48 protein-coding genes (1 of these 48 running past the window's edge) are annotated in these 57,671 nt (G+C 67.5%); 15 read left to right on the top strand and 33 right to left on the bottom strand.

Going from position 1 to position 57,671, the window contains the following annotated elements; translation table 11 throughout:
* Positions 1-537 carry the 5' portion of a c-type cytochrome gene (locus IFT82_RS05135; protein ID WP_192125203.1) on the bottom strand. Its footprint begins 162 nt before the window's first position, so 537 of the gene's 699 nt are visible here — the first part of the coding sequence; the start codon lies at positions 535-537; its stop codon lies beyond the left edge, outside the window.
* Between the two features lie 111 nt (positions 538-648).
* Between IFT82_RS05135 and IFT82_RS05130 the strand changes: the two genes are divergently transcribed.
* Positions 649-1,539 carry a prephenate dehydratase gene (locus IFT82_RS05130; RefSeq protein WP_192125200.1) on the top strand — a complete coding sequence of 297 codons (891 nt, stop codon included), beginning with the start codon at positions 649-651 and terminating at the stop codon, positions 1,537-1,539.
* An 86-nt stretch (positions 1,540-1,625) separates the two neighbouring features.
* On the opposite strand, the gene nudC is transcribed toward IFT82_RS05130, so the two are convergent.
* From nudC to IFT82_RS05115, 3 genes are read right to left on the bottom strand one after another with little or no spacing between them, the layout of a single operon-like run.
* Complete coding sequence (nudC, locus tag IFT82_RS05125) at positions 1,626-2,486, bottom strand: NAD(+) diphosphatase (RefSeq protein ID WP_192125198.1); 861 nt, start codon at positions 2,484-2,486, stop codon at positions 1,626-1,628.
* Between the two features lie 8 nt (positions 2,487-2,494).
* Positions 2,495-3,829, bottom strand: coding sequence for a serine hydrolase domain-containing protein (locus IFT82_RS05120; RefSeq protein ID WP_192125196.1), 1,335 nt, complete (start codon positions 3,827-3,829; stop codon positions 2,495-2,497).
* On the bottom strand, positions 3,826-4,911 hold the full coding sequence (locus IFT82_RS05115) for an A/G-specific adenine glycosylase (protein WP_342355052.1): 1,086 nt from the start codon (positions 4,909-4,911) through the stop codon (positions 3,826-3,828). Before IFT82_RS05115 ends, IFT82_RS05120 begins: the two co-directional genes overlap by 4 nt.
* A 26-nt stretch (positions 4,912-4,937) precedes the next feature.
* On the opposite strand from IFT82_RS05115, the gene IFT82_RS05110 reads away from it, so the two are divergent.
* Genes IFT82_RS05110 through IFT82_RS05100 form a run of 3 tightly spaced genes read left to right on the top strand, consistent with a single transcriptional unit; the run spans position 4,938 to position 6,972 of the window.
* Positions 4,938-5,534 (top strand): DUF721 domain-containing protein, encoded by a 597-nt coding sequence (locus tag IFT82_RS05110; protein WP_192125193.1) that lies wholly within the window; start codon positions 4,938-4,940, stop codon positions 5,532-5,534.
* Positions 5,534-6,205, top strand: coding sequence for a thioredoxin domain-containing protein (locus IFT82_RS05105; RefSeq protein WP_192125191.1), 672 nt, complete (start codon positions 5,534-5,536; stop codon positions 6,203-6,205). The genes IFT82_RS05110 and IFT82_RS05105 overlap by 1 nt, the downstream gene beginning before the upstream one ends.
* A gap of 17 nt (positions 6,206-6,222) precedes the next feature.
* Positions 6,223-6,972: a DsbA family protein gene (locus tag IFT82_RS05100; RefSeq protein WP_192125189.1), complete on the top strand. Its 750-nt coding sequence runs from the start codon at positions 6,223-6,225 to the stop codon at positions 6,970-6,972.
* A 356-nt stretch (positions 6,973-7,328) separates the two neighbouring features.
* Here the strand turns inward: IFT82_RS05100 and IFT82_RS05095 are convergent, their stop codons facing one another.
* Positions 7,329-8,138 carry an outer membrane beta-barrel protein gene (locus IFT82_RS05095; protein WP_192125187.1) on the bottom strand — a complete coding sequence of 270 codons (810 nt, stop codon included), beginning with the start codon at positions 8,136-8,138 and terminating at the stop codon, positions 7,329-7,331.
* 113 nt (positions 8,139-8,251) lie between these two features.
* Between IFT82_RS05095 and IFT82_RS05090 the strand changes: the two genes are divergently transcribed.
* From IFT82_RS05090 to IFT82_RS05080, 3 genes are all read left to right on the top strand, one after another.
* Positions 8,252-9,499, top strand: a complete 1,248-nt coding sequence (locus IFT82_RS05090; protein ID WP_192125185.1) for a putative DNA modification/repair radical SAM protein — start codon at positions 8,252-8,254, stop codon at positions 9,497-9,499.
* Between the two features lie 13 nt (positions 9,500-9,512).
* Entirely contained in the window at positions 9,513-10,904 is a 1,392-nt protein-coding gene (locus IFT82_RS05085; RefSeq protein WP_192125183.1) for a UdgX family uracil-DNA binding protein, read from the top strand.
* A 104-nt stretch (positions 10,905-11,008) separates the two neighbouring features.
* The gene (locus IFT82_RS05080) at positions 11,009-13,453 is read left to right on the top strand and encodes a S9 family peptidase (RefSeq protein ID WP_342355051.1); all 2,445 of its coding nucleotides are present in this window, start codon (positions 11,009-11,011) and stop codon (positions 13,451-13,453) included.
* Here IFT82_RS05080 and IFT82_RS05075 read toward each other — a convergent pair.
* From IFT82_RS05075 to IFT82_RS05055, 5 genes are all read right to left on the bottom strand, one after another.
* Positions 13,425-14,714: a S1 family peptidase gene (locus tag IFT82_RS05075; protein WP_192125179.1), complete on the bottom strand. Its 1,290-nt coding sequence runs from the start codon at positions 14,712-14,714 to the stop codon at positions 13,425-13,427. The genes IFT82_RS05080 and IFT82_RS05075 overlap by 29 nt on opposite strands.
* A 173-nt stretch (positions 14,715-14,887) precedes the next feature.
* Complete coding sequence (locus tag IFT82_RS05070; RefSeq protein ID WP_192125176.1) at positions 14,888-16,177, bottom strand: amidohydrolase family protein; 1,290 nt, start codon at positions 16,175-16,177, stop codon at positions 14,888-14,890.
* Positions 16,174-17,607 (bottom strand): amidohydrolase, encoded by a 1,434-nt coding sequence (locus tag IFT82_RS05065; protein WP_192125174.1) that lies wholly within the window; start codon positions 17,605-17,607, stop codon positions 16,174-16,176. The genes IFT82_RS05070 and IFT82_RS05065 overlap by 4 nt, the downstream gene beginning before the upstream one ends.
* A gap of 76 nt (positions 17,608-17,683) precedes the next feature.
* Entirely contained in the window at positions 17,684-18,499 is an 816-nt protein-coding gene (locus tag IFT82_RS05060) for a transglutaminase-like domain-containing protein (protein ID WP_192125172.1), read from the bottom strand.
* Positions 18,499-19,446 (bottom strand): transglutaminase family protein, encoded by a 948-nt coding sequence (locus IFT82_RS05055; protein ID WP_244646524.1) that lies wholly within the window; start codon positions 19,444-19,446, stop codon positions 18,499-18,501. Before IFT82_RS05055 ends, IFT82_RS05060 begins: the two co-directional genes overlap by 1 nt.
* Positions 19,447-19,454: 8 nt before the next feature.
* Between IFT82_RS05055 and IFT82_RS05050 the strand changes: the two genes are divergently transcribed.
* Positions 19,455-20,213: an N-formylglutamate amidohydrolase gene (locus IFT82_RS05050; protein ID WP_192125170.1), complete on the top strand. Its 759-nt coding sequence runs from the start codon at positions 19,455-19,457 to the stop codon at positions 20,211-20,213.
* An 18-nt stretch (positions 20,214-20,231) separates the two neighbouring features.
* On the opposite strand, the gene IFT82_RS05045 is transcribed toward IFT82_RS05050, so the two are convergent.
* From IFT82_RS05045 to IFT82_RS05035, 3 genes are all read right to left on the bottom strand, one after another.
* Positions 20,232-21,611: a family 43 glycosylhydrolase gene (locus tag IFT82_RS05045; RefSeq protein WP_192125168.1), complete on the bottom strand. Its 1,380-nt coding sequence runs from the start codon at positions 21,609-21,611 to the stop codon at positions 20,232-20,234.
* Positions 21,608-24,850 (bottom strand): glycoside hydrolase family 2 TIM barrel-domain containing protein, encoded by a 3,243-nt coding sequence (locus IFT82_RS05040; protein WP_446740943.1) that lies wholly within the window; start codon positions 24,848-24,850, stop codon positions 21,608-21,610. The genes IFT82_RS05045 and IFT82_RS05040 overlap by 4 nt, the downstream gene beginning before the upstream one ends.
* A 76-nt stretch (positions 24,851-24,926) precedes the next feature.
* Entirely contained in the window at positions 24,927-26,018 is a 1,092-nt protein-coding gene (locus IFT82_RS05035; protein ID WP_192125164.1) for a glycoside hydrolase family 43 protein, read from the bottom strand.
* 213 nt (positions 26,019-26,231) lie between these two features.
* On the opposite strand from IFT82_RS05035, the gene IFT82_RS05030 reads away from it, so the two are divergent.
* Both IFT82_RS05030 and IFT82_RS05025 read left to right on the top strand, forming a co-directional pair.
* On the top strand, positions 26,232-27,134 hold the full coding sequence (locus IFT82_RS05030; protein ID WP_192125162.1) for a hypothetical protein: 903 nt from the start codon (positions 26,232-26,234) through the stop codon (positions 27,132-27,134).
* Positions 27,131-27,586, top strand: a complete 456-nt coding sequence (locus tag IFT82_RS05025) for a hypothetical protein (RefSeq protein WP_192125160.1) — start codon at positions 27,131-27,133, stop codon at positions 27,584-27,586. The genes IFT82_RS05030 and IFT82_RS05025 overlap by 4 nt, the downstream gene beginning before the upstream one ends.
* 126 nt (positions 27,587-27,712) lie before the next feature.
* Here IFT82_RS05025 and uvrA read toward each other — a convergent pair whose 3' ends face one another.
* Positions 27,713-30,616 carry an excinuclease ABC subunit UvrA gene (gene uvrA, locus IFT82_RS05020; protein WP_192125158.1) on the bottom strand — a complete coding sequence of 968 codons (2,904 nt, stop codon included), beginning with the start codon at positions 30,614-30,616 and terminating at the stop codon, positions 27,713-27,715.
* Between the two features lie 125 nt (positions 30,617-30,741).
* Between uvrA and IFT82_RS05015 the strand changes: the two genes are divergently transcribed.
* Positions 30,742-31,152: a hypothetical protein gene (locus tag IFT82_RS05015; protein ID WP_192125156.1), complete on the top strand. Its 411-nt coding sequence runs from the start codon at positions 30,742-30,744 to the stop codon at positions 31,150-31,152.
* On the opposite strand, the gene IFT82_RS05010 is transcribed toward IFT82_RS05015, so the two are convergent.
* From IFT82_RS05010 to IFT82_RS04950, 13 genes are all read right to left on the bottom strand, one after another.
* Positions 31,117-31,482 (bottom strand): GCN5-related N-acetyltransferase, encoded by a 366-nt coding sequence (locus tag IFT82_RS05010; RefSeq protein ID WP_342355050.1) that lies wholly within the window; start codon positions 31,480-31,482, stop codon positions 31,117-31,119. The genes IFT82_RS05015 and IFT82_RS05010 overlap by 36 nt on opposite strands.
* Before the next feature lie 209 nt (positions 31,483-31,691).
* Positions 31,692-33,095 (bottom strand): dihydrolipoyl dehydrogenase, encoded by a 1,404-nt coding sequence (lpdA, locus tag IFT82_RS05005; protein ID WP_192125154.1) that lies wholly within the window; start codon positions 33,093-33,095, stop codon positions 31,692-31,694.
* A 122-nt stretch (positions 33,096-33,217) separates the two neighbouring features.
* The gene (odhB, locus tag IFT82_RS05000; RefSeq protein WP_192125152.1) at positions 33,218-34,459 is read right to left on the bottom strand and encodes a 2-oxoglutarate dehydrogenase complex dihydrolipoyllysine-residue succinyltransferase; all 1,242 of its coding nucleotides are present in this window, start codon (positions 34,457-34,459) and stop codon (positions 33,218-33,220) included.
* A gap of 63 nt (positions 34,460-34,522) precedes the next feature.
* Complete coding sequence (locus IFT82_RS04995) at positions 34,523-37,495, bottom strand: 2-oxoglutarate dehydrogenase E1 component (protein ID WP_192125150.1); 2,973 nt, start codon at positions 37,493-37,495, stop codon at positions 34,523-34,525.
* 155 nt (positions 37,496-37,650) lie between these two features.
* Complete coding sequence (gene sucD, locus IFT82_RS04990; protein WP_192125148.1) at positions 37,651-38,535, bottom strand: succinate--CoA ligase subunit alpha; 885 nt, start codon at positions 38,533-38,535, stop codon at positions 37,651-37,653.
* 55 nt (positions 38,536-38,590) lie between these two features.
* Positions 38,591-38,890 (bottom strand): GIY-YIG nuclease family protein, encoded by a 300-nt coding sequence (locus IFT82_RS04985; protein ID WP_446740942.1) that lies wholly within the window; start codon positions 38,888-38,890, stop codon positions 38,591-38,593.
* Positions 38,891-38,950: 60 nt separating this feature from the next.
* Complete coding sequence (gene mdh, locus IFT82_RS04980; protein WP_192125146.1) at positions 38,951-39,913, bottom strand: malate dehydrogenase; 963 nt, start codon at positions 39,911-39,913, stop codon at positions 38,951-38,953.
* 207 nt (positions 39,914-40,120) lie between these two features.
* On the bottom strand, positions 40,121-41,233 hold the full coding sequence (gene zapE / locus IFT82_RS04975; RefSeq protein WP_192125144.1) for a cell division protein ZapE: 1,113 nt from the start codon (positions 41,231-41,233) through the stop codon (positions 40,121-40,123).
* Positions 41,230-41,691: a PaaI family thioesterase gene (locus IFT82_RS04970; RefSeq protein WP_244646523.1), complete on the bottom strand. Its 462-nt coding sequence runs from the start codon at positions 41,689-41,691 to the stop codon at positions 41,230-41,232. Before IFT82_RS04970 ends, zapE begins: the two co-directional genes overlap by 4 nt.
* 4 nt (positions 41,692-41,695) lie before the next feature.
* On the bottom strand, positions 41,696-42,487 hold the full coding sequence (locus tag IFT82_RS04965) for a succinate dehydrogenase iron-sulfur subunit (RefSeq protein WP_192125142.1): 792 nt from the start codon (positions 42,485-42,487) through the stop codon (positions 41,696-41,698).
* An 82-nt stretch (positions 42,488-42,569) separates the two neighbouring features.
* Entirely contained in the window at positions 42,570-43,145 is a 576-nt protein-coding gene (locus IFT82_RS04960; RefSeq protein ID WP_192125140.1) for an ATP-dependent Clp protease proteolytic subunit, read from the bottom strand.
* A 90-nt stretch (positions 43,146-43,235) separates the two neighbouring features.
* The gene (locus IFT82_RS04955; RefSeq protein ID WP_192125139.1) at positions 43,236-43,907 is read right to left on the bottom strand and encodes a flagellar hook assembly protein FlgD; all 672 of its coding nucleotides are present in this window, start codon (positions 43,905-43,907) and stop codon (positions 43,236-43,238) included.
* An 11-nt stretch (positions 43,908-43,918) separates the two neighbouring features.
* Positions 43,919-45,106: a flagellar hook-length control protein FliK gene (locus IFT82_RS04950; protein ID WP_192125137.1), complete on the bottom strand. Its 1,188-nt coding sequence runs from the start codon at positions 45,104-45,106 to the stop codon at positions 43,919-43,921.
* Positions 45,107-45,239: 133 nt separating this feature from the next.
* Here IFT82_RS04950 and IFT82_RS04945 point away from each other — a divergent pair, with 133 nt between their 5' ends.
* The gene (locus IFT82_RS04945) at positions 45,240-46,019 is read left to right on the top strand and encodes a hypothetical protein (protein ID WP_207105737.1); all 780 of its coding nucleotides are present in this window, start codon (positions 45,240-45,242) and stop codon (positions 46,017-46,019) included.
* Positions 46,020-46,031: 12 nt separating this feature from the next.
* Here IFT82_RS04945 and flhA read toward each other — a convergent pair whose 3' ends face one another.
* The 6 genes from flhA to IFT82_RS04915 all read right to left on the bottom strand — a co-directional run bounded on the left by flhA (position 46,032) and on the right by IFT82_RS04915 (position 53,312).
* A complete protein-coding gene (gene flhA / locus IFT82_RS04940; RefSeq protein WP_192125135.1) occupies positions 46,032-48,110 on the bottom strand; it encodes a flagellar biosynthesis protein FlhA in 2,079 nt (692 codons plus the stop codon).
* Positions 48,111-48,121: 11 nt separating this feature from the next.
* Complete coding sequence (locus tag IFT82_RS04935) at positions 48,122-49,420, bottom strand: sigma-54-dependent transcriptional regulator (RefSeq protein WP_342355049.1); 1,299 nt, start codon at positions 49,418-49,420, stop codon at positions 48,122-48,124.
* Between the two features lie 5 nt (positions 49,421-49,425).
* Entirely contained in the window at positions 49,426-49,716 is a 291-nt protein-coding gene (gene fliN, locus IFT82_RS04930; protein WP_244646544.1) for a flagellar motor switch protein FliN, read from the bottom strand.
* Positions 49,717-49,784: 68 nt separating this feature from the next.
* Positions 49,785-51,338, bottom strand: a complete 1,554-nt coding sequence (gene fliF / locus IFT82_RS04925; protein WP_244646521.1) for a flagellar basal-body MS-ring/collar protein FliF — start codon at positions 51,336-51,338, stop codon at positions 49,785-49,787.
* Between the two features lie 272 nt (positions 51,339-51,610).
* Entirely contained in the window at positions 51,611-52,279 is a 669-nt protein-coding gene (locus IFT82_RS04920) for a FliH/SctL family protein (protein ID WP_192125133.1), read from the bottom strand.
* 10 nt (positions 52,280-52,289) lie between these two features.
* Entirely contained in the window at positions 52,290-53,312 is a 1,023-nt protein-coding gene (locus IFT82_RS04915) for a flagellar motor switch protein FliG (RefSeq protein ID WP_192125132.1), read from the bottom strand.
* Positions 53,313-53,420: 108 nt separating this feature from the next.
* Between IFT82_RS04915 and IFT82_RS04910 the strand changes: the two genes are divergently transcribed.
* The 3 genes from IFT82_RS04910 to IFT82_RS04900 all read left to right on the top strand — a co-directional run bounded on the left by IFT82_RS04910 (position 53,421) and on the right by IFT82_RS04900 (position 57,577).
* The gene (locus tag IFT82_RS04910; protein WP_192125131.1) at positions 53,421-56,168 is read left to right on the top strand and encodes a hypothetical protein; all 2,748 of its coding nucleotides are present in this window, start codon (positions 53,421-53,423) and stop codon (positions 56,166-56,168) included.
* A 4-nt stretch (positions 56,169-56,172) separates the two neighbouring features.
* Positions 56,173-56,604: a flagellar basal body protein gene (locus IFT82_RS04905; protein WP_192125130.1), complete on the top strand. Its 432-nt coding sequence runs from the start codon at positions 56,173-56,175 to the stop codon at positions 56,602-56,604.
* Between the two features lie 118 nt (positions 56,605-56,722).
* On the top strand, positions 56,723-57,577 hold the full coding sequence (locus IFT82_RS04900) for a hypothetical protein (RefSeq protein WP_192125484.1): 855 nt from the start codon (positions 56,723-56,725) through the stop codon (positions 57,575-57,577).
* Positions 57,578-57,671: the final 94 nt, after the last annotated feature.

The raw sequence follows: 57,671 nt of genomic DNA, 5'->3' as shown, positions 1-57,671 counted from the left end.
GCCGGCCGCCGGGGCGGCGGGCAGCGGCAGGTTGGAACCCTGGCTGTTCAGATAGGCGATCACGTTCGCCCGGTCCTCCGGGCTGGACAGGCCGGCGAAGGTCATCTTGGTGCCGTTGGCGAACTTGCGCGGGCTGGTCAGCCATGCGTTCATCGCGTCGAACGTCCACTTGCCGCCCACGCCCTTCAGCGCGTCGGAAAAGGCATAGCCCGCCTTGCCCTGTGCGATCGCCTCACCCAGCGTCCCGTACAGATTGGGGCCGATGCCGTTCGCCCCGCCCTGCGCGACGGTGTGGCAGGCGGCGCATTTCTTGAACACTTCCGCACCCTTGCCCACGTCGGCGGTGGGCAGGAGCGAGGCGATCGCCACCTCGGGCGCGCCGCCGGCGCCACCCTCCGCCTCGACGCCCTCGATGGCGTAGCCCATCTTTTCGGGCCGGTGCCCTTCGAAGATCATCGTGCCGGCGATGGTGGAACCGAGCGCGATCATGCCGGCTCCCAATGCCCAGCCGGCAATCGTGTTGGTCTTCAGGTCCATCGCTCGCCCCAATTCTGTCTTCGCCAATCCTTAGGAAAGCCGGGGGCCGTCCGCAAGCCGCGCTTGCCTGCTCTCTTGATCCTGACGGATCACCTGTTACCCCGCGCGCCCATGCAGAGTTTCGCCGCCCCCGCCCTGTCGCTCGTCACCGCGATGACCCGCGCCGCCGCCGCCGAGCCGGAGCGCACCGTCGCGTTCCAGGGCGCGCCCGGCGCCAACAGCCATGTCGCCGCGGTGCAGGCGTTCCCGGACGGGCTGCCGCTGCCCTGTTTCGACTTCGCCGATGCGCTGGATGCGGTGAAGGACGCGCGCGCCGATTGCGCGGTGATCCCGATCGAGAATTCGCTGCACGGCCGCGTCGCCGACATCCATTTCCTGCTGCCCGAATCGGGGCTGGCGATCACCGGCGAACATTTCCTGCCGATCCGCCACGCGCTGATGGGCAGCGGGCCGATCGCCGAGGTGCGGCAGGCGATGAGCCATCCGCAGGCGCTGGGCCAGTGCCGCCACTGGCTGCGCGCACACGGGATCGAACCCGTCGCCTATCCCGACACCGCCGGCGCCGCCGCGCTGGTGCGCGAACTGGGCGACCCCGCGGTCGCCGCGCTCGCCCCACCGGGCGCCGCCGCGCTCTACGACCTCGATCTGCTGGCGACCGACATCGCCGACGCGGATCACAACACCACCCGCTTCGTCACGCTGGCGCGCGGCAGCCGCCCGCCGCTGGGCGACGGGCCGTGGATGACGACGCTGATCTTCGAGGTGAAGAACATCCCCGCCGCGCTCTACAAGGCGATGGGCGGCTTCGCGACCAACGGCGTCAACATGACCAAGCTGGAAAGCTACCAGCGCGGCGGCAGCTTCGCGGCGACCGAGTTCTTCGCCGATGTCGACGGCCGCCCCGGTGACGCGGGCTTCGACCGCGCGCTGGAGGAACTCGGCTTCCACTCCAAATGGGTCCGCATCCTCGGCACCTACCGCCAGGCACGCGAGCGGGGGTAAAGCCGCTTGGGAGGATGGAAACGTGACACCCGCCCATCCGTCATTGCTTCGCTACGCTCGCAATGACGGGATGAAACGCGCCGATATCACCCCGCCCACGCCGTCAGCAGGCTGTACGCGATCGCATAGGGCGGCGGCGGCAGGAACGGTCCCGGCTCGCCCGCCAGCACCGCGCGCACCACCTCCCGCGGGACCCAGATCGCATCCTCCAGCTCGTTGCGGTCCAGCACGATCGCGTCGTCCGCCGCCTGCGCGGTGCAGGCGATCATCAGCGACGACGGGAACGGCCAGGGCTGGCTGGCGACGTAGCGCACGTCGGTGACCGCGATCCCCGCCTCCTCGCCGATCTCGCGCGCCACCGCCTCCTCGATCGATTCGCCGGGTTCCAGAAACCCCGCCAGCGCCGAATAGCGCCCCGGCGGAAAGGCGGGTTGCCGCCCCAGCAGCGCGCGCCCGTCATGCTCGGCGATCATGATGACGACGGGGTCGACGCGCGGGAAATGCTCGGTCCCGCAACCGGCGCAGACGCGGCCCCAGCCGGCGCGATAGGGTGCGGTCGCCTGTCCGCAATTCGCGCAGAACCGGTGGCGGGCATGCCAGTCGAGCACGCTGCGCGCCGCCGCATAGGTCGCCGCCTCGCCCGCCCGCAGGCCATGCAGCGCCGCGATCAGGTCGAGCGAACGGCCCCGCGCCGGCCCGTCCGCCATCTGCGCGAAATGGCCGATCCCGTCCCGCAGGCCGAGCAGCACCAGATCGCCGTCCGCGATCCCCGGATCGATCGCCGTCCAGCCCAGTTCGCCCGCCGCCATCGCCGGCTGGTACCCGTCCATCACCAGCAACCGCGCCGCCGGATCGCGGCGCAGCGCGGCGAAGGCGGCCGCGTCGTGGCGGATCGCATCGCCCCGGTCGAGCAGGCCGCCGGTGAAGCCGATCGCGTTTCCGGTCATCGCCCCGGTCACCGCAACGCCGTCGCGACATCCTGCCGCAAGGCCGCTCCGACCTCCTTGGCCAGCGGGTATCGCTGGCCGGGGATGTAGTTGACCATTACCGTGCCGCGCGCCTGCCGCGCCGGATCGACCCAGCCCAGCGTCCCCGCCGCCCCGCTCCAGCCGTAAGCGCCCTTCGCCAGCCCGCCGGGCTGGTCGACGATGTAAGCGAAGCCCCCCGCGCCATATCCCTGTTTCACCCCGTCGGTTTCGAAGAACACGCCGGCGGGCAGCAGGTTTGACATGCCCAGCCGCACCGTCTCCGGCTTCATCACGCGGGTGCCGTCCAGCGCGCCGCCATTCGCCAGCATCGCGAGGAACCGGTCGTAATCCCGTGCCGACGACACCAGCCCCGCCCCGCCATAGGGAAAGGCCGGCGCCTGCCGGAAGATCGAGGTCGCCCCGGGATCGAGCGGCACGCGATCGTCGCCGACAAAGGTGTAGTTGGTCGCCAGCCGCCCCGCCTGCGCGGCCGGCACGCTGAAGAAGGTCGAATTCATGCCCAGCGGCGTGAAGAACCGCGTCTGCAGGAACCGCTCGAACGGCATCCCCGACGCCACCTCGATCACCCGGCCCAGCACGTCCAGCCCGATCGAATAGCTCCACTTCGTCCCTGGCTGCGCGACCAGCGGCACCGTCGCGACCCGGTCGGCGAATTCGGCGAGCGACTTTGGCCGCACCAGCCGCATCTTCGCTTCGGCGGCGGGATTGATCGCCAGCGGCAACAGGCCCAGCCGCTCATATTCCCGCAGCAGCGGCCCCCTGGCGACGATCGAATAGCTCAGGCCGGCGGTATGCGTCATCAGGTGGCGGATCGTGATCGGCCGCGTCGCGGGTACGGAGGCCAGGCTGGTGTCCGGGCTGGTCAGCACCCGCATCTTGGCGAACGCCGGGATGTATTTCGACACCGGATCGTCCAGCGCGATCCTGCCCTCCTCCACCAGCAGCATCGCCGCCATGCCGGTGATCGGCTTGGTCATCGAATAGATCCGCCACAGGCTGTCCGGCCCGGCGACCGCGCCGTCATCGGCGATCCGCCCCGCCGCGACCGTGATCGCCGGCATCCGCCCGAACCCGAACAGGCCGACGATGCCCGGCATCTTGCCGGCGCGGACGTAACCGTCGAACAGGCTCGCCGTCGCGGGCAGCGGCCGCGGATCGGGTGCCGGGGTCGGCCGGTTCGACCGGATCGACGGCACGGTGCGCGCCGGCGCATCCTGCCGTGCCGCCTGCGCCGCCAGCGGCGGGGCGGCGAGCAGCAGGGGCGCCAGCAGCGCGGTGGTGACGGCGCGGATCGATGTCATTCACGGTCTCCGGTCGATGGGGTAGCGGTGGTGATGGCGGTGGCGGCCTTGGCGAACAGGGTCGGCAACCCGGCGCGGGGCAGGTCGGCGATCGGCCACCATTCGCTCCCCTCCCCCGCCGGTTCGTCTCCAGCCTGCGCAACGCCCGTCGCCAGCGCAAGCTCCAGATCGAAATGGGTGAAGCCGTGCGCCACCCGGTCGTCCAGCAGCCGCCACCGGCCGGCGACGGGCGCCCCCGCCAGCCCCGGCGCCGCCTCCCCCCACGGCCCCGTCGGCAATGCGCGCATCCCGCCCAGCAGCCCCTTGTCCGGCCGGCGGACCAGCAGCACGCAGGCCCCGCGCTCCAGCCAGAAGATCGTGCCGTATCGCTGCGGCTTCGCGCGCTTCGCCGCCTTGGCGGGCAGACGCTCCTCGATCCCGGCGGCGTGCGCGCGGCAATCGGCACGGATCGGGCACAGCAGGCAGCGGGGCCGGCGCGACGTGCAGATCGTCGCACCCAGATCCATCATCGCCTGCGCGAAATCGCCCGCGCGGGCGTCCGGCGTGATCGTGTCGGCGGCGGCGCGGATCGCCGGTCGCGCGGCGGGCAGCGGCGTCCGAATTGCGAACAGCCGCGCCACGACGCGCTCGACATTGGCGTCGACCACCACCGCGCGTTCCCCGAACGCGATCGCCGCCACCGCCGCGGCGGTATAGGCGCCCAGCCCCGGCAGCGCGCGCAGTTCGGCTTCGGTATCCGGAAACGCGCCGCCATGATCCGCGACCACCGCGCGCGCCGCCTTCACCAGATTGCGCGCCCGGGCATAATAGCCCAGCCCCGCCCAGGCCGCCATCACATCGGCCTCGTCCGCCGCCGCCAGCGCCGCCACGCTCGGCCAGCGGTCCACCCAGGCGCTGAAGCGCGGGCGCACCGTGGCGACCGTGGTCTGTTGCAGCATCACCTCCGACAGCCAGACCCGGTACGGGTCGGCCGCCTGCCCCGGCCGGCTGCGCCACGGCAGGTCGCGCGCGGCGACATCGTACCAGGCCAGCAGTTGCGCCGGGATGGATTGCTCCGCGATCGAAGAGTGCTTGGCGTCCACGGGATCGCTATGGCATGGGACGCGGCATGAGCAAGCGCGTCGGCGTCCCCGAATCCAATCAAGTATCCAGTCAGCCATCCGGTCAGGCACCCGGCCCTTCCCCCAAATCCCCCTCCACCATCCGCACCCGGATCGCCGAGCCGCAGCGGTCGAATCGCTCGCGCGCGGTCGCCGAACTGCTGCCCGATATCGGCGGCGCGGCGTTTCGCCGGTTCGGCTTCGTCCAGTCGTCGATCGTCAGCCGCTGGCCCGATATCGTCGGCGAGAAACTGGCCCGCGCCTCCGCCCCCGAATCGCTGCGCTTCCCGATCGGGCAGAAGCAGGACGGCACGCTGACCCTGACGGTGCGCGGTGCGCACGCACCGATGATGCAGCATGTCATCCCGGAGATCATGGAGCGGGTGAACCGGTTCTTCGGCTATCCCGCCGTCGCGCGCATCCAGATCCGGCAGGGTGAGGTGATCGCCCGTCCCTCCGCCCGCACCGCCCCCGCCGCGCTGCGCCCCGTGCCCGTCGAGATGGGCGAGGGGCTGAAATCGATCGCCGACCCGGAACTGCGGGCGGTGCTGGAATCCCTCGCCGCCGGGGTCGCCGCGACCCGGGGCCTGCCCAAGGTGTCGTGATGCGCTTCGGTTTCCTCGCCCTGATCGCCCTCGTTCCCGCCCTGTCCCTCGCGGCCCCGGCCCGCGACTGGCGGGGAACCGCGACGATGAAGCCCGACGGCGCCTATGTCGTCGGCAATCCGGCGGCGAAGGTGAAGCTGACCGAATGGGCCAGCTACACCTGTTCGCACTGCGCGCATTTCTCGGTGGAATCGGAACCGGTGCTGAAGGGGCAGATGATCCGCTCCGGCTCGACCAGCCTGGAGGTGCGGCATCTGGTCCGCGATCCGCTCGATTTCGCGGCGGCGACGGTGGCGCGTTGCGGCGGGCCGCGTCGCTTCGCCGCCGCCCATGCCGCGGTGATGGCCGCGCAGGACCAGTGGCTGGACAAGGGCAGCACCTATATCCGCACCAACGCCGCCGCGTTGCAGGCGATGGCGCCGGAGGTCGCGGCGCGCAAGCTGGCCGATGCCGCCGGGCTGACCACGATCGCCACCGCGCAGGGGCTGGCCGAACCGCGCATCGCCGCCTGCTTCGCCGACAAGGCCGCGACCGAGAAGCTGCTGGCCCTCAGCGGCTCGCTGCCGGCCGAGGTACAGGGCACGCCCACCTTCTTCATCAACGGCAAGCTCGCCCCCAATGTCGGCTGGCCGCAACTGATGCCGCTGCTGCGCGCCGCCGGCGCCCGCTAATTCCAGGAGCCTCTCCCATGAAGTTCGCCACTATGCCCGCCCTGTTCCTCGCCCCCCTCGCGCTGATCGCCTGTTCGGGCGGCGGCTCCGGCGGTAACGACACCGGCGCCGCCACCGCCGCGCCGGTCGCCGCCGTCACCCCGCCGGCGGGGCGCAGCTGGGCGGAAACCGTCAGCAAGACCGAACAGGGCTATATGATGGGCAACCCCAACGCGCCCATCAAGCTGGTCGAATATGGCGCACGCACCTGCCCCACCTGCGGCGCCTTCGCGCGTGAGGGGTTCAAGCCGCTCACCGACAATTATGTCGCCAGCGGCAAGGTCAGCTTCGAATTCCGCGACTATCTGGTCCACGGCGCGCCCGATCTGGTGCTGACCCTGCTCGGCACCTGCACCACGGAGGCGGCGTTCTTCCCCGTGCTCGAACAGATGTACGGCAACCAGAACGCGTTCCTCGACAAGCTGCAGGCGATCAGCCCCGCGCAGCAGCAGGCGCTCCAGTCGCAGACCCCGCTGCAACAGGTCATGACGCTGGCCGAGGCGATGGGCGCGATCGATTTCGTCAAGCAGCGCGGCATCCCGGAGGCGAAGGCCCGCCAGTGCCTGTCCAGCCAGGCCCGGCTGGAAGAGGTCGCCAAGCCCACCGAAAAGGCGACGCAGGACGGCACCGTCACCGGCACCCCCACCTTCATCATCAACGGCAACACCGTGCCCAACACGGTGACGTGGTCGCAACTCGAAACCGCGCTGAAGGCCGCCGGCGCGTAAGCGCGGCGGGCGGCGGGGCGGCGGCAGTCGCCCTGCCCCGCCGCCCCACATGGCAACGCCCCCGTCGCGAACGCCCGCCCCCCCTTTTCGCCGGTCCGCCCCCCCTTTTACCGTCAGCCCCCCCCCTTTTTCCGTCATTGCGAGCGCAGCGAAGCAATCCAGGGCGTCACGCGCGCGGCCTGGATTGCTTCGCTACGCTCGCAATGACGGAGAAGGGAGAAGGCTGTCCTACACACCGCGATCGGCGCTACGGTGCCCAACATCGACCGTCACCGAACGGCCACGCTCTTTCCCGCACCCCTGTAGGATGCGACATTCGTGACTTTCCACCGTGACTTTCCACGGCCCCCGCATCGTCAGAAACTCAGGCCCACGCCCCCTACCGCGCTGTGATTGCGCACATTTAGATCGATGCGGATATCGCCGGTACTGCCGCGCACGCCCATCGCCTCGCCGCCGATCCGGCCCGCCACCGCATCGGCGGCGATCCGGGTGTAGCGATACTCCCCGAACAGCGAGAGCGTCCGCGTCAGCGCCAGCTTCACGCCGCCGCCCGCCCGCAGCCCCCAATTGCCCGACAGGTCCGAATCGGTGACCAGATAGGCCGGCCCGGCAAAGGCATAGGGGGCGAATCTACCCGCCGGCCGGGCCGGGGTCGCACCGATCGGCAGCCGCACCATCGCCAGGGCCGCGACCGTGCCGGTGGTCGGCACCGTCACGCGCGGGATATCGACCGATACCGACCGGCCCGGATCGATCGTCACCGGCTCGCCGAACAATTCCTCCTCCAGCCGCAGATTGCCGGTCGCCCGGATCGTCTGCCGCCGGACATCGGGATCGAGCGTGGAGGCGTCGATCGCCAGCCCGATCCGCCCGAACCAGTGCCCGATCCGCACGCCGTAGATCGTCGAGCTGGTCGGCTCCAGCGACGCCACGTCGATCCGCAGCCGCGCCGGCAAGATCGTGCCGTTGATCCGCGCCTCGTCCGCGGTGATCGTCGCCGCCGTATCCTCCGGCATCGATCGTCCCGCGAACACATCGATAAAGGTCTGCGCCGACGCCGGCATCGCCCCTGATAATCCCGCGATCACCAACAGGCTCGCCGTCACTCCTGCCTTCACCACCGTCTCCCCGTTCGATCGATCCCCGCCAACCGTCAGGCGCACGCCCCCGTTCCGGACCGGTCCCGATTCCGTCCCGATCCCCCTGATGTAACGCAGGATAATCCGCCGCCCAGCCCGCCCTTGTGAGCGCCTGCCCCGGAACGTATATCGAACGCATGGCGCAGCTGGACACACGGGAGAAGCTGGCGATCCTCGCCGATGCCGCGAAATACGATGCGTCCTGCGCGTCGTCCGGCACCGCCAAGCGCAATTCGGCGGACGGCAAGGGCATCGGCTCGACCGAGGGGATGGGCATCTGCCACGCCTATGCGCCCGATGGCCGCTGCATCTCGCTGCTCAAGATCCTGCTGACCAACAGCTGCATCTTCGACTGCCATTACTGCATCAACCGCAAGTCCTCGAACGTCCGCCGCGCGCGTTTCACCGCGACCGAGGTCGTGAACCTCACCCTCTCCTTCTACCGCCGCAACTATATCGAGGGGCTGTTCCTCTCGTCCGGCATCATCGGCTCGTCCAACTATACGATGGAACAGATGGTCGAGGTGGCGCGGTCCCTGCGCGAGGATCATCATTTCCGCGGCTACATCCACCTGAAGACGATCCCCGATGCCGATCCCGAACTGGTGCATCAGGCCGGGCTGTACGCCGACCGCATCTCGATCAACGTCGAACTGCCGACCGTCGGCGGGTTGAAGCGGCTCGCCCCCGAAAAGGACGCCGCCCGTATCGAGGGCGCGATGGCCGCCAATACCGATGCGATCGTCGACAACAAGGATGCGGTGAAGCGCTACAAGTCCGCTCCCCGCTTCGCCCCCGCCGGCCAGTCGACCCAGATGATCGTCGGCGCGGATGCCGCCACCGATGGCGATATCGTCCGCCGCGCCTCGTCGCTCTACGACCGGTTCGCGCTCCGCCGCGTCTATTATTCCGCGTTCAGCCCGATCCCGGATGCCAGCGACGTGCTGCCGCTGCAACGCCCGCCGCTGATGCGCGAACACCGGCTGTACCAGTCCGACTGGCTGATGCGCTTCTACGAATTCTCCGCGCAGGAGGTGGTCGCCGCCGCCGACGACGCCACGGGAATGCTGCCGCTCGACATCGATCCCAAGCTGGCTTGGGCGCTCAAGTTCCGCGACCGCTTTCCCGTCGACGTCAACCGCGCGCCCCGCGAAATGCTGCTGCGTATTCCCGGTCTGGGGGTGAAGGCGGTGAACGGCATCCTCGCCACCCGCCGCTGGCGCAAGCTGCGGCTGGAGGATGTCGCCCGCCTCACCGTCTCGATCGCCCGGCTGCGCCCCTTCATCGTCGCGGAGGACTGGCGGCCGGTGGTGCTGTCCGATCAGGCCGACCTGAAACCGCTGGTCGCGCCGAAGAAGGAGCAACTGGAGCTGTTCGCGGCCTGATGCGTCGATCCTGATGCACACCGTCACGCTGACCGACCCCGACGATTTCGACGGCTGGCGCGACGCCGCCCGTCGTCTCGCCGCGCAGGGCGTGCCCCCCGACGACGTGGTCTGGCAGGTCGGCACCGTGCCCACCGACCTGTTCGCGGGCGAGGGCAATGCCGACGCGCCGCCGCCTTCGACCACGATCGCCTTCTCCGTCCCGCGCGCCTTCGTCGATCTGGCGCGCAGCGTCGTGCTGGCCGCCGACCCCGAACGCTTCGCCTTGCTGTACACGCTGCTAGTCCGGCTGCGGCGGCAACCCAAGCTGATCGAGGACCGCGCCGATCCGCTGGTCCGCCGGCTCGACACCATCGCCAAGGGGGTGCGTCGCGACATCCACAAGATGCGCGCCTTCCTGCGCTTCCGCGACATGCCTGACGATCACGGCTCGCGCTACGTCGCGTGGTTCGAACCCGAACACCACATCCTGCGCGCCAACGCCGCCTTCTTCGTCAACCGCTTCGCCAGCATGAGATGGTCGATCCTGACCCCCGCCGCCTCGCTCCACTGGGACGGCACCTCGCTGAGCGAAGGCCCCGGCGCCACCAAGGCGGAGGCGCCGGACGGCGATCCGGTCGAAGAGGTGTGGAAGACCTATTACGCCAGCATCTTCAATCCCGCCCGCGTGAAGGTCGGCGCGATGCTGAAGGAGATGCCGCGCAAATATTGGAAAAACATGCCCGAAACCGCGTTGGTGCCGCAACTGATCGCCGGCGCGCAGGCACGGGAGACAAGGATGATCGATACGGCCCGCGATGCCGTCGGCGGCAACAGTATGATCGCCTGGGATGCGTTGCGCGAGGAGGCGGCCGGCTGCACCCGCTGCCCGCTCCACAAGCCCGCGACGCAGACCGTATTCGGCGAGGGGCCGGTCGATGCGCCGCTGATGTTCGTCGGCGAACAGCCCGGCGATCAGGAGGATATCGCCGGCCGTCCCTTCGTCGGCCCGGCGGGGCAGGTGTTCGACCGCGCGCTGGCGGCGGCGGGGGTGGACCGGTCGCGGGTGTACGTCACCAACGCGGTCAAGCATTTCAAATACGAACAGCGCGGCAAGCGCCGCATCCACGCCAAGCCCGGCGCGGGCGAGATCGAGGCGTGCCGCTGGTGGATCGATCAGGAACGGATGCTGGTCCGCCCGAAGATGACGGTGGCGCTGGGCGCCACCGCCGCCCGCTCGCTGTTCGGCCGCGTCGTCACGATCGGGCGGGAACGCGGGCGCGAACTGCGGCTGCCCGATGGCGGCGCGGCGTGGATCACCGTCCACCCCAGCTATCTGCTGCGCCTGCCCGATCAGGCGATGGCCGACGAGGAATTCGGCCGCTTCGTCGAAGACTTGCGACAGGCGCATGCGCTGCTCGCCTGAAGGATGGGCCGGAAGAATGGGCCTGAAGAATGGGCCTGAAGAATGGGGTTGCGGCGGGCGGTTCCGCCCCGCACACTCCGGCCATCGTTCAGGGGACCCTATCCGTGAAGCCATATCCGATCGCCGCCGCCCTGCTGCTGGCCACCACCGCCCATGTTCCCGGCCATGCCCAGGCCCCGTCCACCTATCACCCCGCGCCGCCCGCCATCGCCCGGATACTGGCGCAGGCACCCACGCCGGGCGTCACGGTCAGCCCCGATCACCGCGTGATCGCGATCTGGGGTCGCGAGAACCTGCCGACCATCGCCAACCTGTCGCGCCCGATCCTGCGGCTGGGCGGCTATCGCATCGATCCCGCCACCAACGGTCAGGCGGAGGTGCGCGTCCAGTGGCTGAACGCGCTGACGCTGCAGGATTTGGCCAGCGGCAAACAGGTGAAGGTGGCACTGCCCGTCGGCGCGCGGTTCAGCAACGCCAGCTGGTCGCCCGATGGCCAGCGGCTGGCGATGGTGGTGCAGGGTCCGGCCGGGCTGGCGCTGTGGACGGTGACGCGCGACGGCACCGCCCGCCAACTGGTCGATCACGTCAACGCCGCCTTCTCCGGCGCGCCCTATGCGTGGCTGCCGGACAGCAGCGCGGTGATCGTCCGCACCGTCGACCCTGCGCGCGGCCCCGCGCCGGTGGCGGGCGACGCACCGGGCGGGGCGATCGTGCAGGAAAGCACCGGCCGCACCGCCGCCGCCCGCACCTATGAGGATCTGATCCGCGACGCCGCCGACGAACGGCTGTTCGACTATTATTTCACCGGCCTGCTCACCCGCGTGCCGGTGGACGGCGGGGCCGCCGCCACGATCGGCAAGGCGGGGCTGTGGACCGACTTCGCCGTCTCCCCCGATGGCCGCTACCTCATGACCGAGCGGCTGAAGCGCCCCTACAGCTACCTGCTGCCCGCGCGCTTCTTCCCGACCGAGATCGCGGTATCGACGATCGACGGCCAGCCGGTCCGCACCATCGTCGACCGGCCGCTCGCCGACGATCTCGCGGTCGATTTCGACGCGGTCGTCACCGGCCCGCGCGAGGTGGAATGGCGGTCCGATGCCCCCGCGACGCTGGTCTGGGCGGAGGCGCTCGATGGCGGCAACCCCCGCGCGAAGGTGGCGCTACACGACCGCGTCCTGATGCAGGCCGCGCCCTTCGCCGCCGCGCCGGTCACGCTGGCGGAAACGCAGGCGCGCTATCGCGGCACGTCATGGGGTAATGACGGGTTCGCGATCGTGGCGGATGCCGAATGGCGTACCCGTACCGAGCATCGCTATGCCGTGTCGCCGGGCCGGCCGGGCACCGAGCGGCTGATGCTGACGCGCAATTATCAGGATCAATATGGCGATCCCGGCCAGCCGATCACCGAGAACAACGCGGCGGGCAAACCGGTGATGCGCTTCACCCGCGACGGCGGCGCGGTGTTCGTGACCGGCGAGGGCGCGACGAAGGACGGCGCCTTCCCGTTCCTCGCCACCCTGCCGGTCGCGGGCGGCACGCAGGAACGGCTATGGACCGCCAAGGCGCCGTATTACGAGGACGTCGTCGCGCTGCTCGACGATGACGGCAAGCGCCTGCTCACCCGCCGCGAAAGCGCGAAGGACGCGCCCAATTACTATGTCCGCGCCGCGAAGGGCGGATCGGCCAAACCGATCACCCGCTTCCCCGATCCCGCGCCCGCCATGGCGGGGGTGACGCAGCGCACGATCACCTACAAGCGCGCCGATGGCCTGCCGCTGTCGGGCACATTGTACCTGCCCGCCGGGTACGAGGCGAAGCGCGACGGCCCGCTGCCGACCTTGCTCTGGGCGTACCCGTCCGAATTCACCAGCGCCGCGACCGCGGGGCAGACGGTGGATCAGGGCAACCGCTTCACCCGGCCGCGCGGGATAAGTCACCTGTTCCTGCTGACGCAGGGCTATGCGGTGCTCGACGATCCGGCGATGCCGATCGTCGGTGAAAACGGTGCGGAGCCCAACGACACCTATATCGAGCAACTGACCGCCGATGCGAAGGCGGCGGTCGATGCGGTCGTCGCGCTGGGGGTCGGCGATCGCAACCGGATGGCGGTCGGCGGGCACAGCTACGGCGCGTTCATGACCGCCAACCTGCTGGCGCATACCGATCTGTTCCGCGCCGGCATCGCCCGCTCGGGCGCCTATAACCGCACGCTGACCCCGTTCGGCTTCCAGGCGGAACAGCGCACCTACTGGCAGGCCGCGCCGACCTACAACGCGATGTCGCCCTTCTCCTATGCGGACCGGATCAAGGAACCGATCCTGCTGATCCACGGGCAGGCAGACGACAATTCGGGCACCTTCCCGATCCAGTCCGAACGCATGTACGCCGCGCTGAAGGGCAATGGCGCCACCGTGCGCTACGTCGTGCTGCCGGGCGAGCCGCACGGCTACCGCGCGGCGGAATCGACCGGCGAGACATTGTGGCAGATGACCGACTGGCTCGACCGCTACGTCAAGCCGGTCAAGGTCGCGGCGGCACCGGCTGGATGACCGGGGCGCGGATCAGCGACCAGCCATCCGGCAGATAGTCGGTCGACATGTAGAAGTAGAAGGCACAGCTGCCGTCGCTGCGGTAGCTGCCGCCCTTCAGCACGCCGAGCGCGGTGGTGCCCGCGAACACCGGTGCGCCACTGTCGCCACTCTTGCAGGTCGGGCCGGCGGCGGTGATCCAGGTCGGCAGGCACGCACCTCCGCACAGGTCGCCGGCGGGCGCGAAGTCGGTCAGTTCGATCGGTGAACAGCTATACCCGGTCCGCTCGCCGCGATGGCACACGGTGTCGCCCGCGCGGGCGGAGGTGCGGCGGCGCTGGCCGGTGACGGGGCGGGCCAGCCGCTTGGGCGTGTCGGCATAGAAATAGGGGCTGGCCGCCCCGGCGGTCACGTTGACCTGCACGTCCTGATGGCCCCAGCCCCATTGCCCGACCATCGGCAACGCCACCGCCGCCCCGCCCGCCGGATCGATATAGGACAGCGTGTCCGGGCAGTGCGCGGCGGTGACGACACCCTGCCGCACCCCGTCCGTCACCGAGAAACCGGTGGTGCAGGCGTACCGCCGGCCGTCGACCGGGCTGGTGCCGACCACGCGGGCGCCGCCCTCCACTGCCACCATGTCGGCGGCGGTTTCCTGCATGTCGCCTGCCATATCGAAGTCCGGGCGATCGACCGCGCGCACCCGCACCGGCACCCCTGTCATCGCGGCGAAGCGCGCCTGCAATGTCGCCACCCCGTCACGGTCGGCATCGACCCCGGCGACCATCACCACCAGCTCGCCCGTTCGCTGGTCGATCCCGATGCCGGGCGGACGGCGCAGCGCGGCGCGGATCGCGGGCTGATGCTGCGTCAGCGCGGCGAGCAACTGCGCCCGCGTCGCCGAGGTCGCGACCCGGAAATCGACCGGCACCGTCATGCCGCCCGCCGGCAGGATGCGCCCCGGCACCGGATCGCCGGCGGTCAGCAGCACGACGATGCGGAACGCGGGCACATGCTCGATCGCGATACCCGCCAGCCGGTCGCCGAATTCGGCAGCGATCGCATCGGTCGCCGCCACCGTCGCCGCCTCCGCCCGCAACCGCCGCACCGCATCGTCCAGCGGCACCGCATATCGCCCGGCATAGGCGGCGGCATCCTGCGCGACCGCCTCGTCGGCGGTCTGGAGGTGAGCGGGCGGCGTCTGGGCGACCGCGCTGGTGGAGCCGACGAATAGCAGTGAAGCGGCAAGGCGGATGGCCGGCGAGGAGCGGAAAAGGAACACGCGCCCTTCATACCCGATCACCATAAATCAGTACTGAATGAGGCCCATCGACCCCACCCAGTCACCACCCCGGCGGCGGCCGCGGTCCAGTTGGGTGAACGTCAGTTGGACGTCACCACCGCCATCCCGACTGGACCCCGGCCTCCGCCGGGGTGGAAGATCGATGACCGCCCCTACCGCGAATACGCCTTGGGCAGCGCCGTCTCGCCCGGCGTCAGATACCGGTCGCGCAGGCGGCGCTGGCGGGAATTCATCGGCTGCGACCGGCCGTCGATCCACACCGCCTCCGCCGCCGACGACAGTTCCAGCGGATCGCCGCTCCACACCACCACGTCCGCGCGGCGGCCGGGGCGCAGCGAGCCGATCTCGGCATCCAGCCCCATCACCTGTGCCGGCTTCGACGTGATCGTCGCCAGCGCCTGCCCCCAGTCCAGCCCGGTCGCCCCCGGCACCTTGCCGATCGCCACCAGATTGCCCGCGAACTGGGTCAGGCCGTGTTCGCCGCCGCTGCCGTCGAACAGCACGCCGACGATGATCCCCGCCCGCGTCATCCGGCCGACATTGGATTCGGTCGCCGCCAGTTGCTCGAACGAGGCGGGCAGGTCGGCGATCGCCGACGCCATCACCGGCACCCGCGCCGCCGCGATCTCCTGCGCCACCATCCAGCCCTCGCCCGCGCCGGCCAAGACCAGCTTCAGCGACGGATAGCGGCGCGGCAGGGTCAGCACCTGCCGGATGTCGCTGGCCCGCTCGACATGGACCACCAGCGGCATCCGCCCGTCGAGCACCGGCAGCAACGCCTCCGCATCGGCACGCTTCAACAGCGCGTCGCGCCCGCGCCCGTCGAACGCGGCGGGGTTGCGGCGGTAATCGGCGGCCTGTGCGAAGGCGTCGAACAGCATCGCATAGGCCGCCGGGCGACTGCCGCCGGCATGGTCCGCGCCGCTTTCGCCCAGTTCGACATACTGGAACGCGCGGGGTTTCGTGACGGGATCGGGATCGGCGCCCAGATCGATGATCGCCCCCTGCCCGCCGAAGATCGACGTGCTGGCGTCGCTGGTCACGATCGCGCGCGTCACGCCGCCGGCGCGCTCGTTGCCGATGATGACGCCATTGGGGTTGAGCGCGGTCGACACGTCGAGCGCGGCGTTGAACGGCGAGGTCCGCGCGCCGCCGTCGTTGCTTTCGCCGACGCCGCCGGCATCGACCAGCCCGAGGCTGCCGATCCCCGCGACGATGCCGGGCGTCACCCATTTGCCGGTCGCGTCCACCGTCTGCGCGCCCGCCGGCACCGCGACGCCGCGCCCGGCGGCGACGATGCGGCCGTCGCGGATCACGACGGTGCCGCCGGGGATCGGCGCGGAACCGTCGCCGATCGCCACGGTGCCGCCGGTGATGGCGATGGTCTGCGCCGCGACGGGCGCGGCCACGAATGCGGCGGCGAGGAGCAGGAGCGCCTTCACTTCACGTCTCCTTCGCCCGGCTGGCCCAGTTCGAAATCGCTGACCGGCCGTCGTTTGGGATCATTCGCATCGTAGAGCAGCGCGCCATCGACCCACACCTTCTCCGGCCGCGTATAGATGCTGAGCGGATCGCCGTTCCACAGCACCACATCGGCCATCTTGCCGGGCTTCAGGCTGCCGGTGCGATCGTCGATACCCAGCGCCTTGGCCGGCGCCAGCGACAGCCACCGCCAGGCGGCCGCGTCCGACACCTCGATACCCGCGCGGCGACCGGCGGCCAGTGCCTTGGCCACTTCCTGGTTCAGGCGCTGGATGCCGTTGGCGTCGTCGGAATGGATCATCACGCACGCCCCCGCCTTGTGCAGGAGCGCGAGGTTCTCGCCGATGCCGTCATAGCTTTCCATCTTGAAGCCGTACCAGTCGGCCCACACTGCCGCGCAGGTGTCGTTCTGCTTCAGCAGATCGCCGATCTTGTACGCCTCCACCGCGTGGTGGAACGCCGTCACCTTGTATCCGAACTCCTTGGCCATATCCATGACGATGGCCATCTCGTCGGCGCGGTAGCAATGGTTCTGGACGCGGATTTCGCCCGACAGCACGCCGCGCAGCGTATCCATCGCGATATCGCGGCTCGGCTCGTCGCCGCCCTGATCCTCGTACCGGTCCCACTTGCGCCTGTAGTCGGCCGCCTTCGCCCAAGTCTGCCGATCGACCGCGACATTGCCCATCCGGGTCGCGGGCTTGCGCCCCTTGCTGCCATAGACGCGCTTCGGATTCTCGCCGCACGCCATCTTCAGGCCGTACGGCGCGCCCGGAAACTTCATCCCCTGCATCGTGCGGGCATAGACGTTCTTCAGCACCACCGATCGCCCGCCGAACAGGTTGGCGGAGCCGGGCAGGATCTGGAGCGTGGTGACGCCGCCATTGGCCAGCGCGCGACCGAAGCCGGGGTCCTGCGGCCACACGCTGTGTTCGGCCCACACGTCCGCCGTCACCGGATCGGTCGCCTCGTTGCCGTCGGACAGCGCCTGCACGCCGGGGCTGGGATAATCGCCCAGATGGCTGTGGATATCGATGATGCCGGGGGTCACCCATTTGCCGGTGCCGTCGATCACCGTGGCGCCGGCCGGGGCGGTCAGGCCCTGCCCGATGCCCACGACCTTGCCATCCGCGAACAGCACCGAACCGCGCTCGATCCGGCCGCCTTCCCCGTCATAGACGGTGACGTTGGTGACCAGTGTCGCCACGCCGGGATAGGCGCGATAGGTGGAGGGGAAGGGATCGTGGCTATATCCCTTGCCCCGGCCGGGCGCGGGCGCCTTGGGCTTGGCCGATACGGTCTGCGGCCGCTCGTCGCCCTTGCTCGCGCAGCCGCCCAGCACCAATGCCCCGGCCAGCGCCGTCGCCGCCCACAAACCCCGTATCGCCATGTCGCCCCCTTGGTCGTTGAAGGGGATGGTAAGCGAGCGACCGGACACCGTAAATGCCCTGCCGGACGATTAACGCTCAGGCGACGGCATCGACCTCGTCGGTATGCACGTCGAACCGGACCAGCGTGGTCCGCCCGAACGCGGTGGTCAGCGCGGTATCGGTGGCGTCGCGGCCCCGCGCCATCAGGATGCGGCCGATGCGCGGATGGTTGTGCCGCGCGTCGAAGGTATGCCAGCGCCCGCCCAGATACACGTCGAACCACGCGGAGAAATCCATCGGCGCGTCGACCGGCGGGATGCCGATATCGCCCAGATAGCCGGTGCAATAGCGCGCGGGGATGTTCATGCAGCGGCACAGCGTGATCGCCAGATGCGCGAAATCGCGGCACACGCCCTGCCGCTCCTGATACGCATCCCACGCGGTCTTGGTCGCGCGGGCATGGTGATAGCCGAACTCGACATGGTTGTGCGTGAACTCGACGATCGCGCGCACCCGCTCCCATCCGGCGGGGATATGGCCGAACAGCGACCAAGCGGTGTCCGACAGCCGGTCCGTCTCGCAATAGCGGCTGCCGAGCAGGAAGATCAGCACGTCGTCGGGCAGGTCCTCCACCGCGTGCTGCACCGCATCGGGCGCGGCCGGATCGGGCAGGCCGTCATCCTCCACCACGAAATCGCACGACAGCGTCACGCCGCCCGCCGGGATCGTGATCCGGGTACACACATTGCCGAACGCGTCCTGGTAATCGTACATCGGTACCGGCGGATCGGCGGCGATGCGGTGCAGCGTGCGCAGGTCCTTGTTGCGGGAGGGATGGACGCTCAACATCGCCAGCATCGGTGTCGCCACCTCGGCATCGAAGGCGATGTCATAGCCAGCACGGATCAGCATCAGCCGGTTTTCCTCATGTCGGGGGCAGCGGTGGGGACAGCAAGCGCAGGGGGCGCGTCGGCGGGATCGATGCGCGCGTCGACGGTGACGGTCATGTCGAGGAAACTGCCGGGAAACCCGCTCCACGTCCCCGATACCGGCACCGCCTGATAGATATCGCGGACCACCGCGACGCGGATCAGCCCACGATTGCCGACGATGCCGTTGGTCGGATCGAATTCGACCCAGCCCGATCCCGGCAGGTACACCCGCACCCAGGCATGGGTGTTGCCGCCGCCCACCGGCATGTCGCCGCTCGACGGGCCATAGACGTAGCCGGACACGAACCGCGCCGCGAAGCCCAGCGCGCGCACCGCCTCGATCATGAACATCGCATAGTCGCGGCAGGTGCCCTTCATCCGCGACAGCGTCTCGATCGGGCTCTGCGTGCCCTTTTCGGCGCGGGGGACATAGGTGAATTCGCGCCGGATCGCGGTGGTCATGTCCGACAGCATCGCCAGCGTGTCGGTGCGCCCGGCCGGATTGACGAAACGGCGCGCCCAGCCATCGATCAGCCGCAGCGGATCGTGATGCTGCCGCTCGATCGAGCGCAACAGGTCCGGCATCTCCTCCGACGAATAGGTGAAGGGATAGGACCGGGCATATTCCTCGATATCGACATGCTGCAGTTCGGCAGGGGTATGCAGCACCCGCACCCGGCTGTCGAACACCAGTTCCTTCGCGCGCCGGTCGAACGTGGCAATCGCCACCGCATTGCCGAACACGTCCTGCAACCACCGGACATCGGCGGGTTCGGGAAAGATCGTCAGCCGCGCGTCGAGCAGATGCTGGTCGAAACTCTCGCGCGGGCGCACCATCACCCGGTGTTCGCCGAACGATACGGGGTGACGATAGCTATAGGTCGTGACATGGGACAGGTTCAGGAACGGCAAAAGGCGACCCCCCATGGCCCAGGATGCTTGATACACCCATAGAACCGTTACTGGGTCATAACGATCCCGACCCGGTGCAGATCGTCAATCCCGACGGGCGTTCCGATCTGCTGCTGATCGGCGATCATGCCGGCAATGTCGTGCCGGCGGCGCTCGGATCGCTAGGGATCGGGCCGGACGATCTTAACCGGCACATCGGCTGGGACATCGGCATCGCCGGTCTGGGCGAGGCGCTGGCGGGGATGCTGGATGCCGTCTTCATCCGCCAGACCTATTCGCGGCTGGTGATCGACTGCAACCGCGATCCCGCCCGCGCCGATGCGATGCCCGCGGTCAGCGACGGCACCCGTATTCCGGCCAACGAGGTGCTGACCGGCGCGGACCGGGCCGCCCGCGTCGCCGCGATCCACGCGCCCTATCAGGCGGCGATCGCGGCCGAACTCGCGCGACGCGATGCGGGTGGGCGGCAGACGCAACTGGTGTCGCTGCACAGCTTCACCCCCGCGATGGCGGGCGTGGCGCGGCCGTGGCAGGTCGGCGTCCTGCACGATCGCGGCGAATTGAGCCTGACGCACCGCACGCTTGCCCGACTGCGCGCCGACCCGACGCTGACGGTGGGCGACAACGAACCGTACCGGATGGACGGCATCGACCATACCGTGCCCCGCCACGCCTATCCCGACCGGCCCTATGTCGAACTGGAAGTGCGGCAGGACCTGCTGGCCGATGCGGCCGGCGTCGCGGCATGGGCAACGCGGCTGGCGGCGGTGCTGGGAGAGTAGGAACGATGGCGGGATGGATCAGTCGATCCCCCACTCCCACAACCCCGCATCCGCCCCGGTGAACGTCACCCGCAGATACCGCGCGCTGCCGTGATGCGGCACGACGATCGGGGAGCCGCGACGCTCCGCCACCGCCGCCACAGTCCGCCACATGCGCCCGTCGTCGGACGCATCGATCCCGAACCGGTAGGCGCGGGTCGCATATTCGGGGCGCAGCCGGCTTTCGCGTACCGCCCGCTTGCGCCCCAGATCGGCGATGATCGTCTGCGGACCCTCGACCGGCGGCTTCCACAGCGTCGCGTAATTATCGTCCGCCGCACGCGCCGCGCCATGCAGCGCATCCAGCCCCGCTCCGCTCGCCGTCCATGGCAGGCCCGGCGCGCGCCTGGCCGCAAAACCCTTCACGTCGCTACCGTGCGAGGGCGCGACGCGGGCCAGCGTCCCGTCGCCGCGCACCGTCAGCGGATCGACCGCCACTTGCCGCAGTACCGCGTCGCCGCCGGTCGGCCAGGGCAATCCTTGCCGATGATAGAGGATATAGGGCTGCCCCTCCGACCGGAAGATCGCGTGATGGCCGGGGCTGATGATATCGCGCGCGGCATCGGTCGCGAGGATCGGGTTGCCCGCCGCCTCCGTGAACGGCCCCAGCGGCGACGATCCGGTCGCGTAGCGGACCTGATAGGTGTCCTTCGTCGTGTTACCGTCGCTATAGGTCAGGAAGTAACGCCCGTTCGCCTTGACCATGAACGGCCCCTCGAAATAATGGCCGGGGGTCACGTCGCGCGGGGTACCGTCGAACGTCACCATGTCCGGCTTCAGCTTCACGACGAAGCAGTGGCCGTTGACCCAGTTCAGCCCGGACCCCCAATAGAGATACGCCTGCCCGTCATCGTCGACGAACGCCTCGGCATCGATCATGTGATAGCGCAGGTCGAAGGACTTCGCGATCAGCGGCTTGCCGCCGTTCGCATCGCGCCACGGCCCGGCGGGCGACGGGGCGGTGCCGACCCACACCTCGCTGCCGACCGACACGTACATCCACCAGCGGCCGTCCCTGCCCCGCACGACGGAAGGCGCCCAGACCTTCGACCCGTTGGAGGTCGGCCCGGTCGCCGCCGCCTTGGTCGGCCAGTCGGGCGTCGAGAAGGTCCAGTCGCGGCCATTGGTCGATTGCCACAGCCCCAGCCGGTCGTCCCCCCAGGGATCGATCGTCGCATAGATGTACCAGCGGCCATCGTGGCGGACGATCGACGGATCGGCGAAGTAACCCGGCAACAGCGGGTTGCGCGCACCGGGCGCATCCCACCGCGCCGGTGCCGGTATTACGGGGGCCTGTGCCGCGACGGGCAGGGCCGCCCCCGCAACCAGCGCGGCGAGGACGATCGCCCCGGCTTTCACTGCACCTCCGTCGCGCGGGCGGGCCGTGCCTTGGCAGGTGTGGTGCCCTCGCCCATAAACGGCTCCAGCCGGAACGCGACGCGGGTCGGCGCCAGCTTCGTCCGGTATTCCTTGCGCGGCTGGCCGATCGCACTCCACGCGGTGTCGCCGCCGACACCCCATTGCGCGGCATCGATCAGCAGCGACACCTGCCCGTGCGGCACGATGTCGCTCGACTTCCACGTCCCCGGCGCGCGGCGGTAGAGATCGGTATAGGGAAAGGCGAGCGCGTTCATCATCAACGGCGTCTCACCGGTCACCCGCAGGCCACCCGCCCCCGTCCCGGCGGTGCCGGACACCTCCATCCAGCGCACGTCGACCTTGTTGCCGGTATCCTGCGGGCGCATGTAATCATGGTTCTGGTCGGCGATCGCCCCGCGCCACAGGCCGATCGCGGCGCCGGTCTTGCGATCGACATAGCTTTCGTGCGGGCCACGGCCGAACCATTCCACCGTCTTCATCGTGGTGGGCATCGCATACGAAAAGCCGATGCGGATCGGCGGCGTCAGGTCGGGCTTCAGCGGCGTGAACTCGCCCGCCACCGCGACCGATCCGTCGCCCGCCATCGTGTAGCTGGTCACGAACCGCGCCGCGCCGTCGCCCAACCCGTGGTCGACCCGCACCTCGGCAGCACCGCCGCCCAGCTTGCGCACCGTGACCGACCGAACCTGCCGGGTTTCGGACATGCCCTTCCACGGCTTCATCTGTGCGGTGGTGCCGGTCAGCGTGTCGTTGTCCGTTTCCGCGCGCCAGAAATTGGGCGCACCGCCGCTGACCAGCGTGGCGCCGCCCCGGGCATAGCCGTCGATCAGCCCGGTCTTGCGGTCGATCGTCAACACCGCGTCACCCGCCGACAGCCGCACCGCGCCGCCCGCATCGCGCACCGCCACCGCGCCGGCGCGCGCCGATGCCGGTTTCGGGGTGGCCGCCAGCGCGAACTGGTCCCAGCCGATCGTGTAATCGGCGGGCACCAGCGGTACCGATCCCGCCTTCGCCCGGGCGCGGACGGTGACCCAATATTCCGATCCCGGCTTGCGCGCGATCACCGGTAGCGGCAGCGTTATCGCCTGCGTCGCTCCGGCGGCGGTGGTCATCGGGGGCAGAGGCCCCTGCGCGACGGCCACGCCGTCCTCCTCCAGCACCCAGTCGAACGCGAAGCCCGACAGGTCGCGGAAGTCATGCCGGTTGCGCACCGTGACGCGGCCGGTGGCAGGGTCGAACCCCTCGAACTGGATCGGCGCATAGACCTTCTGCACCTCGTACAGATGCGGATTGGGCGTGCGATCGGGCTGGGTCAGTCCGTCGCCGAATTCGATGTCGCCGCCCGGATTGGGGCCGTATTCGCCGCCGTCGCCCCAGTAACGCCGCCCGTCCTTCGTGTAGCGGAACATCGACTGATCGACCCAGTCCCACACGAAACCACCCTGCAACTTGGCGGGATGGGCGTAGATCGTGTCCCAGTAATCCTTGAAATTGCCGCCGGAATTACCCTGCATATGGGCATATTCGCACTGGATCATCGGCTGGGTCTGGGTGGTGTCGTTCACCCAGTCGACCATCTTCTCGATCTCGTCGTACATCGGCGCATAGATGTCGACATAGGGATTGGGCTTGTTGGTGCCGCGATCCAGCGTGCCCCAGCCGAGGTACGAGATCAGCCGGCCCGGATCGCGCCGGCGCAGCGCCGCGGCGGCCTTTTCGAAGTTCGGGCCGATCCCCGCCTCGTTACCCAGTGACCAGAAGATGACCGAGGGATGGTTCTTGTCCCGCTCCATCATGTTGGTGACGCGGCTGACATGCGCGCCCTCCCATGCCGGATCAAAGCCGATCTGCAGCTTCGGGCGCAGTTCGGGATGCTTGTTCGCGTAATCCATGTACGCGTGGCTTTCGATATTCGCCTCGTCCATCACGTACAGGCCATATTCGTCGGCCAGCGCATACCAGCGCGGATCGTTGGGATAATGCGAGGTGCGGACCGCGTTGATGTTGTTGCGCTTCATCAGCTCGATATCGCGGCGCATCGATTCCAGCGAGATGACGTGGAACGTCTCGGGATCGTGCTCGTGCCGGTTGACGCCGCGGATCACGATCGGGCGGCCGTTGACCGAGACGCGGCCGTCGCGCATCTCGACGGTGCGGAAGCCGATCTTCTGCGGCGTCGCCTGCACCACCTGCCCCTCTGCATCGAGCAGTTCGACCATCAGCGTGTAGAGATTGGGCGTCTCCGCCGTCCAGGCGCGCACGCCGGGCACGGTCGCGGCCAGCGTGACGACGCGTTCCGCCTTGCCCGGTGCGACGCGCGCCTCCTTCACCAGCACTTGCCGGTCGCCGTCCATCAGCGTCATCCGCGCGGTCATTGCTTGCGTGGCGGGCGTGACGGCGAGGTCGGTGGACAGCATCCCGTCGCGGTACGCCTTGTCCAGCCCGGCATGGACGAACACGTCGCGCACCCGCGTCTTGGGCGCGGCCATCAGGAACACCTCGCGCTCGATGCCCGAGACGCGCCAGAAATCCTGATCCTCCAGATAGCTGCCGTCGGACCAGCGGACGACCTGGATCGCCACGGTGTTACGGCCCGGCTTCACGAACCGCGTCACGTCAAATTCGGAGGGCAGCTTGCTGTCCTCCGAATAGCCGACGTCCTGGCCGTTTACCCAGACCTTATACGCCGATCCCGCCGCGCCGATGTGCAGGATCACGTCCTGCCCGGTCCAGCCGGCCGGCACCTCGACATCGCGGCGGTACGAGCCGACCGGGTTGGTCGCGTGGGGGATCAGCGGGCGGTTGGCGGGAAAGGGATAGGTGATGTTGTTATAGCGGGCCTGGTCGTAACCCTGCGTCTGCCAGTCCGACGGCACCTTGATGCTCTTCCACGCCGACACGTCGTAATCGGGGCGTTCGAACCCGGCGGGCAGCCGGTCCGCATCGGGCGAAAACGAGAATTTCCAGTCGCCGTTCAGCAGCAGGAAGCGTGACGACTGGGTGCGATGGCCCGCCAGCGCCCGCTCACGGCTCTCGAAGGGAAAGCCCGTCGCGCTCGCGGGCAGCTTGCCGCGCGCATAGACCGCCGGGTTCTCCCAGTCGGGCCGGGCGGGATCGACCTGCACCGGCTGTACCTGCGGCGCTCCCTGCTGTGCCTGCGCAGTGGCGGCGGCGAGCGCCAGCGCGCTGATCCCCAGCGTGACCGATCCCTTTTTCACGTCGTTCCTCTCCCGACCATTTCGTTTTCTTGTATGACAATACAGGCCACCCCGGCCGACGCAACCCGCCGCCCGGTCAGCAGTCGCCAGGATCATCCGCTGCCGGCCGCTTTCCCGGTTCGCAGGGATGCGTGGGATAGGCCTCCAGATCGAGTTCGGTCGCCTCGCGCACCAAGCTGACGGTGTCGCCCTCGTCGCGCAATTCATACAACTTGCCCAGCGCGCGGGTGAAGGGGCGGTGCAGCACCATCATCAGCCGCCCGTCGAACGCGCGGAAGACCATGCCGTGGCCGCTGTCGCGCCCCACCAGCGGCGGCAGATGCTCCCACGGCCCGGCGAGATCGCCCGTCTTCGACCGCGCGATCCCCTGGATATAGCCGCCCTTGCCGTAACGGGACCACAGCATCAGCAGCGTGCCAGTGCGCGTGCGGAACAGTTCGGGGCCATCGGTGACGTAGATGTTCGTGCCATCCGCCTGCGGCTGCGCCATCGCCCATGGCGCCTCGTTCGCTCGGAACAACACGCGCGGCGGGCCGGCGGCGGACAGGTCGTCCCTCAGCGGCACCGCCTCGATCGTGCCGATATCGGTCTGCACCCATTCATGCGCATAGACCATCCACGGCTTGCCCGCCGGATCGACATAGAGCGATCCGTCGAGCGTCATCTGCCCCGCCGGCGCCACCAGCTCGCCGCCACGCACCAGCGCGAACGGCCCGCCCGGCCGGCCCGCCACCGCCAGCACCGTCGAGCGGCGATGCAGCGGACGCGCCCCCTTGGCCGGCAGCGGCAGCTTCTCATTGTGGAAAGTGGCGAACAGATACCATTTCCCGCGCCACGGATGCACCTCCGGTGCCCAGGCACCATCGGTCGCCCATCCGTCTTTCGGCCAGCCGAAGACGACCTTGGGTTGCGTCCAGTGCTTCAGGTCGCGGCTGGTATAGGCCATGATCCCGAGCTGGCGGCTCCCGGTCATCCGGGCGTCGTTGCGGGTGAACAGGTGGTAGGTGCCGGTCGCCCTGTCCGCGACGATCCACGGATCGTGGAGCGGCATCTGCGGCATCAGGAGGGGGGCGGCGGGCAACGGTGCTGCTGCCTGTGGCGCCGATACGGCCGGCGCACCTGTCGCCAATATAACGGCGATGACACCAAGCAAGGTCTGATAGCGCATCCGTCTCTCCTTGATTCATTGTCGGCGGACCATCGCGATGGCCTGATCTGCCACGGGACAGGGAAGCCCCCCCCCGATTGGCAATCGCGAATTTAATCGATTATTTTTCTGCATAACTCAGAAGAAATGATCGCGCCTCAGGAGCGGATCACGTAATCGCACATTTGGTAATCAAAAACGCCAAGACAAAGTATGACATATCGGGGACGCGCAATGCCTGCACAACCAGCCAACGTCCGGGGACGCCCAAGAATACAGGGGTCACCCCGTGCATCGGTAGTCGACCTTCAGCATGTCGTCCGCATATGGACCGATCAGCAGATCAAGACTGGTAAGGTTACCGCTACCAAGGCAAACGAGTTTTGGCAGAAGCATGGCAGCAACTATCTTGAAAAAATCAAAAGCTATTTTCCGATCGGAAAGGACATCAAGGAGGGCGCGGCGACCCTACGCCTGATCGCATCCGAACTCGGCATCATGGGTCGCTATTACATCAAGGAATATCGCGGTCGCCCGCACATCATCTTCAAAGGGCATGCTGGCGCTCGCCAGTTCCTGACCGGCACCAGATACGGCATCCAGCATCATAAGATAATCTCGCTGAAGATGACCACGGCCGGTATGAAGGCAGCGGCCAAGGGTGCCCTCGTGTTCGGCATCCTGTTCTGTACGGTAATAGACGTCGTGAATTACATGACCAATGATCGTGCGACGCTGGGGCAGCTGTTTGGATCAATTGGGGTGGACATAGCTAAATGCCTGATCGCGACCGGCGCCGCCTTTGCAACGGGTGTAGGGATGGCCACCTTGATGGGAACAGCCGTGGTCGCGATCGGTCCTGTCGTGATCGCCCTGTTCGTTGGGGTGGGCTTGTCTGTGCTACTGGATATATTGGATAATCATTTTGGTGTAACCAAAAAGCTTTCCGAACTTTGCGACACCGGATTGGCCAAGTTAAAAAATATGGCCAGCGATTTGGCCGATAGCGGCACCGCGACATGGCAGCAGATCGAAAATTCCGAAATAGTTCACGACCTGTCACGGGAGGCCGGCGAATGGTCTGACTGGATCGCAGACCGAGCATCCCGCGTCACTTGGCACCGGGGGTGGCTATGAGCCAGGAAAGCGCTCCACAATGGAAAAGATGGTATCGCTGGCTATTCCTGATACCCGTCGCCATCGGACTTTGGATGCTTGTCTACGGCGTCGGAGAGTGGATCAGGCTGACTGAGGCGCTTCGAACATTACCACCCGAAGTTGTCGTCAGCACGGCAACCAGTGCCCTGCCCCCGCTGGGCATCGGTTTCATCTCCATAGGCCTGTTGGCGTGGATGCCACGCACCGCTGACGGACGCAATCTGAGACCGATCCGCATCGCCCATGGACGGGAACGCGATCCGGGCGCGATCGTGGTCGTCATTGTATTGACGATGCTGGTTCTGTTCGTTGTCACCGGTGTGACGGTACGGATCGTGACAAGCGATGTGTTGTCGAACAGTGGCTATACGGAACAAGTCGAACGCGTCAGCCCTTCGTCGCGGTACATCACTTCACGTTGGACACGTTGATCGCAAGGCCATTTCATCCGATCGCCTGCCTGCGGAACATGCGTTATCGAATGAGTGCATAAAGGCACTCCTCACTCGTTAACATGATCAGTGCAGCGGACTGGCGTCTGAACCCCGGACATATCGTCACTCCGCCGCCACCTGTTCCCCCCGCCCCTTCAACAGCGGCGCCAGATACTTGCCCGTGAAGCTGCGCGATTCCTTCGCCACCACTTCAGGCGGCCCCTCGGCGACGATCTCACCGCCCTTCACGCCGCCTTCCGGTCCCAGGTCCAGCACCCAGTCGGCGGTCTTGATGACGTCCAGATTATGTTCGATCACCACCACGGTGTTGCCCTGTTCGACCAAGGCGTGGAGCACTTCAAGCAACTTGCGCACATCCTCGAAATGCAACCCCGTCGTGGGTTCGTCGAGGATGTAGAGCGTGTTGCCGGTGGCGCGGCGCGCCAGTTCCTTGGCCAGCTTCACCCGCTGCGCCTCGCCGCCCGACAGCGTCGTCGCCTGCTGCCCGACCTTGACGTAGCCGAGGCCGACCTCGACCAGCATCGCCATCTTGTCGCGGATCGGCGGCACCGCCTTGAAGAATTCGGCGGCATCCTCGACGTTCATGTCCAGCACGTCGGCGATGCTGTGGCCCTTGAACTTCACCTCCAGCGTCTCGCGATTGTAGCGCGCGCCGTGGCACACGTCGCATTCGACATAGACGTCGGGCAGGAAGTGCATCTCGATCTTCAGCACGCCATCGCCCTGGCACGCCTCGCACCGGCCGCCCTTCACGTTGAAGCTGAACCGCCCGGGCTTGTACCCGCGCGCCAGCGATTCCGGCAGGCCGGCGAACCAGTCGCGGATCTGGGTGAAGGCGCCGGTATAGGTCGCCGGGTTGGATCGCGGGGTACGGCCGATCGGCGACTGGTCGATGTCGATGACCTTGTCGAGATGGTTGAGCCCCGTCACCTTGTCGTGCTTGCCCGCCAGGATGCGCGCACCGTTCAGTTCGCGCGCGGCGGCGGCGTAGAGCGTGTCGATCGTGAAGCTCGACTTGCCCGAACCCGACACGCCGGTGATGCAGGTGAAGGTGCCGAGCGGGATCGAGGCGGTCACGCCGGTCAGGTTGTTGGCGGTGGCGTTGTGGACGGTCAGCTTCTTGCCGCTGCCCTTGCGCCGCTTGGCGGGCACCGGCACTTCGCGCGTGCCGTTCAGATAATCGGCGGTGATGCTGGTCTTCGACTTCAGCAACTGCTTCAACGTGCCGTGCGCGACGATCTGGCCGCCATGCACGCCCGCGCCCGGCCCCATGTCGATCACGTAATCGGCGGTGCGGATCGCATCCTCGTCATGCTCCACCACCAGCACGGTATTGCCGAGATCGCGCAGGCGACGCAGCGTGGCGAGCAGCATGTCGTTATCGCGCTGGTGCAGCCCGATCGACGGTTCGTCGAGCACGTACAGCACGCCCGACAGGCCGGAGCCGATCTGCGACGCCAGCCGGATGCGCTGGCTCTCGCCCCCCGACAGCGTGCCGCTGGTGCGATCGAGGTTGAGATAGTCGAGTCCGACATTGTTGAGGAAACCGAGCCGCTCGACGATCTCCTTCAGGATACGCTCGGCGATCGCGCGCTGCTGGTCGCCGAGATGGCTCGGCAGATCGGTGAAGAACGCCAGCGCATCGACCACCGACAGACGGGTGGCATGGGCGATGTCCCGCATCGCCACCTTTACCGCCAGCGCCTCCGGCTTCAGGCGCGCGCCGCCGCACACCTCGCACGGGCGCGACGACTGGTATTTAGTCAGTTCCTCGCGCATCCACGCGCTCTCGGTCTGGAGCAGGCGGCGGTTGAGGTTGCCGATCACGCCCTCGAACGGCTTCGACACGTCGTATTTCTTCTTGCCGTCGACGAAGGTCAGCGTGACCGGCTTGCCCTTCGACCCGTGCAGGATCATCGCCTGGACATCGGCCGGCAGGTCGGACCACGGCGTATCGAGGCTGAAATCATATGCCTTGGCCAGGCTGCCCAGCACCTGCATGTAATAGGGCGACGGCGGATTGGATTTCGCCCACGGCACCACCGCGCCCTTCCTGATCGTCAGCGCGTGGTTGGGAACGACGAGGTCCTCGTCGAAGATCAGCTTTTCACCAAGGCCGTCACAGGCCGGGCATGCCCCCTGCGGCGCGTTGAACGAGAACAGGCGCGGCTCGATTTCCGAAATGGTGAAGCCGGATACCGGGCAGGCGAATTTCTCGGAGAACACGATGCGGCCCGGCGGTGCGTTGTCGCCCAGCACCTCCGATTTCGGGGTATGCGGCTCGACCGGATCGGCGGGGTCGAAATAGGCGAGGCCATCGGCCAGTTTCAGCGCGGTTTCGAAACTTTCCGCCAGCCGTGTCGCGATATCCGCCTTGATGACGATGCGATCGACGACGACCTCGATATCGTGCTTGAACTTCTTGTCGAGCGTGGGCGCCTCATCGATCTCGTGAATGGTGCCGTCGATGCGGACGCGGGTGAAGCCCGCCTTCTGCCACTCGGCCAGTTCCTTGCGATACTCGCCCTTGCGGCCGCGCACGACCGGAGCGAGCAGATAGGCGCGCGTCCCCTCCGGCAGGGCCAGCACCCGATCGACCATCTGGCTGACGGTCTGCGCGGCGATCGGCTCCCCCGTGGTCGGGGAATAGGGGATGCCGACGCGCGCCCAGAGCAGGCGCATGTAATCGTAGATTTCGGTGACGGTCGCCACGGTCGAGCGGGGATTGCGGCTCGTCGTCTTCTGCTCGATCGAGATCGCGGGGGACAGGCCCTCGATATGGTCGACATCGGGCTTCTGCATCAGTTCCAGGAACTGGCGCGCATAGGCCGACAGCGATTCGACGTAGCGGCGCTGCCCCTCGGCATAGATGGTATCGAAGGCGAGGCTCGACTTGCCCGAACCCGACAGGCCGGTGATCACCGTCAGCGTATCGCGGGGAATGTCGATATCGACATCCTTGAGGTTGTGCTCGCGCGCGCCGCGGACGGATATCTTGGTCAGCATGGGAGGGTTCTACTTCTGTTCCACGTGAAACGCCAGAGCGGCAAGATAGGAACGCCGCCGCACGCCCACCAGTTGCGAGCGCCGATCCGTGTATTATATCCCTGATACACAAATCGCGGAGCCGCATGATGGGCAAGAAGAAGCACAAGGATCGCCACGGCGACAAGCACGGCCACAAACACGAAACCGGCCATGACGCGAAGCGCGGCGATGGCGCGGCGCGGTCAGGATCGTTTTCGCTGCCGCTCGCCGGGATCGCCGCGATGGTGACGCAGCAGCTGCAGTCCCCCGCCGCCCGCGCCGCGATGGCGACCGGCCTGCGCGCCGCCGCCGATGCGCTGGCGAAACCGGCAAGCCCGCCCACGCCACCCGTACCGCCGGTTCCGCCCCAGTCGGAGGCTGCGGGCACGGTGCCACCTGTGCAGCCCGCCGCGCCACAGGGCACCACCCGTTCGCCCAATCCGGATGCCATCGCCGGCGCGATCGGTGAAGCGGCGGAATTAGTGCTGGCGCGGCTGTTCGGGAAGAAGGGGTAGCGTCGGCCCCTGCCCCGCTTGGTTTGTGAGCTTGCCGCGCCAGATCAGCGACTGTCGATTGAGCATCGCCATGTCGGCCTCGCCCCTAATCGCGGCGCGGCCGATCGCGATGGCCCGCACCAAGGCCGCTGCGCCGGCATGGGCATAGGCGGGGCGGCCGACGACGTGATCGTACCAGCAGCCGCCATAGCTATGGTCGAGCAGGATGCGCTGGAAACAATGATCCGCCCGGATCGGCCATCCTCGCGCCGCGGCAAGGGCGGGAAGGTCGACGCGGGTCAGGTGGAGCCACTCGGCTTCCAGCGCGAGGCGGGGCGGATCATGGGCCACCGACCGGGCCTTTGCATTTTTCTGCGATAAAAATGCTCGCCTTCGCGCCGTGATTGGGCGGGTGGCGAAGCGATCCTGAGCGTGATCCTCGGCGCATCCGGCGTGGGGTCCAATAACCGGCGGGACGTTACGGGAGTAAATCACGTGACGTCGGACGGCGCTTTAGCGCCGCCGGCCGGCCGCGCTAACGGCGCGCAAGACAATTCACATTAGATGTGAATCGGCTTGCCCTGCACCGCCATCGCGGCTTCCTTCAGCGCTTCGGCATGGGTCGGGTGCGCGTGGCAGGTGTAGGCGATGTCCTCGCTGGTCGCGCCGAATTCCATCGCCTGTGCGGCCTGCGCGATCATCGTGCCGGCGAGCGACGAGATGATCCAGACGCCCAGCACCCGGTCGCTCTTGGCATCCGCGATCACCTTCACGAAACCGTCCGTGTCGCGATTGGTCTTGGCGCGGCTGTTGGCGGCGAAGGGAAACTTGCCGACCTTGATCTCGCCCTTCGCCTTGGCGGCTTCCTCGGACAGGCCGACGCCGGCGATCTCGGGCATGGTGTAGACCACGCTGGGGATCACGTCGTGGTTCACGATGCCGGTCTGGCCCGCGATGTTCTCCGCCACCGCGACGCCTTCGTCCTCCGCCTTGTGCGCCAGCATCAGGCCGGGGGCGACATCGCCGATCGCCCAGATGCCGTCGACATTGGTGCGGAAATCATGGTCGATGCCGACCTGCCCGCGTTCGGTCAGCTTAACGCCTGCGGCTTCCAGGTTCAGGCCATCGATGTTGGGCTTGCGGCCGATCGCGACGAGGACGGCATCGGCGGTCAGCGTCGTGCCCTCGCCACCGGCGGCAGGCTCGATCGAGACGGTCGCCGTGGTGCCCTCGACCGCGACGCCGGTGACCTTGGTCGAGGTCATCAGCTCGAAGCCCTGCTTCTTGAACAGCTTGGCCGATTCCTTGCGGACCTCGCCATCGAAGCCCGGCAGAATCTGGTCGACATATTCGACGACCGTAACCTTCGCGCCCAGCCGCTTCCACACGCTGCCGAGTTCGAGCCCGATCACGCCGCCACCGATCACGACGAGGTGTTCGGGTACCTTGGGCAGCGCCAGCGCGCCGGTGCTGTCGACGATGATCTTCTGGTCGATCTCGACCCCGGGCAGCGGCGTGACCGACGACCCGGTCGCGATCACGATGTCGCGCGCGGTGACGGTCTGGTCGCCGATGGTGACGGTGGTGTGATCCTTGAACGCGGCCTTGCCCTTCAGCCACGTCACCTTGTTCTTCTTGAACAGATATTCGATGCCGCCGGTCAGTTCGCCGACCGCCTTCGCCTTTTCGGCATGCATCTGGTCGAGGTTGAGCGTCGCGCCCTGAATCTCGACGCCGAACTTGGCGAGGTGACCGCCGGTCGCCTCCGCATAGAGTTCGGACGCATGGAGCAGCGCCTTGGACGGGATGCAACCGACGTTGAGGCAGGTGCCGCCCAGCGTCTCGCGGCTTTCCGCGCAGGCGGTGCGCAGGCCAAGCTGCGCGGCCCGGATCGCGGCGACATAGCCGCCGGGGCCGGCGCCGATCACGAGGACGTCATAGTCGTAGGTTGGGGCGTCGGCCATCTTCATATCTCCTCCCCGGCGCAGGCCGGGGTCCAGTTGGGGGACATATGGGAAGAGCGTGGCGCTTCGTCACCGCCGCCTTCCCAACTGGGCCCCGGCGTGTCGCCGGGGTGGTTAGTGGTTTACAGGTCGATCAGGATGCGGGTCGGGTCCTCGATCGCGTTCTTGAGCGCGACGAGGAAGGTCACCGCCTCGCGGCCGTCGATCAGGCGATGGTCGTAGCTGAGCGCGAGGTACATCATCGGGCGCACCACGACCTGACCGTTCACCACCACCGGGCGATCCTCGATACGGTGGAGACCCAGCACCGCCGACTGCGGCGGGTTGATGATCGGGGTCGACATCAGCGAGCCGAACACGCCGCCGTTGGAGATGGTGAAGGTGCCGCCCTTCATCTCGTCCATCTTCAGCGCGCCTTCCTTGGCGCGCTTGCCGAAATCGCCGATCGTCTTCTCGATGCCGGCGACCGTCAGGTCCTGCGCGTCGCGGATCACGGGCACGACGAGACCGCCGGGCGAGGACACCGCGACCGAGATGTCGGCATAGTCGTGATAGACGATGTCGTCGCCCTCGATCGAGGCGTTGACCGAGGGAATGTCCTTCAGCGCCATCGTCGCGGCCTTCACGAAGAAGCCCATGAAGCCCAGCCGGACGCCATGCTTCTTCTCGAACAGGTCCTTGTACTTGGCGCGCGCCTCGATCACCGCGGTCATGTCGACGTCGTTGAACGTCGTCAGCATCGCGGCGGTGTTCTGCGCTTCCTTCAGGCGCTTGGCGATCGTCTGGCGGAGACGCGTCATGCGGACGCGTTCTTCCTTGCGTCCGCCGGTCGCGGCGGCGGCAGGGGCCGGTGCGGCAGCGGCTGCCGGCGCGGCGGCGGGCTTGTTCTGCGCGGCGGCCTCGACGTCTTCCTTGGTGATGCGGCCGTCCTTGCCCGTGCCCTTGATCGTGGCGGGATCGACGCCGTGTTCCAGCACCGCGCGGCGAACCGAGGGGCTGAGCGCGGCCGGGCTGTCACCGGTCGGCTCGGCCTCGGCGGCAGGAGCAGGCGACGGTGCCACGGCGGGGGCGGCCGGCGTCTGGGTAACGGCGGGCTGCGGGGCGGCTTCCTTGGGCGCGGCGCTGCCACCGGCATCGACCGTGGCGATCATCGCGCCGACCTGCACCGTATCGCCGACCGCGACCGCGTGCTGGCCCATCACGCCCGCGACGGGACTGGGCACCTCGACCGACACCTTGTCGGTTTCGAGGCTGGCGATCGGTTCGTCGAGCGCGACCGCGTCGCCGGGCTGCTTGAGCCATTCGCCCAGCGTCGCTTCGGTGATCGATTCGCCCAGTACGGGGACGGTGACTTCGGTGGCCATCATTCTATCCTTCCAACCCCGGCCGGAACCGGAGCGATTATCGGGGGTATCGGGGGTGGGCGATCAGCTGGCGGGGGCCTGCGCCGGCCGGGCGGTGGTGGTGCTGCCCTCCGCACGCGTCCGGCGGATTTCCTCGCGGACATTGTGGCCGAGCGCATCGGCGACGAGCGCCCCCTGTTCGGCGGTGTGCCGCTTCATCAGACCCGTCGCGGGCGACGCGGCAGCGGCGCGGCCGGCATAACGCGCGCGCTTCACCGCCGCGCCTGCTTCCGCCAGCGCCTCCTCGATCAGCGGCTCGACGAAGAACCAGTAGCCGTTGTTCTTCGGCTCTTCCTGCGCCCACACCACTTCGCGCAGGTTCGGCATCCGCTTCACCCGCTCCGCGATCGCATCGCCGGGGAAGGGATAGAGCTGCTCGACCCGGACGATCTGGGTGTCGGTGTCGCCGGCCGCGTCGCGCGCCTCGATCAGGTCATAGGCGACCTTGCCGGTGCATAGGACCAGCCGCGTCGTCGCCTCGTCAGCCGCCCCGTTGGTGTCGGACAACAGACGACGGAAATGGCTGTCGCCCTGGAAATCCGCCGCTGCCGACACCGCCAGCTTGTGACGGAGCAGCGACTTGGGCGTCATCACCACCAGCGGCTTGCGGAAGCTGCGGTGCATCTGGCGGCGCAGCAGGTGGAAGTAATTGGCCGGCGTGGTGCAGTTGGCGACCTGCATGTTGTCGCCCGCGCACAGTTGCAGGAACCGCTCCGGCCGGGCCGAGCTGTGTTCCGGCCCCTGCCCTTCATAGCCGTGCGGCAGCAGCATCACGAGGCCGTTGGCGCGGAGCCACTTGGCCTCGCCCGACGCGATGAACTGGTCGATCATGATCTGCGCGCCGTTGACGAAGTCGCCGAACTGCGCCTCCCACAGCACCAGCGTCTTCGGATCGGCCAGCGCATAGCCATATTCGAAGCCGAGCACGCCATATTCCGACAGCGGGCTGTCCAGCACCTCGAACCGGCCGTGCTCGATCCCCTGGAGCGGCACGAACTTGTGTTCATCGGTCTGATCGACCCAGACGGCGTGGCGCTGCGAGAAGGTGCCGCGCCCCGAATCCTGCCCCGACAGGCGGACGCCATATCCCTCGGACAACAGCGAACCGAACGCCAGCGCCTCGCCGGTCGCCCAGTCGAAATTGGCGGCGGTGGCGAACATCTGGCGCTTCGCTTCCAGCACGCGACCCAGCGTCTTGTGGATCGCCAGCCCCTCCGGCACCGTCGTCAGCGTGCGGCCTAGTGAATCGAACAGCTTGGGCGTGATGCCGGTGTCGGCGCTACGCCGGGTCGGGCTGCCCTCGGTCGGCGCGGACAGGCCGGTCCAGCGGCCGGCGAACCAGTCCGCCTTGTTGGGCTTGTAGCTGCCGCCCGCCTCGAACTCGCCTTCCAGCCGGGTGACATACTGCCGGACGTTCTCGTCCACCCATACCTGGTCGACCACGCCCTCGCCGATCAGGCGCTTGGCGTAGATGTCGCTGACCGGCGGGTGATCCTTGATGACCTTGTACATCAGCGGCTGGGTGAAGCCGGGTTCGTCGCCCTCGTTATGGCCGAAGCGACGATAGCACCACATGTCGATCACGATGTCGCGGTGGAACTTCTGGCGGAATTCCATCGCCATCTTGGTGGCGAAGGTCACCGCTTCGGGATCGTCGCCGTTCACGTGGAACACCGGCGCCTGCACGCCCTTCGCCACATCCGACGGATAGGGCGAGGAGCGCGCGAACTGCGGGCTGGTGGTGAAGCCGACCTGGTTGTTGATGATGAAGTGGACGCAGCCACCGGTGTTGTAGCCGCGGATGCCGGAGAAGCCGAGGCATTCCCACACGATCCCCTGCCCTGCGAACGCGGCGTCGCCGTGGATCAGCACTGGCAGCGAGGCGACGTGATCGTTCAGGTCGTTCGCGATCGTCTGGATCGCACGCGTCTTGCCGAGGACGACGGGGTCGGCCGCCTCCAGATGCGACGGATTGGCGACCAGCGACATATGCACCTTGTGACCGTCGAACTCGCGGTCGTGGCTGGTGCCGAGATGGTACTTCACGTCGCCGGAACCGCCGATGTCATCCGGGTTGGCCGAACCGCCGGCGAATTCGTGGAAGATGATGCGCAGCGGCTTCGCCATCACGTTGGCGAGGACGTTCAGGCGGCCGCGATGCGCCATGCCGAACACCATCTCGCGCACGCCGTACTGGCCGCCATATTTGATGACGCTTTCGAGCGCGGGGATCATCGATTCACCGCCGTCGAGGCCGAACCGCTTGGTGCCGACATATTTGCGGCCGAGGAACTTCTCCCACTGCTCCGCCTCGATCACCTTGTTCAGGATCGCCTTCTTGCCGTCGACGGAGAATTCGATCGCCTTGTCCTGGCCCTCCATCCGCTCCTGCAGGAAGCGGCGTTCCTCGACATCGACGATGTGCATGAATTCGAGGCCGACATTGCCGCAGTAATTCTTGCGCAGCGTATCGACGAGCTGGCGGACGGTGGCCCATTCGAAGCCCATCGTCCCGGCGAGATAGACCGGACGGTCGAGATCGGCGTCGGTGAAGCCGTAATGCTCGGTCTTCAGGTCTTCGGGCATCTCGCGCTTGGTCAGCCCCAGCGGATCGAGATTGGCGGCGAGGTGACCCCGGACGCGGTAGGTACGGATCAGCAGCTGGGCGCGGATCGCGTCGCCCGCCGCCTTGACGATATCGTCCTTCGACGGCGCCGGGGCGGCGGCCGCGGCAGGCTTGCCCCCGCGTGCGGGCTTGGGCGCGGGTTCCATCTGGGTCGGATCGAGCGCGGCGGTCAGGTCGTCGGTGGTGGTCAGCGGCCAGCGCTTGCTCTGCCAGCTCGGCCCCTGCGCGCTGCCTTCCAGCCCTTCGAAGAAGGTCCGCCAGCCGGCATCGACCGAGCCGGGATCGGCACCGAACTTCGCGTACAGCGCCTCGATGAACGCCGGGCTGACGCCCTGTGCGATGTCGCTGAAATCCTGACCTTCGTAGCCCATCGTTCATTCCTTCGACCCCTCTCCCATCGGGAGAGGGAGGGGCCCGCCGCTCACCGAGCGGCGGGAGGGTGAGGGCAAGGCAGCGAACCTGCCCTCACCCTTCCGCGACCTTTGGTCGCTCCTTCCCTCTCCCGACGGGAAAGGGAGTTGTTCGTTCAGCCGTTCAGTACCGACAGCAGCGTCGAGCCGAGTTCCGACGGCGAGGCCGCGACCTTGATCCCGGCAGCTTCCATCGCCGCGATCTTGCTCTCGGCATCGCCCTTGCCACCCGACACGATCGCGCCGGCATGGCCCATGCGGCGACCCGGAGGCGCTGTGCGGCCCGCGATGAAGCCGGCCATCGGCTTCTTGCGGCCACGCTTGGCCTCGTCGATCAGGAACTGCGCGGCCTGCTCCTCGGCGTCGCCGCCGATTTCGCCGATCATGATGATCGACTGCGTCGCCTCGTCCGCCAGGAACAACTCGAGCACGTCGATGAAGTTGGTGCCGTTGACCGGATCGCCGCCGATGCCGACCGCGGTGGTCTGGCCCAGGCCGGCGTTCGATGTCTGGAACACCGCCTCATAGGTCAACGTGCCGGAGCGCGATACGACGCCGACCGAACCCTGCTTGAAGATGCTGCCCGGCATGATGCCGATCTTGCACTGGCCCGGCGTCAGCACACCCGGGCAGTTGGGGCCGATCAGCCGCGACTTGCTGCCCGACAGCGCGCGCTTGACACGGACCATGTCGAGAACCGGAATGCCTTCGGTGATCGTGACGATCAGCGGAATCTCGGCATCGATCGCTTCCAGGATCGAATCGGCGGCGAAGGGCGGCGGCACGTAGATCACCGATGCGTCGGCACCGGTCTTCGACTTGGCCTCCGCGACGGTGTTGTACACCGGCAGGCCGAGATGCTCGGTCCCGCCCTTGCCCGGCGTGACGCCGCCGACCATCTGCGTGCCGTATTCCAGCGCCGCCTTGGTATGGAAGCTGCCGGTTTCGCCGGTCATCCCTTGCGTGATGACCTTGGTGTTCTTGTCGACGAGGATGCTCATTTTGTCTCCAGACCCGTCCACCCCGGCGAAAGCCGGGGTCCAGTTGGGAAGGCGTTCATGGTAGGGCGATACGATCGTACAGGTCTTCCCATTCCGGGTTGAGCCCTTCGATTTCCCGCACCTTCCAGTCGCGCCTCCATTGCTTCATCTGCCGTTCGCGTTGCCGCGCCGCTTCCCACTCGCCACATGCCTCGTACCAGACGAGGTCCTTGCAGCCATACCTCTTCGTGAACCCCGACACGACGCCGCTGCGATGCTCCCATGCCCGCTTCGGCAGGTTCGTCGTCGAACCCAGATAGATCGCACCGTTGCGCTGGTTGGCCATGATATAGACGAACGCCTGTTCCGCCATCATCAGCACCTTCCCAACTGGACCCCGGCCTTCGCCGGGGTGGTTCGCGTCAGTCCATTCCGATCAGTTCAGCGACCCGTCGATGCCCTTGCACGCGACCAGCAGTTCCTTGACCGCATCGACCGACACCTGAAGGTTCGCCTTCGCTTCGTCGTCCAGCTTGACCTCGACGATCTCCTCGACGCCGCCGGCACCGATGATGACTGGGACGCCGACATACAGGCCGTCGACGCCGTACTGGCCCTCGACATAGGCCGCGCAGGGCAGCAGGCGCTTCTGGTCGTACAGATAGGCCTCGGCCATCGCGATGCCGCTGGTGGCGGGCGCGTAATAGGCGGAGCCGGTCTTGAGCAGCGCGACGATCTCGCCGCCGCCCGAGCGGGTGCGCTGCACGATCGCGTCGATCTTGTCCTGCGTGGTGCGACCCATCGCGATCAGGTCGGGCACCGGGATGCCGGCGACCGTCGAATACTGCACGACCGGAACCATCGTATCGCCATGACCGCCCAGCACGAACGTGTTCACGTCCTTCACTGCGACCTTGAACTCGTCGGCGAGGAAGTGGCTGAACCGCGACGAATCGAGCACGCCCGCCATGCCGACGACCTTGTTGGCCGGCAGGCCGGAGAATTCGCGCAGCGCCCACACCATCGCGTCGAGCGGGTTGGTTATGCAGATCACGAACGCGTCGGGCGCGTTGGCCTTGATGCCCTCGCCGACCGCCTTCATCACCTTCAGGTTGATGCCGAGCAGGTCGTCGCGGCTCATGCCGGGCTTGCGCGCGACGCCGGCGGTGACGATGATGACGTCCGCACCGGCGATGTCGGCATAATCATTGGAGCCGGTGATGGTGGCATCGAAGCCCTCGACCGGGCCGCACTGCGACAGATCGAGCGCCTTGCCCTGCGGCACGCCCTCCACCACGTCGAACAGCACGATATCGCCGAGACCCTTGAGGGCGGCGAGGTGCGCGAGCGTGCCGCCGATGTTACCGGCGCCGATCAGCGCGATCTTCTTGCGGGCCATTCCAATCCTTCTCCGTGGCGGTGATTGGAAGCGGCGGGTACGCGCATAATGCGTGAGAGGCAAGGCTTAAATGGCATTATTGCGGATGGTTCGCAAGTGCAATAATGCCTGGTTGCTATAGTTGCCTAGCGTCAGACATGGAAAAGCCGTGCCTCGTAGCGCGCTGTGTCGCACTGGCCGGGCCTGCTGACGTGCGCGCCGATACCGTCAGCGCGCATCGCCATCCACGCCGTGCCCCTGCGCCAGATAATCGTCGGACCCCATCTCCTCCAGCCGACTCACCGTCCGCTGGAACTCGAACACGCCGTCCCCCGCCGCATAGAGATCGTCCGGCTCGGCATCCGCCGCAGCGAGCAGCTTCACCTTGTGTTCGTACAGCGCGTCGATCAGCGCGACGAAGCGCGCGGCCTCGTTGCGGTTCTCCGGCCCCAGCCGGGGGATGCCGACGAGGATGACGGTGTGGAAACGGCGGGCGATCGCCAGATAATCGGCCGCGCCCCGCGCCTCGCCGCACAGTTTCCGGAACGAGAAGACCGCGACGCCCTTCAAGGCCTTGGGCACATGCAATGTGCGGCCCTGCACCACCAGATCCTCGGACGGGATCGGTTCGGTCACCTCATGGTCGGTCAGGCGGAAGAACGCGGCGGAGAGATCGGCGGTCGCCGCCGTCCCGTTGGGAACCAGCCAGGTCCGCTGGCTGCCCAGCCGGTCGCGTCGATAATCGATCGGGCCGTTCAACGTCACCACGTCGAGACGGGATTGCACCAGCGCGATGAACGGCAGGAAATGTTCGCGGTTGAGACCGTTCCTGTAGAGATCGACCGGCGCGCGATTGGAGGTGGTGACGATCGTTACCCCCGCCTCGATCAGGGCGGTGAACAGCCGCGACAGGATCATCGCGTCGGGGCTGTTGGTCACCATCATCTCGTCGAAGGCGAGCAACCGGGCTTCCTGCGCCAGCGCGGCGGCGACGGGCAGGATCGGATCGCCCTGCTCCTTGCGCCGCTCCACCGCGATGCGACCATGGACCTCGATCATGAACTCCGCGAAATGGACCCGGCGCTTGGCCGGTACGGTCACATGATCGTAGAACAGGTCCATCAGCATCGATTTGCCGCGCCCGACATCGCCCCACATATACACGCCGCGCGCGGGTACCGGCTTGCGGCGGAAGAAGCCGGTGGTGCGGGGATGTTCCAGTTCGGTCGCAAGCGCCTGAAGGCGGGCAGCCGCCGCGGCCTGTTCGGAATCGGGGCGCAGTTCGCCGGCGGCGATCAGCGCGTCATAGGCGGCGATGACGCCAGGGTTGACGGTGGTCATGGGTCCTTTCTGGCCGACGGAGGCTTGCGGATCATGGCGGAGAAGGCTGCGATCCGGCGGTCTCCATCCCCCTGCACCACCAGTCCGCGCAGGAACAGCAATCGGCCGGTCTCACGCAGCAATTCGACCTGCGCCTCGATCGGTTCGCCGATCGCGCCTTCGCCGATAAACTGCGTCTCCAGCCCCAGCGTCACGCCGGTGCCGGTAGTGATCGTGCCGGACGCACGAGCCGCGGCGAACAGCGCGATGTCGATGAACGCGAGCGTTACGCCACCATGGACCGCATCGCGGACGTTGGAATGTTCGCGGCCCGGCGTCATCCGGACCCGGACGATCGCGCCTTCCGCCCGATAGACGACCGGACCCATGACCGCATTGAAGCGCGTCGGATCGGTCGGCTTCCACTCCCGCCAGCCCGGCTGGCCGGGGGCGGGAGCATCGCTGAACGGGTCGTCCAAGACCTCAGACGATCCGTTCGGCTTCCATTTTCTTGATCTCGGCGATCGCCTTGGCGGGGTTCAGCCCCTTGGGGCAGACGTTCGCGCAGTTCATGATCGTGTGGCAGCGATACAGGCGGAACGGGTCCTCCAGCTCGTCGAGCCGGTCACCAGTCATCTCGTCACGGCTGTCCGCCAGCCAGCGATATGCCTGAAGCAGGATCGCCGGCCCCAGGAACTTGTCGGCATTCCACCAATAGCTGGGGCACGAGGTCGAGCAGCACGCGCAGAGGATGCATTCGTACAGGCCGTCCAGCTTCTGCCGGTCCTGCGGCGACTGCAACCGCTCCTTGCCCGAGGGCGGCGGCGTGACGGTCTGCAACCACGGCTTGATCGAACTGTACTGCGCGTAGAAGTGCGTGAAGTCCGGCACCAGATCCTTCACCACGTCCATATGCGGCAGCGGGGTGATACGTACCTCGCCCTTCACATCCTCGATCGCGGTGGTGCAGGCGAGGCCGTTGCGCCCGTCGATGTTCATCGAACACGATCCGCAGATGCCTTCGCGGCACGAGCGACGGAAGGTGAGCGAACTGTCCTGCTCCCCCTTCATCTTGATGAGCGCGTCGAGCACCATCGGCCCGCACTCGTCCAGATTGACCTCGAACGTATCGTAGCGGGGGTTCTCGCCGCTGTCGGGATCGTAGCGATAGACCTTGAATTTCTTCAGCCGGCCTTTTTCCGCCGGAGCGCTCGGCGCGGCATGGGTGACGCCCTGCTTGATCTTGCTGTTCTTGGGGAGGGCGAATTCGGCCATGAAGGGTTCCCGTCAGGTGATTGCCCGAGCCGTTACAGCACGGGCGCGATCCGGGCAAACCCTCCTGTTGCGGCGCGGTAACTCAGATCACGTCGAGCACGAGCCCCAGGCGTTTCGCCTCGTCCGCCTCAATATACCAATTGGACGGCGCCTTTTCCAGAAGCTCGTCCATCGAAACCTGCGATCCGCTGACCAGCGCCTCGAATCCCTCGTTCTGGATACGAATCGAATCCTCGATCTCGTGCAGCTTCGCCTTCAACGTGTATTCCAGCGTATTGAGCGGTCCGTTGAGCTGGATGGTCGATTGCATCTGCCGTTCGTGGATCATGATGCGGCTGCCCCGCGTCAGGAAACGGCTGTCGACCGGGAAGGCCGACATGAACGTGGCGCCTGCCGAATAGACCGCGACCTTGCCCAGGAACAACGTGTCGCGCCCGGTATATTCGCGGATCAGGCGGATGCCGTCCCCCATCGCACGCGCCATTTCCGGATCGCCGCCCAGCGTGGTGACCGACACCACCAGCGGCCCCTCGGCCGGGGCATTGATCACCTGCGTCTTGAAGCTGGTGTACATCGCCTCGTCCACCGGTCCGTGCAACTGCACGTGCGGGTTCGCGAGAAGCGGATATTGCGTGGCCTTGCCGGTCTGGTTGGTCATGCCGCGGGCAACCGACCGGCACGGACAGGGTTCCGGCCCCGGCTGGTCTTTTTTGACTATATTATACCCAACGGCTGGGTGTGATCGCCATCATTCCGCGCCATCGCCCAGCCGGATCAACCGGGTCATCGGGACCTGCAGACCGTTTACCCCCAGCGTCACCAGACCGGCCTTCGCCTCCACCGTCGAAACCTTGCCGACGCTGGTCAGCGTCATCGGCACTTCGACGCCGAACGCGTCGCGGCCTACCGCAGACAGCGTGTAGCCACCGTCCTTGGCGGTACCACCCGATTTCGTCGTGCCATCCCAAGCCAGCCGGCCGGCCGTACCGCTGGCCTCGACGGTCTGGGTCGACATGGTGACGCCCGATGCGTCCTTCACCGTCATCTCGATCGTGGCGACCGCGCGGGAGGACTGATAGCCCCATTGCGCCGCGCTCTGCCCGGCCAGGCCGGCGACGTTGCTGTCCAACTCCACCTCACGCCCGATCAGCGCGTTCGCCTGCGTCAGGCTCTGCGTGGACAGCTGCGACAGGATGTCGTTGAGCGCGGTCGTCTGCTTCACGGTCTGTTCGACCTGCGAATATTGCGCGAGCTGCTGGGTGTATTCGGTCGAATCCATCGGCTTCAGCGGGTCCTGGTTCTGCATCTGGGTGACGAGCAGCTTCAGGAACATGTCGAAATCCGCCCCGACCTTGGACAGGGTGGTGGCGGTGCCGGTCGCGGCGGTCGTGGTGCCGGTGACGGCAGTGGTGGTGGTCATGGTTCGATCCTTCAGGCCATCAGGTCGACGCCGCCGCGCGAGCGGAGCGGGCGATATTCGGGTTCGGGCAGGTCGGTGATCGTGGATGCGTTGCGCGGGGTCGCGGCCGCCTGCCAGCGCGGCTGGCCCTGCGCGCCCTGCCCACCGGCATCCGCCCCGCCCTGCCGCGTGTCGAAGCGAAAGCTCTGCGCGTCGGTGCGCATCCCGGCATCGCTGAGCGCGCGGCCAAGATCGGCACTGTCGCGGCGCAGCAGATCGAGCGCGGCCGGGGTCTCGGCGGCCAGCACCGCGCGCAACGTACCGCGATCGTCGAACGAGAGGGTCACGTCGATCCGGCCGAACTCGGCGGGGTTGAGCCGGACGGTCAGCGCCTCGCCGCCGCCCTCGGCGGTATGGCGGGCGATGGCGACCGCCATCTCATGCCCCATGCGTCCCGGCTCGGCCGCGACACGCGCCTCCGGCACCGGTGCCGCTGCGACCGGGGCGGGGGCGGACGTGACGACCTTCGGCTCGACCAGCGCGCCGAAGGAACGGGGATCGGGAGTGGCGGCCGTCACCGGCTTTGGATCAGCGGGTGCCGCCTCCTCCCGCACCGGACGCAGCCCGACGGCGGCAACGGCGGCGGGGCGATCGGGCGATGCCTCGACCTTGCCGGGTGTTGCGAGCGGCTGCCCGGCAGCGGGGGCGGCGACCGGGGTGGCAGGGGCGGTCGCCGGTGCGCCGTGCGTGGCGCTACCCGCATCGGTGTCGGCAGACGGGTGCGGCGTAGCGGTGGCGGTTTCCAGCAGCGGCGTGGTGGTCAGGTCAGGCAACACGGGCGGCAGCGCCATCGTCAGCGGCAAGTCGGTGGACGTCGGATCGGTGTCTTCGGCATCGACCGGGACGCCGTCCTCGACCCGCGCGGGATCGGCCGGGGTCGCCGGCCCCTTCACCGCGACGGGGGCGACGACCGGCGACGCCTGCGCCGGGGCGAAGACTTCAGGCGCCGGCGCCGGCGCTATCGCCGGTTTGCGCGGAGCAGATGGCTTGGTGACGTCGATCCCGGCCGTTGTCGGTGCAGGCAGCGGTGTGGCCGTGCGATCGACGGGCTGTGGAGCAACGGCAGGCTGCACATCCACAGGCATGGGATCGCCCGGCGCCGGCTCGGCATCGGGATCGGCGCGCAAGACGAGATCGGGCAACGGCGCGGCTGTCAGCACCGGCTTCGCTGATGCGGAAGGCCCGACTTTGGCTACTGATGGTACGGCAAGGGTAATGACATCGGACCGCGATCCACCAGATAGCGAACCGGATACCGGCGCGGCATTGGACGACTTGGGCAGTTCTGCACCGATGAACGGGGCAGCGGGCAGCGGTCCATTCCCGATCGGGCCGGCAGCGGGAGCGACCCGCAGCACAAGGTCGGGCTGCGGTGCCGCGACCAGCGGCATGGTGGGGCTGACGCCCGCCGGGGTCGGCAAGGCCGACACGGTGGGCGTTGCGACCGGCAGCGCCGGTACGCCCGCAGGCGCGGGCGGCCATGCCGCCGGCATCGATGCGACAAGCACCGCGCTGCGCAGGTCCGGCGATGGCGTGGGGGCCGGCATGGGCCGGACGATGGCGGGGGGGAGCGAGGTCGGCGCATCGTCCGTCCGCATCGGCACCGTCGGCGCTACCGAGGCGGGTAGCGGCTCGGCGGTCGCGATCGGAACGAGGGCTGTCGGCGATGCGCCTGCCGGGATCATGGCCGGTGCGATCGGCGCGGCGTTCGCGACCATGGCGGTCGACATCATGGAGCCGGCCGGCGTGACGGGCGATGCACCCGGCCATGGCAGCGTCGCGATCGCCGGGCGCGCGGCGGGCGTACCGGTCGACACCAGCGCTCCGACCGGCAGCGTCGCGTTCATCAACGCGCCGCGGAACGATGGCGACGTGATCGCCGCCACGGGCGGAGTGGCGGGCGTCGCGGCGACCATCGTGCCGAACACCCCGCTCCCCGGCGTCGCGATCGCATCGCCGGTCGGCGCGGTGGCGCCCGGCGGCGCGAAGATCGCGGCGAAGGGGTCGGTCGCGGCGGACGTGATCATGCGGGTCTCCGGGGCGGCGGCGGCGTCGCCTCCAGCATCATTATAGGAAGAAGAATGCTCACCCGATCGTCCCCAGCGAACGGATGCGCGCGCGGGTGTGGACCTCGTTCTGCGACAGCACGACGGTGGCGGGGCGGACCCGTTCGATGATCGAGCGGACGAAGGGGCGGATCGACGGGTTGGTGAGCAGGCAAGGAATCTCCCCCTCCCCCGCCAGCCGGTCGAACGTCTCGCGGACATGCGCCAGGAACGCGTGGAGTTTGGTCGGCGCCATCGCCAGCTGACGCTCGTCACCATGCCCGACGATGCTCTCGGCGAACGCCTCGTCCCATTCGTTCGACAGCGTCACGATCGGGATCGCGCCGTCGCGGGTCTGCTGCGCGGAAATCTGGCGGGCCAGGCGGCCGCGGACGTGCTCGGTGATCTGGGTGATGTTGGTCGTCACCGGCGCCGCTTCCGCCACGCCTTCCAGAATGGTCGGCACGTCGCGGATCGATACGCCCTCGGCCAGCAGGTTCTGGAGCACGCGCTGCACGCCCGACACGCTGATGCGCGAGGGGATGATGTCGGCGACCAGCTTTTCCGATTCGGTGTGCACGTCGCTCAGCAGCTTCTGCGTCTCGGTATAGCTCAGCAGGTCGGCGATGTTGTCCTTGACCAGTTCGGTCAGGTGGGTGGTGATGATCGTGCCGCAGTCGACCACGGTCAGCCCGCGCAGCCCCGCCTCGTCACGCAGGCTGCGGTCGATCCACAGCGCGGGCAGGCCGAACACCGGCTCGCGCGTGTGTTCGCCAGGCAGGCCGGGGGCATCGCCGCCGGGATTGATGACGAGCAGCCGGTCGAGTCGAATTTCACCGCGCGCGGCCTCCGTCTCCTTGACGTGGACGACATATTCGTTGGGCTTCAGCGCCATGTTGTCGATGATGCGGACCGACGGCAGCACGAAGCCGTAGTCGATCGCCATCTGCCGGCGCAGCGCGCGGACCTGATCGTCGAGCCGGGGTTCGGCCTCCGAATCGTTGATGATCGGCAGCAGCGCATACCCGATCTCGATCCGGATCGCGTCGATCTGAAGCGTGCGGCTGATCGGCTCCTCCGGGATCGGCTCGGCAGCGATGGCCTGTGCGGCGGCGACCTTTTCCTGCGCGACGCGCACCTTGGCGTCCTTGTCGAGCTTCCACGCGGCCCAACCGGTGGCGCCGGCGAACACCGCGAAGGGAATGAAGGGCAGGCCCGGCAGGATGGCAAGGCCACCCATCATCAGGGACACCATCCCGAACGCCTTGGGATAGCGGCCCAGCTGTTCGCCCAGCGCCACGCCGGTCTTGCCCGCCGCGCCGCCTTTGGTGACGAGCAGGCCGGCGGCGATCGACACGATCAGCGCGGGCACCTGGCTGACCAGCCCGTCGCCGACCGTCAGCAGCGTATAGGTGTGGAACGCCTCCGCCAGCGGCACGCCGTGGACCAGCACGCCCATGATGAGGCCGACGAACACGTTGATCGCGGTGATGAGCAGCGCGGCGACCGCATCACCCTTCACGAACTTCGACGCACCGTCCATCGATCCGTAGAAGCCGCTTTCGGCCTCCACCTCGGTGCGGCGTTCGCGCGCCTGCTTCTCGTCGATCGTGCCGGCGTTCAGGTCGGCGTCGATCGCCATCTGCTTGCCGGGCATCGCATCCAGGCTGAACCGCGCCGCGACCTCGGCGATGCGGCCCGCGCCCTTGGTGATGACGACGAAGTTGATGACGATCAGGATCGCGAAGATCGTGAGGCCGATCACGGTATCGCCGCCGATCAGGAACTCCCCGAACGCGCCGATCACCCCGCCCGCCGCGTGCGAGCCTTCGTGGCCGTGCGCCAGGATCAGGCGAGTGGAGGCGAGGTTGAGCCCCAGCCGCAACATCGTCGAGATGAGCAGGATGGTCGGGAAGGCGGACAGCTGCAGCGGCTTTTCGATGAACAGCGCGGTCATCAGGATCATGATCGACAGCGTGATCGACAGGGCGAGGCCCATGTCGAGCATCCAGGCCGGCATCGGCAGGATCAGCATCGCGATGATCGCGACCACGCCGACCGCCAGCGCGATGTCGCGGCTGGCGCCGATGCGCTGGAAAGTGGAGAGAATACCGCCCATCGTTCAGTTCCTCACGCGGCCGGCATGACGGGAATGCCCGCCTCGATAAACGTCTTCAGCTTGTTGCGCATCGTGCGGACCGAGATGCCGAGGATGCCGGAGGCGGAGGTGCGGTTGCCGCGGCACCGCTCCAGCGTCTTCAGGATCAGTGCGCGTTCGACATCCTCGACGGTGCGGCCGATCAGGCTGTCGACCGCCAGTTCGCACTCGCGCCCGACAGGCGCGGCGGCATTCAGACGGCTGCCGTCCGCCAGCACCAGATCGTCGGCGGCGACGGCGGGACCGCGGGCGAGCACGGCGGCGCGGCGTACCACGTCCTCCAGTTCGCGCACGTTGCACGGCCAGTGATGGGCGGCGAGCAGCAGTGTCGCGTCGCGATCGATCCCGTGCGCGGGCGCACCCTCGATCCCCGCGATCAGATGCCGGGCGATCAGCACGACATCATGCCCGCGCGCGCGCAGTGGCGGCAACACGACCTGCGTGGCCGAAAGCCGCGTGGCGAGATCGGCACGGAATTCGCCGTCCTGCGCCAGCCCGGCCAGATCGCGGGTGGTGGAGGCGATCAGGCGCACCGCATCCCCCGCCGGCAGCACCGCCATCAGTCGCGCCTGCGCGGTGGCGGGCAGGCGATCGATATCGCGGATGAACAGCGTGCCGCCCAGTGCCTCCTCCAACCGGCCGAGGCGGGCGGTGGCGACCCCGGGCAGCTCGTCCGGGCGATGACCGAACAACTCGGCCTCGACGATCGGCGCGGCGACACCGCCGCATTCGACCATCAGGAAGGCACCGCCACGACCGGAGGCGGCATGGATCGCGCGGGCGAGCATCGCCCGGCCCGTCCCCGCCTCGCCCGCGATCAGCACCGGCATGGTGCCCGGCGCGATCCGGCGGGCATAATCCACCGCACGACGGAACGTGGCATCCTCGCCGACGATCTCGGTGGCGGGGGCCGCCGCCGCGATGGTCAGTGCCGCGGCGATCAGCGCGCGATCGGGAGGGAGCGGCACATAGTCGCGCGCGCCCGCACGGATCGCGGCCACGGCGCGATCGGCCGGGGCATCGATCCCGCACGCCAGCACCGGCACCGCGAAGCGTTCCAGCCGCAGCCGCGCGAGGAAACCGGCGATATCGGCCATCACGTCGAACATCACCAGCCCGACCGACCGCTGCCGCATGACGGCCAGCGCGGCGGTGGCGTCACCGGCCAGGACGACATCGGCCCCCGCCTCGCGTGCCATCGCCGCCGCCAGGTGCAGTTCACCGCCCGGCGCGCCGACCATCAGCAACCGGATGCCCGTCTGGATCGTCACGGAAATCAACGCTCCTGCTGCACGATTTCGGTGAGCGTCACGCCCAGCGAGTCGTCGATCATCACCACCTCGCCACGCGCGATCAGGCGGTCGTTGACGAAGATGTCGACGGGTTCGCCGACGCGGCGATCCAGTTCCATCACCATCCCGGCCTTCAGGCGCAGCAGGTCGCCGATCGGCATCCGCGACCGGCCCAGTACCGCCTGCACCTTCACCGGCACGTCGAACACGGCCTCCAGTCCGGTCAGCAGTTCGTCATCCGCCTGACGCGGGGCGCTGGCGAATTCCTCCAGCATCGATCCGACATCCGTACCGGGGATGTCCGGTTGCAGGGCGGGGGACAGGTCGCTCATCGAAGTCTCCATCACGAATTCATCCACTGGCGGACCACCGCCGCTGCTTCGGTCGGGGATGCGGAGATCGCATCGCCAACGCGCTGCAGCGCACTCATCTTCACCCGCCCGTCGACCTGGGCGAGCGCGATCTCGTCATCCAGCCCCTGGAGGCTGGGAAGCCGGCGCTGGGCGCCAGCGGCATCGTCCGGACCGGGAAGCGCGGCGGGTTCGCCGGTCACGGGGTCGGGACCGGCCAGCGCCCCCGCGGTCGTCCCGCCATCGACACCGGCGGCGGCGAGCGCGGGAACCGCGGCACCCGACGGACGGATCATCCGGATCGCGACCAGCCCGACCGCGGCGATCAGCGCCAGCTTCAGGAAGCCGACGATCTGGTCGGTCGGCAGCTTGTCGAGCATCGATGGCTCGTCACCGGTATCGGTCGCGGCGAACGCCATGCTTTCGATCACCACACTGTCGCCCCGCGCCGCATCGATACCGACCGCGTTCTCGACCAGCCGGGTCAGCCGCTGGATCTGCGGCTGGGGCAGGCCCTTCGCGCCGCCATCGACCATCACCGCGACGGTCAGCCGCTTGATCCGGCCGGGGCCGCGCAGCACGACGCTGTGCGTCTTGCTGTTGTCGTAGGTAGTGTCCTCCGACGTTTCCTCGCGGCCTTCGGTGCGGCTGCTGCCGGGGGTGGCGGGCTGGCCCTGTGCCTCGGGCAGCTGCTGGGCGACGCTGGCGCCTTCCGGGCCGGGCTGGTTGTCGCTCGACTGGTTCTTGCTGCCGACCGACACCTGATGCGCGATCACCTGCTTGTCGGGATCGAAGACGTCGGATTCCTCCTGCGTCTGGTCGCGATCGATATCGGCGGACACTTCGGCGCGGACCTTACCCTCGCCGACGATCGGCTGGAGCAGCGCCTCGACTTCGTCGCGCAGCTTGCCCTCGACCTGCGCCTGGCGCTCGTCGGCGCCGCTCGCGCCCATCGTCGAGGCATCGCCGGCACGGGCCAGCAACGCGCCGGTCTGGTCGACGATCGAGATCGATTCGGGCACCAGATCGGGTACGGACGAGGCGACGAGATAGCGGATCGACTGCACCGCCTCGGCCGGCAGGCGGCCCTTGGTCTTCACCGTCACCGCCGCGCTCGCCTTGGTCGGCGTCGTCGCGAACAGCGCGCGTTCGGGCATGACGAGGTGGACGCGCGCGCTCGACACGTTCTGGAGCGTGGCGATCGAGCGGGACAGTTCGCCCTCGATCGCGCGCGTCTCGTTCATCTTGGCGCGGCTGGCGGAAACGCCGAACGGCTCCTCCTCGTCCAGCACGTCGTAACCGATCTTGCCGCCCAGCTTCTCGCCGGCCATGCTCATGCGCAGTTCGGCCAGCTTCTCCTCGGGCGCCATGATCGAGGTGCCGTCGGCGGACAGCTGGAAGGCGACGTTCTGCGCCTTTAGTTTTTCCGCGATCGACTGCGCCGCGGCGGGATCGAGATCGGTGTAGAGGAAACCCATCGGGCCATCGCCGCCACGGGTGGCGACCATCGCCAGCACGCCCAGCATGACGGCCGCGACCACACCCATGATTATCAGGCGCTGGCGCCCGATCTGGGCGAACATTGTACGGACCTGGTCCAAGCCTTGCTCCAAACGTCACGACGGCGGCGTCTGGTTTCTTTATAGAAGGCGCGGGGGGCGGCAGTTTGTGCCGGCCGGAAAAACTTGCCGGGTCAGTGTAATGGATGGAGAAATCCTGCCGCCCCGCCGCCGACGTCGTTATCCCAAACGATACGCGCCACCCCGGCAAAGGCCGGGATGGCGCGACGTAGATCGGGCGTGACGGATCGCGACGGGCGTCAGGGCGCGGGCAGCAGCGCGTCCAGTGCGTCGCGCACCACGGCGGCGCGGGCGGCGGCGTCGAGGATCACGCCGCCCTGTTCCCAGTTGATGTGCGCGTCGCCCGGTTGCAGCGTGCCATCGGCGACGACGGTGATCGCCAGCCGGCGACGATCGCCATTCTGGCGCACCGCGATCAGTTGCTCCATCTCCGCGACCAGCGCGGGCGCGACCGCGACCTGGATTTCCTGGCCCCGCGCGACCTGGCGCAGGACACGGCCGATCGCCTCGTCGATCGCGGCGGCGGGCAGTTCGGTCAGCGCGCGCGCCGCCAGCTGCTCGGCGGCGGCGTGTGCCACGGCGGCGGCTTCCTGCGCCAGATCGCCGGCGACCTGCTCCAGATGCGCGTCGATGCCCTCGATCGCGGCATGGAGGCCATCGGCGGCGATCAGCAGCGCGGCATCCCGCTCGGTCCGGGCATGACTCAGCCCCGCCTCGAACCCGTCGGCGCGGGCGCGGCCCAGTTCCTCGTTAAAGCCGTGCCGCGCCATCGCCAGCTCGGCCTCCAGCGCGGCGACGCGCAGCGCCATGTCGATATCGTCGTCCGGCCCCAGCGGCAGCGGCCCCTCGCCGATCGCCTCGAATACCTTGTCGAACGCGAAGGGGCGGATGTGGAAGGAGGTGTCCATCGCGCTATCCTCAGACGATCATCGCATCGTCGCTCTTGGGATCGGCGAGCACGATCTCGCCACGATCCGCCAGCGACTTGGCCAGTCGGACGAGTGCGGTCTGCGCCTCCTCGCAATCGCGGGCGCGCACCGGCCCCATGCCGGCCATGTCCTCGCGCATCAGCTTGGCGGAGCGTTCGGTCATCGTGCTCATGAACAGCTGGCGGATGTGATCCGGCGCGCCCTTCAGCGCCAGCGCCATCTGGCGCTTGTCCGCCTGACGGACGATCGCCGACACCGCCGTGGGGATCAGGCTGCCCAGATCCTCGAAGGTGAACATCAGCGCGCGGATCCGCTCCGCCGATTCCGGCGCATGTTCGTCGAGCGACCCCAGGATCGACTGTTCGGTCGACCGGTCCATCGCGTTGAACACCTCGGCCATCGCCTCGTGCGGGTCGCGGCGCTGGGCGCGCGACAGGTTGCTCATGAATTCGCTGCGCAGCGTCTGTTCGACCTGGAGCAGCACGTCCTTCTGCACCGTCTCCATTCGCAGCATCCGCTGCACGACGTCGATCGCGATCTCGCGCGGCAACTGGCCCAGCACGCGGGCGGCGTGATCCGCCTTCAGCTTGGACAGGATGACCGCCACGGTCTGCGGATATTCGTTCTTCAGATAGCCGGCGAGCACCGCTTCGGACACGTTGGACAGCTTGTCCCACATCGTCCGCCCGGCGGGGCCGCGAATATCCTCCATGATCTCGCGCACGCGATCGGTGGGCAGGATGCCGTCGAGCAGCCGTTCGGTCGTCTCGAACGAACCATGCAGCGCGTTCATCGCCGATACCTCGCCCGCGAAGGCGATCAGCAGATGCTCCGCCGCAGCGGAGGGCACGCGACCGAGCGTCGAGATCGTCGCCGACAATTCCTTGATCTCGTCGACCGACAGATGCTCCCAGATCTGCGCGCCGTGATCCTTGCCCAGCACCAGCATCAGCGCCGCGGCACGTTCGATGCCACCATAACGCTTCAGTTCCGGGGGTTCGGCCAGTATCATCACGTCGCTCCTGCGGATGATCCCGACGACCGGCAGGCCGAACAGGGATCGTTCATCCTATTATAGGAAAGTCCGGGCATGACGGGCGGGCAAGGAGGCAATCACACGATGGCCGATTACACGAGCGGGCTGGTCGGCCTGAGCATCCTGTCGGGGACGAACGGTTTCGCGGACTATACCGCGCCGTCGATCGAAACGCGCGCGCAACGCAAGGCGAAGGCCGCCTTCACCACCGCGCCGACCGAGGCACCGTGGAAGGCGGCCCCTGCCACCACCTCCATCTCCACCCAGATCACCACGATCAAGGGGATGAAGACGATCATCGACAAGCCGGCGGCCGGTATCGGCGCGCTGCCCCAGGACGTGCAGACCAGCTTCACGACGTACAAGGCGCTGGACCGGTTGCGCGTGCTGGCGGAAAGCGCCGCCAAGGGCACCACCAGCAGCGCCGAACGCGTGCTGCTGCAGAACAGCTTCGCCAAGGGACTGGCCGATCTCCAGACCTTCCTGTCATCCGCCCCGTCCGACCTGGTCGACATCGCCTTCACCAAGACCGCGCGGCAGGCACAGACGGTGGGGATCAAATCCACCGCCACCACCAGTGCCGCGACGATTCCGGGCAAGGGCGTGCGCGATACCCGCGACGGCGCGCTGGCCGGCGTGACGGGGCAGGAGAAACTGCGCATCACCCTGTCGATGCCCGGGGCCGCCGCCGACATCGTCGAGGTGGACCTGTCGACCACGCCGCAGCCGCCGACGCTGGACAGCGTGTCCGACGCGGTCAACGCGGCGATCGCCGCCGTACCGAAACGCGATGCGAACGGCGATCCGGTGATGGGCACCGATGGCAAGCCGGAGCCGCGCTGGCCCTCGGTCAAGATGGTACCTGCCAAATCCGGCGAGAAATGGGGCCTGTCGATCCAGCGGGCCGGATTCGAGACGGTGGCGATCGATCAGGTCGGCGGGCAGGACGCGTTGATGATCGCCGGTGACATGACGCCGACCGACGGCAAGACCGCGACCCGCATCACCCGACTCGACGATCCCGCCGGTACGCTCGACCGCAGTACCTTCGATACGATCAGCGCGGTCGACCGCGCCGCCACCGAACGCCAGCAGATCGCCGCCGAAGCGGACCCCAAGAAGGTGAAGGCGACCACCATCGCCGCCGATACGCGCAGCAATGCGATCGCCACCGATCGCCAGGGATTCAGCTACGTCGTCGGCACCAGCGCAGGCGATGTCGGCGCCAACCGTTCCGACGGGCAGGACGACCTGTTGCTGACCAAGGTGGACAGCGAGGGTAAGATCGTCTGGTCGCGCACGCTGGGCGCGGGCGGCAAGGCCGAAGGCGCGGCGGTGACGGTGGCGCCCGACGGCGGCATCGTCGTCGCCGGATCGATCAAGGGAACGCTGGACGGCAATTCCAGCGATGGCGACATGCTCGTCGTCCGCTTCGATGCCAATGGCGACGAGACCTTCTCGACCTCGATACGCGCGCTCGGCACCGAATCGGCCAATGCGGTCGCGGTCGGGGCGGACGGCGCGATCTATGTCGGCGGGCGCAGCGACACGGGCGGTGGCGACGCCTATCTCGCCCGGCTCGATGCCACGGGAAAACTGGTCGAACGGCGCACGATCAACAGCGGCGGCAGCGATCAGGTGAAGGCGCTGGCGTTCGGTAACGACGGCAAGCTGCTGGTACTGACCGGCGAGAATGGCGATGCCAAGCTGCGCCGGATCGATCCCGCCGCCCTGTCGACCGATCTCGGCTCGCTCAATCTCGGCCGCGCCGATGCGCGCGCGATCGCGGTGGCGGCGGACGGCACCATCGCAGTGGCGGGCGCGACCGAGGCGACGTTGAGCGGCACCGGCACCGTCACCGGCACCAACGGCCTCGCCGGATCGCGCGACGGCTTCGTCGCGCGGGTCGACGCCGGGCTGGCCGGCGCGAAGGTCACCTATGTCGGGACGACCGGCGAGGACCAGGTCGACAGCGTCGCCTTCCTAGACGGATCGATCTATCTCGGCGGACGCACCACCGGCACGATCGGGGCGGATGCGAAGACCGGTACCACCGACGCCTTCGTCGCCCGGATCGATGCCGCCACCGGCGCGGTCGCCAGCACGCGCCAGTTCGGCAATTTCGATGCGGCCAGCGGCGGCGTGCGCCTGTCGGCGATCGAGGGCGGCGGCAGCGTGCTCGGCGCGCTTGGCCTGAGCCGCGGCACGCTGACCCCGACCGATTCGGTAAAGCTTGAAGCGCAGACCTCGCTACGCGCTGGCGACGAATTCTCGATCCGCGTGAACGGCGGCGCGCTGCGCAAGATCACGATCAACGAGAACGACACGCTGACAAGCTTCAGCAACCGTGTTCGGGAATTGATCGGCACCCGCGTCGCCACGGTGACGATGCCGTCGAAGGACGGCGGCCGTTCCCTGCGCATCGACGTGAAGCCGGGCAACGAGATCCAGTTGATCGCCGGCAATGGCGACAAGAACGCACTCGCCAAGCTCGGGCTCGATGCGCGCCGGATCAGCGCCCCCGCCACCCTGGCCGACGACGCGCCCAAGGTACGTCCGGGCGGCAGCTTCGGCCTCGACCTCAGCACCTCGCTCAGGCTCGACACCAAGGCGGAGGCGGCGAATTCGCTGACGCGGATCAAGCAGGCGATCTCGTTCACCCAGTCCGCCTATCGCTCGCTCTACTGGGACGACACCAAGGCCACGCTGGTCGACACCCCCACCACGAGCAGCCGCAAGGGCGGCTCCACCGCGGTCCAACAGGCGCAGTTAAAGAACTATCAGGCTGCGCTCTCCCGCCTGTCCGGCGGCACCACCTTTACGGGATTCTGACATCATGGCGGACGGCGTTCCCTCGATCCTCGGCGGCATCGCGCGCGAGATGAAACACTTAAGCGAGCGCCAGCGCGTGATCGCCCAGAACATCGCGAATTCGGAAACCCCCGGCTACAAGGCGCACGAGGTCCGCGCGCCCGATTTTTCGGCGTTGCTGGCGCAGCAGCACGCAGGCGGCGGTGCACCCCGCGTCGCGCGCCCGCGGGTGGAGCTTACCGCCGGCATGGCCGCGCTCGGCGCCCGCCCGACCGGCGGCTCGCTCGTCCTCGACCATGACGTGACCGAGACCAAGCCAGACGGCAACAACGTCACGCTGGAAGATCAATTGCTGAAAATGGGCCAGGTCCAGGCCGATTTCACCGCGATGACCAACCTGTACCGCAAACAGCAATCGCTGTTGAAGACCGCGCTGGGCCGCGGTGGCGGGGGGTAATTCAAGCAGATAACAATAGCCCGCCTAGAATCCCAAAATAGTAAAATCTTGCTATATTACCATTAACCACCACAGACGTGATCATTCATCTGTTCAGATATAGTTGATGGAGGAAGTTATGTCATCATCTTCAAACATTAAAGGCGATTTTATTTTCCCAGATCAATCACTTGAAGATATGCAAAATCCAAACGACAAAATCGGTATGGAAATCTTCAGTGGCTACAAAGCCATCGATCAAGTGGGTCCTTTTTTGGGGAAAAACCGTCTTTTCGATGGCATTGTTGCCGCGGTACGGAAGGTTGACGTTCCATATGAGGATCAGTGCTCAGCCAAATATTACGTCGATCTCGTGGACGCCCTTCGCAATGCCAATGGTGAAGTAGAGCGGGTGGTAGAAGTCGGGTGCTATATGGGAGGATCGGCTTCGATCAACGCAGGCTGCAGCGAGCACATGAATTTCGATTTCGACATCGTCGACATTTCGGAACAGGCATTGCTTTTTTCTTATGAACGTATCCGGCGATCATTCCCTGATGCCGCCAAGCGCATCCGCCTTTTCCATGGCTCCCTCCCCCAATATGTCGCCAAAACGGTCGAAGCGGGAAACGCCGATCGGCTCATGATTCATCATGACGGCGCCCATGATTTTACGCAGGTCACAAAAGACCTATCATCGCTGTACTTTATCCGCGACCGACTTCATGCAATCATCATTCAGGATACCCACCTTAGGGGAACCATGGAATTCTGCAATTTTGTCGATATGGCGGTATACGCCGTGTTTGGAACAGAAGTTGCATATATCCCGATCGGTTCTAGCTATATCGCATATCAGACAGAATTGATTAATCCCAATAAGTGGCAGGGCAACTATTTCATGCCTGACGTACCGGAGGGTATTGTCATTCCCTTAGCACAAAACAGCTTTAAATACCCCCATCCCAGCTTTACACTTGGTGCCTTCCTTTGATTAAAAACTCAAGGTGTTCGATAGCAGGGCAATCATCATCTAGATGTTTGGTCCCGACGATTGATGGTGCGGGTTTGATATGAACCGGTCCAGG

The organism is Sphingomonas sp. CFBP 8760 (assembly GCF_014841615.1).
Classification (GTDB): domain Bacteria; phylum Pseudomonadota; class Alphaproteobacteria; order Sphingomonadales; family Sphingomonadaceae; genus Sphingomonas.
This window is presented reverse-complemented; position numbering and strand designations above follow the sequence as displayed.

What these genes read in the sequence shown, in the direction of transcription:
- IFT82_RS05130 (WP_192125200.1), top strand. Translation starts at nt 649, where the DNA reads ATGCAGAGTTTCGCCGCCCCCGCCCTGTCGCTCGTCACCGCGATGACC.
- nudC (WP_192125198.1), bottom strand. Translation starts at nt 2,486, where the DNA reads ATGACCGGAAACGCGATCGGCTTCACCGGCGGCCTGCTCGACCGGGGC.
- IFT82_RS05120 (WP_192125196.1), bottom strand. Translation starts at nt 3,829, where the DNA reads ATGACATCGATCCGCGCCGTCACCACCGCGCTGCTGGCGCCCCTGCTG.
- IFT82_RS05110 (WP_192125193.1), top strand. Translation starts at nt 4,938, where the DNA reads ATGAGCAAGCGCGTCGGCGTCCCCGAATCCAATCAAGTATCCAGTCAG.
- IFT82_RS05105 (WP_192125191.1), top strand. Translation starts at nt 5,534, where the DNA reads ATGCGCTTCGGTTTCCTCGCCCTGATCGCCCTCGTTCCCGCCCTGTCC.
- IFT82_RS05100 (WP_192125189.1), top strand. Translation starts at nt 6,223, where the DNA reads ATGAAGTTCGCCACTATGCCCGCCCTGTTCCTCGCCCCCCTCGCGCTG.
- IFT82_RS05090 (WP_192125185.1), top strand. Translation starts at nt 8,252, where the DNA reads ATGGCGCAGCTGGACACACGGGAGAAGCTGGCGATCCTCGCCGATGCC.
- IFT82_RS05085 (WP_192125183.1), top strand. Translation starts at nt 9,513, where the DNA reads ATGCACACCGTCACGCTGACCGACCCCGACGATTTCGACGGCTGGCGC.
- IFT82_RS05065 (WP_192125174.1), bottom strand. Translation starts at nt 17,607, where the DNA reads ATGGCGATACGGGGTTTGTGGGCGGCGACGGCGCTGGCCGGGGCATTG.
- IFT82_RS05060 (WP_192125172.1), bottom strand. Translation starts at nt 18,499, where the DNA reads ATGCTGATCCGTGCTGGCTATGACATCGCCTTCGATGCCGAGGTGGCG.
- IFT82_RS05055 (WP_244646524.1), bottom strand. Translation starts at nt 19,446, where the DNA reads ATGGGGGGTCGCCTTTTGCCGTTCCTGAACCTGTCCCATGTCACGACC.
- IFT82_RS05050 (WP_192125170.1), top strand. Translation starts at nt 19,455, where the DNA reads ATGCTTGATACACCCATAGAACCGTTACTGGGTCATAACGATCCCGAC.
- IFT82_RS05035 (WP_192125164.1), bottom strand. Translation starts at nt 26,018, where the DNA reads ATGCGCTATCAGACCTTGCTTGGTGTCATCGCCGTTATATTGGCGACA.
- IFT82_RS05030 (WP_192125162.1), top strand. Translation starts at nt 26,232, where the DNA reads ATGCCTGCACAACCAGCCAACGTCCGGGGACGCCCAAGAATACAGGGG.
- IFT82_RS05025 (WP_192125160.1), top strand. Translation starts at nt 27,131, where the DNA reads ATGAGCCAGGAAAGCGCTCCACAATGGAAAAGATGGTATCGCTGGCTA.
- uvrA (WP_192125158.1), bottom strand. Translation starts at nt 30,616, where the DNA reads ATGCTGACCAAGATATCCGTCCGCGGCGCGCGCGAGCACAACCTCAAG.
- IFT82_RS05015 (WP_192125156.1), top strand. Translation starts at nt 30,742, where the DNA reads ATGATGGGCAAGAAGAAGCACAAGGATCGCCACGGCGACAAGCACGGC.
- lpdA (WP_192125154.1), bottom strand. Translation starts at nt 33,095, where the DNA reads ATGGCCGACGCCCCAACCTACGACTATGACGTCCTCGTGATCGGCGCC.
- odhB (WP_192125152.1), bottom strand. Translation starts at nt 34,459, where the DNA reads ATGGCCACCGAAGTCACCGTCCCCGTACTGGGCGAATCGATCACCGAA.
- IFT82_RS04995 (WP_192125150.1), bottom strand. Translation starts at nt 37,495, where the DNA reads ATGGGCTACGAAGGTCAGGATTTCAGCGACATCGCACAGGGCGTCAGC.
- sucD (WP_192125148.1), bottom strand. Translation starts at nt 38,535, where the DNA reads ATGAGCATCCTCGTCGACAAGAACACCAAGGTCATCACGCAAGGGATG.
- IFT82_RS04985 (WP_446740942.1), bottom strand. Translation starts at nt 38,890, where the DNA reads ATGATGGCGGAACAGGCGTTCGTCTATATCATGGCCAACCAGCGCAAC.
- mdh (WP_192125146.1), bottom strand. Translation starts at nt 39,913, where the DNA reads ATGGCCCGCAAGAAGATCGCGCTGATCGGCGCCGGTAACATCGGCGGC.
- zapE (WP_192125144.1), bottom strand. Translation starts at nt 41,233, where the DNA reads ATGACCACCGTCAACCCTGGCGTCATCGCCGCCTATGACGCGCTGATC.
- IFT82_RS04965 (WP_192125142.1), bottom strand. Translation starts at nt 42,487, where the DNA reads ATGGCCGAATTCGCCCTCCCCAAGAACAGCAAGATCAAGCAGGGCGTC.
- IFT82_RS04960 (WP_192125140.1), bottom strand. Translation starts at nt 43,145, where the DNA reads ATGACCAACCAGACCGGCAAGGCCACGCAATATCCGCTTCTCGCGAAC.
- IFT82_RS04955 (WP_192125139.1), bottom strand. Translation starts at nt 43,907, where the DNA reads ATGACCACCACCACTGCCGTCACCGGCACCACGACCGCCGCGACCGGC.
- IFT82_RS04945 (WP_207105737.1), top strand. Translation starts at nt 45,240, where the DNA reads ATGAACGGGGCAGCGGGCAGCGGTCCATTCCCGATCGGGCCGGCAGCG.
- flhA (WP_192125135.1), bottom strand. Translation starts at nt 48,110, where the DNA reads ATGGGCGGTATTCTCTCCACTTTCCAGCGCATCGGCGCCAGCCGCGAC.
- fliN (WP_244646544.1), bottom strand. Translation starts at nt 49,716, where the DNA reads ATGCTGGAGGAATTCGCCAGCGCCCCGCGTCAGGCGGATGACGAACTG.
- fliF (WP_244646521.1), bottom strand. Translation starts at nt 51,338, where the DNA reads ATGGGTGTGGTCGCGGCCGTCATGCTGGGCGTGCTGGCGATGGTCGCC.
- IFT82_RS04920 (WP_192125133.1), bottom strand. Translation starts at nt 52,279, where the DNA reads ATGGACACCTCCTTCCACATCCGCCCCTTCGCGTTCGACAAGGTATTC.
- IFT82_RS04915 (WP_192125132.1), bottom strand. Translation starts at nt 53,312, where the DNA reads ATGATACTGGCCGAACCCCCGGAACTGAAGCGTTATGGTGGCATCGAA.
- IFT82_RS04910 (WP_192125131.1), top strand. Translation starts at nt 53,421, where the DNA reads ATGGCCGATTACACGAGCGGGCTGGTCGGCCTGAGCATCCTGTCGGGG.
- IFT82_RS04905 (WP_192125130.1), top strand. Translation starts at nt 56,173, where the DNA reads ATGGCGGACGGCGTTCCCTCGATCCTCGGCGGCATCGCGCGCGAGATG.
- IFT82_RS04900 (WP_192125484.1), top strand. Translation starts at nt 56,723, where the DNA reads ATGTCATCATCTTCAAACATTAAAGGCGATTTTATTTTCCCAGATCAA.